Annotated in this window: 56 protein-coding genes, 1 tRNA gene and 3 pseudogenes (2 of these 60 running past the window's edge); 42 read left to right on the plus strand and 18 right to left on the minus strand. The window is 56.0% G+C overall.

Translation table 11 applies throughout. From position 1 onward, the window contains the following. From ACZ1GM_RS09015 to ACZ1GM_RS09025, 3 genes are all read left to right on the plus strand, one after another. Positions 1 to 198, plus strand: partial view of an SDR family oxidoreductase gene (locus ACZ1GM_RS09015; RefSeq protein WP_472676161.1) — the end only. Its footprint begins 795 nt before the window's first position; the window shows 198 of its 993 coding nt (coding positions 796–993); its start codon lies beyond the left edge, outside the window; it ends in the stop codon at positions 196 to 198. A 78-nt stretch (positions 199 to 276) separates the two neighbouring features. After that, positions 277 to 1377, plus strand: a complete 1101-nt coding sequence (gene ychF, locus ACZ1GM_RS09020; protein ID WP_472676163.1) for a redox-regulated ATPase YchF — start codon at positions 277 to 279, stop codon at positions 1375 to 1377. 25 nt (positions 1378 to 1402) lie between these two features. Beyond that, positions 1403 to 1867: a MaoC family dehydratase gene (locus tag ACZ1GM_RS09025; protein WP_472678533.1), complete on the plus strand. Its 465-nt coding sequence runs from the start codon at positions 1403 to 1405 to the stop codon at positions 1865 to 1867. Between the two features lie 9 nt (positions 1868 to 1876). On the opposite strand, the gene ACZ1GM_RS09030 is transcribed toward ACZ1GM_RS09025, so the two are convergent. Continuing rightward, complete coding sequence (locus tag ACZ1GM_RS09030; protein WP_472676164.1) at positions 1877 to 2371, minus strand: hypothetical protein; 495 nt, start codon at positions 2369 to 2371, stop codon at positions 1877 to 1879. Continuing rightward, positions 2371 to 4233 carry a DNA mismatch repair endonuclease MutL gene (gene mutL / locus ACZ1GM_RS09035; RefSeq protein ID WP_472676165.1) on the minus strand — a complete coding sequence of 621 codons (1863 nt, stop codon included), beginning with the start codon at positions 4231 to 4233 and terminating at the stop codon, positions 2371 to 2373. The genes ACZ1GM_RS09030 and mutL overlap by 1 nt, the downstream gene beginning before the upstream one ends. A gap of 198 nt (positions 4234 to 4431) precedes the next feature. Here mutL and ACZ1GM_RS09040 point away from each other — a divergent pair, with 198 nt between their 5' ends. From ACZ1GM_RS09040 to ACZ1GM_RS09065, 6 genes and pseudogenes are all read left to right on the plus strand, one after another. Then, positions 4432 to 5475, plus strand: a complete 1044-nt coding sequence (locus tag ACZ1GM_RS09040) for a rod shape-determining protein (protein WP_472676166.1) — start codon at positions 4432 to 4434, stop codon at positions 5473 to 5475. Positions 5476 to 5511: 36 nt separating this feature from the next. Continuing rightward, positions 5512 to 6429: a rod shape-determining protein MreC gene (gene mreC, locus ACZ1GM_RS09045; RefSeq protein WP_472676167.1), complete on the plus strand. Its 918-nt coding sequence runs from the start codon at positions 5512 to 5514 to the stop codon at positions 6427 to 6429. Beyond that, positions 6429 to 6983 carry a rod shape-determining protein MreD gene (gene mreD / locus ACZ1GM_RS09050; protein ID WP_472676168.1) on the plus strand — a complete coding sequence of 185 codons (555 nt, stop codon included), beginning with the start codon at positions 6429 to 6431 and terminating at the stop codon, positions 6981 to 6983. The genes mreC and mreD overlap by 1 nt, the downstream gene beginning before the upstream one ends. Beyond that, positions 6980 to 9072, plus strand: a pseudogene (gene mrdA, locus ACZ1GM_RS09055) (penicillin-binding protein 2). Before mreD ends, mrdA begins: the two are co-directional and overlap by 4 nt. After that, positions 9069 to 10183, plus strand: a pseudogene (gene rodA, locus ACZ1GM_RS09060) (rod shape-determining protein RodA). Before mrdA ends, rodA begins: the two co-directional pseudogenes overlap by 4 nt. Positions 10184 to 10318: 135 nt before the next feature. Then, positions 10319 to 10394, plus strand: a tRNA-Lys gene (locus ACZ1GM_RS09065). 417 nt (positions 10395 to 10811) lie between these two features. Here the strand turns inward: ACZ1GM_RS09065 and ACZ1GM_RS09070 are convergent. The 4 genes from ACZ1GM_RS09070 to ACZ1GM_RS09085 all read right to left on the minus strand — a co-directional run bounded on the left by ACZ1GM_RS09070 (position 10812) and on the right by ACZ1GM_RS09085 (position 15207). Beyond that, positions 10812 to 11003 (minus strand): hypothetical protein, encoded by a 192-nt coding sequence (locus tag ACZ1GM_RS09070; protein WP_472676169.1) that lies wholly within the window; start codon positions 11001 to 11003, stop codon positions 10812 to 10814. A 1093-nt stretch (positions 11004 to 12096) separates the two neighbouring features. Next, positions 12097 to 12891 (minus strand): SDR family NAD(P)-dependent oxidoreductase, encoded by a 795-nt coding sequence (locus tag ACZ1GM_RS09075; RefSeq protein WP_472676170.1) that lies wholly within the window; start codon positions 12889 to 12891, stop codon positions 12097 to 12099. Positions 12892 to 12925: 34 nt separating this feature from the next. Beyond that, entirely contained in the window at positions 12926 to 14074 is a 1149-nt protein-coding gene (locus ACZ1GM_RS09080) for a CaiB/BaiF CoA transferase family protein (protein ID WP_472676171.1), read from the minus strand. Then, positions 14071 to 15207, minus strand: coding sequence for an acyl-CoA dehydrogenase family protein (locus tag ACZ1GM_RS09085; protein WP_472676172.1), 1137 nt, complete (start codon positions 15205 to 15207; stop codon positions 14071 to 14073). Before ACZ1GM_RS09085 ends, ACZ1GM_RS09080 begins: the two co-directional genes overlap by 4 nt. A 159-nt stretch (positions 15208 to 15366) precedes the next feature. Here ACZ1GM_RS09085 and ACZ1GM_RS09090 point away from each other — a divergent pair, with 159 nt between their 5' ends. The 14 genes from ACZ1GM_RS09090 to ACZ1GM_RS09155 all read left to right on the plus strand — a co-directional run bounded on the left by ACZ1GM_RS09090 (position 15367) and on the right by ACZ1GM_RS09155 (position 27790). Next, a complete protein-coding gene (locus tag ACZ1GM_RS09090; RefSeq protein WP_472676173.1) occupies positions 15367 to 16749 on the plus strand; it encodes a class I adenylate-forming enzyme family protein in 1383 nt (460 codons plus the stop codon). Then, positions 16746 to 16928, plus strand: coding sequence for an AMP-binding enzyme (locus ACZ1GM_RS09095; RefSeq protein WP_472676174.1), 183 nt, complete (start codon positions 16746 to 16748; stop codon positions 16926 to 16928). The genes ACZ1GM_RS09090 and ACZ1GM_RS09095 overlap by 4 nt, the downstream gene beginning before the upstream one ends. A 20-nt stretch (positions 16929 to 16948) precedes the next feature. After that, positions 16949 to 18739: a carboxylesterase/lipase family protein gene (locus ACZ1GM_RS09100; RefSeq protein ID WP_472676175.1), complete on the plus strand. Its 1791-nt coding sequence runs from the start codon at positions 16949 to 16951 to the stop codon at positions 18737 to 18739. Between the two features lie 198 nt (positions 18740 to 18937). After that, on the plus strand, positions 18938 to 19312 hold the full coding sequence (locus tag ACZ1GM_RS09105) for a TonB-dependent receptor plug domain-containing protein (RefSeq protein ID WP_472676176.1): 375 nt from the start codon (positions 18938 to 18940) through the stop codon (positions 19310 to 19312). Continuing rightward, entirely contained in the window at positions 19309 to 20607 is a 1299-nt protein-coding gene (locus ACZ1GM_RS09110; protein WP_472676177.1) for a TonB-dependent receptor, read from the plus strand. Before ACZ1GM_RS09105 ends, ACZ1GM_RS09110 begins: the two co-directional genes overlap by 4 nt. Further along, positions 20495 to 21109 carry a TonB-dependent receptor domain-containing protein gene (locus ACZ1GM_RS09115; protein WP_472676178.1) on the plus strand — a complete coding sequence of 205 codons (615 nt, stop codon included), beginning with the start codon at positions 20495 to 20497 and terminating at the stop codon, positions 21107 to 21109. Before ACZ1GM_RS09110 ends, ACZ1GM_RS09115 begins: the two co-directional genes overlap by 113 nt. After that, on the plus strand, positions 21102 to 21326 hold the full coding sequence (locus ACZ1GM_RS09120) for a hypothetical protein (RefSeq protein ID WP_472676179.1): 225 nt from the start codon (positions 21102 to 21104) through the stop codon (positions 21324 to 21326). Before ACZ1GM_RS09115 ends, ACZ1GM_RS09120 begins: the two co-directional genes overlap by 8 nt. A 179-nt stretch (positions 21327 to 21505) precedes the next feature. Next, the gene (locus ACZ1GM_RS09125; protein ID WP_472676180.1) at positions 21506 to 22258 is read left to right on the plus strand and encodes an AMP-binding protein; all 753 of its coding nucleotides are present in this window, start codon (positions 21506 to 21508) and stop codon (positions 22256 to 22258) included. Next, positions 22173 to 23090 (plus strand): class I adenylate-forming enzyme family protein, encoded by a 918-nt coding sequence (locus ACZ1GM_RS09130; protein WP_472678534.1) that lies wholly within the window; start codon positions 22173 to 22175, stop codon positions 23088 to 23090. The genes ACZ1GM_RS09125 and ACZ1GM_RS09130 overlap by 86 nt, the downstream gene beginning before the upstream one ends. Before the next feature lie 30 nt (positions 23091 to 23120). Next, entirely contained in the window at positions 23121 to 23888 is a 768-nt protein-coding gene (locus tag ACZ1GM_RS09135) for a crotonase/enoyl-CoA hydratase family protein (protein ID WP_472676181.1), read from the plus strand. Then, positions 23885 to 25174 (plus strand): spinster family MFS transporter, encoded by a 1290-nt coding sequence (locus ACZ1GM_RS09140; protein WP_472676182.1) that lies wholly within the window; start codon positions 23885 to 23887, stop codon positions 25172 to 25174. Before ACZ1GM_RS09135 ends, ACZ1GM_RS09140 begins: the two co-directional genes overlap by 4 nt. A gap of 101 nt (positions 25175 to 25275) precedes the next feature. Continuing rightward, complete coding sequence (locus ACZ1GM_RS09145; protein ID WP_472676183.1) at positions 25276 to 25689, plus strand: Zn-ribbon domain-containing OB-fold protein; 414 nt, start codon at positions 25276 to 25278, stop codon at positions 25687 to 25689. Positions 25690 to 25691: 2 nt separating this feature from the next. After that, positions 25692 to 26834: a thiolase family protein gene (locus ACZ1GM_RS09150; protein WP_472676184.1), complete on the plus strand. Its 1143-nt coding sequence runs from the start codon at positions 25692 to 25694 to the stop codon at positions 26832 to 26834. A 32-nt stretch (positions 26835 to 26866) separates the two neighbouring features. Next, complete coding sequence (locus tag ACZ1GM_RS09155) at positions 26867 to 27790, plus strand: SDR family NAD(P)-dependent oxidoreductase (protein ID WP_472676185.1); 924 nt, start codon at positions 26867 to 26869, stop codon at positions 27788 to 27790. Between the two features lie 30 nt (positions 27791 to 27820). On the opposite strand, the gene ACZ1GM_RS09160 is transcribed toward ACZ1GM_RS09155, so the two are convergent. Beyond that, positions 27821 to 28420, minus strand: a complete 600-nt coding sequence (locus tag ACZ1GM_RS09160) for a TetR/AcrR family transcriptional regulator (protein ID WP_472676186.1) — start codon at positions 28418 to 28420, stop codon at positions 27821 to 27823. A gap of 337 nt (positions 28421 to 28757) precedes the next feature. Between ACZ1GM_RS09160 and ACZ1GM_RS09165 the strand changes: the two genes are divergently transcribed. From ACZ1GM_RS09165 to ACZ1GM_RS09195, 7 genes are all read left to right on the plus strand, one after another. Next, complete coding sequence (locus tag ACZ1GM_RS09165) at positions 28758 to 29912, plus strand: alpha/beta hydrolase (RefSeq protein ID WP_472676187.1); 1155 nt, start codon at positions 28758 to 28760, stop codon at positions 29910 to 29912. Between the two features lie 61 nt (positions 29913 to 29973). Beyond that, a complete protein-coding gene (locus ACZ1GM_RS09170; RefSeq protein ID WP_472676188.1) occupies positions 29974 to 30912 on the plus strand; it encodes a hydroxymethylglutaryl-CoA lyase in 939 nt (312 codons plus the stop codon). Positions 30913 to 31002: 90 nt separating this feature from the next. Continuing rightward, a complete protein-coding gene (locus ACZ1GM_RS09175) occupies positions 31003 to 31740 on the plus strand; it encodes a VOC family protein (protein WP_472676189.1) in 738 nt (245 codons plus the stop codon). 25 nt (positions 31741 to 31765) lie between these two features. Then, a complete protein-coding gene (locus ACZ1GM_RS09180) occupies positions 31766 to 32107 on the plus strand; it encodes a cytochrome b (protein WP_472676190.1) in 342 nt (113 codons plus the stop codon). Positions 32108 to 32138: 31 nt separating this feature from the next. Continuing rightward, complete coding sequence (locus ACZ1GM_RS09185; protein WP_472676191.1) at positions 32139 to 32336, plus strand: cytochrome b; 198 nt, start codon at positions 32139 to 32141, stop codon at positions 32334 to 32336. Continuing rightward, positions 32336 to 34171 (plus strand): arylsulfatase, encoded by a 1836-nt coding sequence (locus tag ACZ1GM_RS09190; RefSeq protein WP_472676192.1) that lies wholly within the window; start codon positions 32336 to 32338, stop codon positions 34169 to 34171. Before ACZ1GM_RS09185 ends, ACZ1GM_RS09190 begins: the two co-directional genes overlap by 1 nt. A gap of 2 nt (positions 34172 to 34173) precedes the next feature. Then, positions 34174 to 35709 (plus strand): FAD-dependent monooxygenase, encoded by a 1536-nt coding sequence (locus ACZ1GM_RS09195; protein ID WP_472676193.1) that lies wholly within the window; start codon positions 34174 to 34176, stop codon positions 35707 to 35709. Between the two features lie 5 nt (positions 35710 to 35714). On the opposite strand, the gene ACZ1GM_RS09200 is transcribed toward ACZ1GM_RS09195, so the two are convergent. Beyond that, positions 35715 to 36365: an FMN-dependent NADH-azoreductase gene (locus tag ACZ1GM_RS09200; RefSeq protein ID WP_472676194.1), complete on the minus strand. Its 651-nt coding sequence runs from the start codon at positions 36363 to 36365 to the stop codon at positions 35715 to 35717. Between the two features lie 49 nt (positions 36366 to 36414). Then, positions 36415 to 37179 (minus strand): SDR family NAD(P)-dependent oxidoreductase, encoded by a 765-nt coding sequence (locus ACZ1GM_RS09205; protein ID WP_472676195.1) that lies wholly within the window; start codon positions 37177 to 37179, stop codon positions 36415 to 36417. Between the two features lie 410 nt (positions 37180 to 37589). Here ACZ1GM_RS09205 and ACZ1GM_RS09210 point away from each other — a divergent pair, with 410 nt between their 5' ends. Beyond that, on the plus strand, positions 37590 to 38057 hold the full coding sequence (locus ACZ1GM_RS09210; protein WP_472676196.1) for an enoyl-CoA hydratase-related protein: 468 nt from the start codon (positions 37590 to 37592) through the stop codon (positions 38055 to 38057). Positions 38058 to 38100: 43 nt separating this feature from the next. On the opposite strand, the gene ACZ1GM_RS09215 is transcribed toward ACZ1GM_RS09210, so the two are convergent. The 4 genes from ACZ1GM_RS09215 to ACZ1GM_RS09230 form a co-directional block, all read right to left on the minus strand. Beyond that, a protein-coding gene (locus ACZ1GM_RS09215) for an IS3 family transposase (protein ID WP_472676197.1) occupies positions 38101 to 39452 on the minus strand; the annotation gives its coding sequence in 2 pieces (ribosomal slippage) (positions 38101 to 39116 and positions 39116 to 39452; 1353 coding nt in all). Positions 39453 to 39491: 39 nt separating this feature from the next. Continuing rightward, complete coding sequence (locus ACZ1GM_RS09220) at positions 39492 to 39803, minus strand: integrase arm-type DNA-binding domain-containing protein (RefSeq protein WP_472676198.1); 312 nt, start codon at positions 39801 to 39803, stop codon at positions 39492 to 39494. 231 nt (positions 39804 to 40034) lie between these two features. Next, positions 40035 to 41354 carry a hypothetical protein gene (locus tag ACZ1GM_RS09225; protein ID WP_472676199.1) on the minus strand — a complete coding sequence of 440 codons (1320 nt, stop codon included), beginning with the start codon at positions 41352 to 41354 and terminating at the stop codon, positions 40035 to 40037. Positions 41355 to 41483: 129 nt separating this feature from the next. After that, positions 41484 to 43439: a putative bifunctional diguanylate cyclase/phosphodiesterase gene (locus ACZ1GM_RS09230; RefSeq protein ID WP_472676200.1), complete on the minus strand. Its 1956-nt coding sequence runs from the start codon at positions 43437 to 43439 to the stop codon at positions 41484 to 41486. Between the two features lie 117 nt (positions 43440 to 43556). On the opposite strand from ACZ1GM_RS09230, the gene ribB reads away from it, so the two are divergent. Genes ribB through ACZ1GM_RS09245 form a run of 3 tightly spaced genes read left to right on the plus strand, consistent with a single transcriptional unit; the run spans position 43557 to position 45805 of the window. After that, positions 43557 to 44801, plus strand: coding sequence for a 3,4-dihydroxy-2-butanone-4-phosphate synthase (gene ribB / locus ACZ1GM_RS09235; RefSeq protein ID WP_472676201.1), 1245 nt, complete (start codon positions 43557 to 43559; stop codon positions 44799 to 44801). A gap of 20 nt (positions 44802 to 44821) precedes the next feature. After that, positions 44822 to 45244: a 6,7-dimethyl-8-ribityllumazine synthase gene (gene ribH, locus ACZ1GM_RS09240; protein WP_472676202.1), complete on the plus strand. Its 423-nt coding sequence runs from the start codon at positions 44822 to 44824 to the stop codon at positions 45242 to 45244. A 3-nt stretch (positions 45245 to 45247) separates the two neighbouring features. Beyond that, positions 45248 to 45805 (plus strand): class I SAM-dependent methyltransferase, encoded by a 558-nt coding sequence (locus ACZ1GM_RS09245; RefSeq protein ID WP_472676203.1) that lies wholly within the window; start codon positions 45248 to 45250, stop codon positions 45803 to 45805. Between the two features lie 218 nt (positions 45806 to 46023). Here ACZ1GM_RS09245 and eno read toward each other — a convergent pair whose 3' ends face one another. Next, entirely contained in the window at positions 46024 to 47298 is a 1275-nt protein-coding gene (gene eno, locus ACZ1GM_RS09250; protein WP_472676204.1) for a phosphopyruvate hydratase, read from the minus strand. A 72-nt stretch (positions 47299 to 47370) separates the two neighbouring features. Between eno and ACZ1GM_RS09255 the strand changes: the two genes are divergently transcribed. The 7 genes from ACZ1GM_RS09255 (at position 47371) to ACZ1GM_RS09285 (ending at position 50423) form a co-directional block, all read left to right on the plus strand. Next, positions 47371 to 47655, plus strand: a complete 285-nt coding sequence (locus ACZ1GM_RS09255) for a hypothetical protein (RefSeq protein ID WP_472676205.1) — start codon at positions 47371 to 47373, stop codon at positions 47653 to 47655. Then, positions 47603 to 48094: a hypothetical protein gene (locus ACZ1GM_RS09260; RefSeq protein ID WP_472676206.1), complete on the plus strand. Its 492-nt coding sequence runs from the start codon at positions 47603 to 47605 to the stop codon at positions 48092 to 48094. Before ACZ1GM_RS09255 ends, ACZ1GM_RS09260 begins: the two co-directional genes overlap by 53 nt. 24 nt (positions 48095 to 48118) lie before the next feature. Next, complete coding sequence (locus tag ACZ1GM_RS09265; RefSeq protein WP_472676207.1) at positions 48119 to 48577, plus strand: phage holin family protein; 459 nt, start codon at positions 48119 to 48121, stop codon at positions 48575 to 48577. After that, positions 48574 to 48966, plus strand: a complete 393-nt coding sequence (locus ACZ1GM_RS09270) for a hypothetical protein (RefSeq protein ID WP_472676208.1) — start codon at positions 48574 to 48576, stop codon at positions 48964 to 48966. Before ACZ1GM_RS09265 ends, ACZ1GM_RS09270 begins: the two co-directional genes overlap by 4 nt. Then, positions 48959 to 49558, plus strand: coding sequence for a hypothetical protein (locus ACZ1GM_RS09275; protein WP_472676209.1), 600 nt, complete (start codon positions 48959 to 48961; stop codon positions 49556 to 49558). Before ACZ1GM_RS09270 ends, ACZ1GM_RS09275 begins: the two co-directional genes overlap by 8 nt. A 117-nt stretch (positions 49559 to 49675) precedes the next feature. After that, positions 49676 to 49906: a DUF4170 domain-containing protein gene (locus ACZ1GM_RS09280; RefSeq protein WP_472676210.1), complete on the plus strand. Its 231-nt coding sequence runs from the start codon at positions 49676 to 49678 to the stop codon at positions 49904 to 49906. Between the two features lie 19 nt (positions 49907 to 49925). Next, positions 49926 to 50423 carry a GNAT family N-acetyltransferase gene (locus ACZ1GM_RS09285; protein ID WP_472676211.1) on the plus strand — a complete coding sequence of 166 codons (498 nt, stop codon included), beginning with the start codon at positions 49926 to 49928 and terminating at the stop codon, positions 50421 to 50423. A 12-nt stretch (positions 50424 to 50435) separates the two neighbouring features. Here the strand turns inward: ACZ1GM_RS09285 and greA are convergent, their stop codons facing one another. From greA to carA, 4 genes and pseudogenes are all read right to left on the minus strand, one after another. Next, a complete protein-coding gene (gene greA, locus ACZ1GM_RS09290; RefSeq protein ID WP_472676212.1) occupies positions 50436 to 50903 on the minus strand; it encodes a transcription elongation factor GreA in 468 nt (155 codons plus the stop codon). 99 nt (positions 50904 to 51002) lie between these two features. Next, a pseudogene (gene carB / locus ACZ1GM_RS09295) lies at positions 51003 to 54339 on the minus strand (carbamoyl-phosphate synthase large subunit). Then, positions 54339 to 54941, minus strand: coding sequence for a carbamoyl-phosphate synthase large subunit (locus tag ACZ1GM_RS09300; RefSeq protein ID WP_472676213.1), 603 nt, complete (start codon positions 54939 to 54941; stop codon positions 54339 to 54341). The pseudogene carB and the gene ACZ1GM_RS09300 overlap by 1 nt, the downstream one beginning before the upstream one ends. A gap of 387 nt (positions 54942 to 55328) precedes the next feature. After that, on the minus strand, positions 55329 to 56510 hold the full coding sequence (carA, locus tag ACZ1GM_RS09305) for a glutamine-hydrolyzing carbamoyl-phosphate synthase small subunit (RefSeq protein WP_472676214.1): 1182 nt from the start codon (positions 56508 to 56510) through the stop codon (positions 55329 to 55331). Between the two features lie 152 nt (positions 56511 to 56662). Between carA and ACZ1GM_RS09310 the strand changes: the two genes are divergently transcribed. Next, positions 56663 to 56786, plus strand: partial view of a GatB/YqeY domain-containing protein gene (locus ACZ1GM_RS09310; protein WP_472676215.1) — the beginning only. 332 nt of this gene lie beyond the right edge of the window; the window shows 124 of its 456 coding nt (coding positions 1–124); the start codon lies at positions 56663 to 56665; its stop codon lies off the right edge, out of view.

The following is a 56786-nucleotide window of genomic DNA, read 5'->3' on the forward strand; positions in this document are numbered from 1 at the left end:
ACCACTGACCCGATGGACGTGCCCAACGCCATCGCAGAAATCATCGCTATGCCAGCGGGAACACGTCCATTGCGCCGCGCAGTCCACCCGGGCAGCAAGCCACAATTGCCCGTGAATGAGGTATCGGCAAAGGCCCAGATCGACTGGCTTGGCGGATCGCCATATGGACCGTGGATCAAGTCAGTTCACAACGCCTAAGCAGATGCGGGGTTAGGGTGGCATTTGCCGCCCCTCCCCGCTAATGCGCGGCCCGAACACTATTATCCGGAGTAATTGATGGGCTTCCGTTGTGGAATCGTGGGCCTGCCCAATGTTGGCAAATCCACGCTGTTTAATGCACTGACTGAGACGCAGGCCGCGCAGGCCGCGAACTATCCGTTCTGCACGATTGAACCGAATGTCGGCCAGGTCGCTGTGCCGGACGCACGGCTCGATAAGATTGCCGCGATTGCGGAAAGCGCCAACGTCATCCCGACGCAGCTTGCCTTCGTGGACATCGCTGGACTGGTAAAAGGCGCTAGTCAGGGCGAAGGCTTGGGTAACCAGTTTCTCGGCAATATTCGCGAAGTTGATGCCATTGTCCACGTGCTGCGCTGTTTCGAAGATGACGATATTCAGCATGTCTCCAACAAGGTTGATCCGATTGCGGATGCTGACGTGGTCGAGACCGAGCTGTTGCTGTCTGACATGGAAAGCCTCGAGAAGCGGGTCGAAAATGCCAAGCGGCGTGCAACCGGCGGGGACAAGGAAGCGAAGGCACTCGCGAGCGTCTTGGGGCAAGCGCTTGAACTACTGCAAGCAGGTAAACCTGCACGACTAGTCGAACCGAAAGATGACGAGGAAGAGCGGCTGTTTGCACAGGCTCAGCTGCTTACCGCAAAGCCGGTTCTGTATGTCTGCAATGTCGCGGAAGAAGATGCGGCAGAAGGCAATGAGCTGACCGCGAAAGTGTTTGCCAAGGCTGAGGTCGAAGGCGCTCAGGCCGTGGTGGTGTCCGCCGCCATTGAGGCCGAACTGGTCGCGATGCCAGTCGAGGATCGTGGTGAGTTTCTGGAAGAGCTTGGGCTTGAGGAAAGCGGCCTCTCACGCGTTATCCGCGCGGGCTACACGCTGCTCGGCTTGCAAACCTTCTTCACCGCAGGACCGAAAGAATCCCGTGCCTGGACGTTCCCGACCGGCGCCAAAGCACCGCAAGCCGCTGGCGAGATCCACACGGACTTCGAGAAGGGCTTCATTCGCGCTGAGACCATTGCTTACGATGACTACATCGCACTGAATGGCGAAGCGGGCGCACGCGAGGCCGGAAAACTGCGGCAGGAAGGCAAAGAGTATCTCGTCCAGGATGGCGATGTAATGCTATTCAAATTCAATGTCTGATCAGATCACGAACTTCACCCCCGACATGGTTCATTTTGAGGACATCGAAGTGGGGAAGCGAACCGCATTTGGCAGCTACAAAGTCACCCGCGAAGAAGTGATTGAGTTCGCGTCTAAATATGATCCTCAGGCCTTTCACTTGGATGATGAGGCTGCAGCGAAAACCCATTTCGGGCGGCTTTCTGCAAGTGGCTGGCATACCTGCGCGATGACCATGGCGATGATGGTCGAGAACATGAAAAATGTGCGGCAGGCTGGACTAGGATCACCGGGAATTGATCAATTGCACTGGCGCAAGCCAGTCTATCCCGGCGACACCTTGCGCGTAGAGACCGAGATCATCGAAAAACGCCGCAGCAAGTCGCGCCGCGAAATGGGTATCTTCAAATCCAGAGCGAGCGTGTTCAACCAAGATGATGTGGTGGTGATGGACTTCATCACTAACGGCTTGATTGCAGTGCGCGATCCGGACGCGTCAATCGAAGACTGACACACCGGCCTAAGCACCGCATTGCGCAGAGCCATCTGCGCGATACACTATTCGTTCTTTGGTATCGCGAATTTCCAGCTTTGCATCGTATTGCAGGCTCTCGACGCCGGTTTGCTCGCTAGCTTTTTTCGCGAGTATTAACCGCATCGACCGCGCTAGCCCGTCATATTTCTCTTGCGTCCCGTAAGGCGTCTCAGCGCTGCCCATGTCCGGCGCGAGCTTTTCAACCTCGTCATCGACCTTCAGATAACCTCCATCAACCAACGCAACGGCAATTGCGCCCAAGCCCCCACCGCCGGGTGTGAAGCTACAACCCGCACCGTAAATCTCGTATTTCTCGATGTCGGGGTAGAGGATTTCCTGAGGCTCGATAGGTTCAGCATCGTCTAGCCCTGCGTTGATCGCCTTCACCTCTGCAACGTCAGCCGCATCGTCCTGTTCAACTTTGGGTTCGCTGCATGACGCAGCGATAAACAGCGCAGAAAGTGCAATCAGAACGCGCATCAATGCCTTCCAAACAGCTTCTCAACGTCATCCATGGACAATTTCACCCAAGTTGGCCTGCCATGATTGCACTGGCCAGAACGCGGCGTGCGCTCCATCTCGCGCAGCAGAGCGTTCATCTCATCGACTCGCAGTACCCGCCCTGCCCTAACTGATCCGTGGCACGCCATGGTCGCGAGCACCAGATCGAGCTTTTCGCTGAGCAGCAGCCCGCCCTTTTCCGCATCGTGGCCATGTTTGACGATGTCGTCATCAATGTCGCGCAGCAGTTTTTCCGGGTCGGCATTGCCAAGCGCATGCGGCATGGATCGGACAAGCATCGCAGACGGCCCAAACCGTTCCATTTCCAAGCCCAGCTTAGCCAATTCGGGCGCGGCTTGCTCCAGGCGGTCGCACGCGACCTCTTCCAACTCGACCACATCCGGCATCAACAGCGCCTGACTGCGCGTGGTTGCATCCGCTGCCCCGGCTGCTTTGAGACGCTCCAGCACGAGCCGCTCATGCGCTGCATGCTGATCAACCAGAACGAGCCCATCCTGCGCCTCGGCCACGATATACGTGTTGGCGATTTGGCCTCGCGCAACGCCAAGTGGATAGTCTTGGTCAGGCGCATGCTCCTCCGCCTCAACCGCCCGGCCTTGGGGCGCAGCCGCATCGTTCAACGGGATAGCCGGATCTGCACTACGCCACTGCGCATTCGGTTCGCTGACGCGAGCTGCAGGCGTTGACCAATCACGCTTATCGAAGATCGAACGTAAAGCTGGCGCGACCTCCTCACGTTTTTGTTCGCTCAGAGGCTCCGCCTGCCACCTCCCCATGGCGGCGGCATCTGGTGTCTGCACACTACGCCGGTCACCTGTCGCGAGCGCCTCTCGCAGACCGGAAACCAGGAAGCCGCGAACACGCGCCGCGTCACGAAAACGCACCTCAGTCTTCGCCGGGTGCACGTTCACATCGACCTCTTCCGGCGGGATGTCCAGAAACAACGCCAAGACCGCATGACGATCGCGAGCGAGCATATCGGAGTAGGCACCGCGCACTGCACCGGTCAGCAGACGATCTTTCACAGGGCGACCATTTACGAACAGATACTGATGATCGGCAATGCCGCGATTGTAGGTCGGCAAACCGGCCACACCAGTGAGGCGCATCGTTCCGCTCTCAAGCGGTCTCTCCAGATCGACCTCAACCCCATTATCTTTCAACTCGCGTGCGACGATTTGCGCAACGCGATCCGCCAGGGACTGATTGGCCTGCAGATTGAGTACCCTGCGATCTTTTCCCTTGGCACCATGATCCAGTGTAATCGCCACATCGGGCCGCGCCATTGCAAGGCGACGAACGACGTCGAGCGAGGCCGCATATTCGCTGCGCGGTGTCCGCAGAAACTTGCGTCGTGCTGGTATGCGGGCGAAGACCTGCTCAACGCGAACGCGCGTTCCTGATGGAACAGCCGTTGGTCCCTCGTCTACCAGCGCGCCATGATCGACAACGCGCCGCCATCCTTGCTCCGCATCTGTCGGGCGGCTTTCAAGGGTAAAGCGCGACACGCTGGCAATGGATGGCAATGCCTCACCACGAAAACCCAGCGTCGCCACTTGCTCTATCGCTTCATCGGGCAGCTTGGATGTTGCATGCCGTTCCAGCGCCAGAGCCATTTCATCCGGTGCCATCCCGCACCCGTCATCGGTCACTTCCAACGACGTAAGACCGCCATCGACCAGCTTCACTGCAATGCGTGTCGCGCCGGCATCAATGGCATTTTCCACCAGTTCCTTCAGCGCCGCCGCCGGGCGTTCAACCACTTCCCCCGCAGCGATGCGGTTGACCAGGTTTTCGGGAAGGCGACGGATAGTTGGCATGAATATGGCAAATCTAGCGACAGCGCGCTGCTAAGACGAGACCATCGCCGAATATTTCCCCACAGGATTGCCGATTATTTTTGGCATTTGCCTGCGCGCTTCGCTAAGGCACTGGCACTTCAAACGAGTTGAGCGAAGACTCGTCGCGGGCGCATGCGGCCATCGCTCACAATCAGACGGACGGAAAACGGAACAGCAATGGGTTTCTGGAGCAATCTCTTCAAATTTGGTTCACCCAACATGGCAATCGATCTGGGTACGGCCAATACGCTGGTCTATGTTCAGGATCAGGGCATTGTCCTTGATGAACCTTCCGTGGTTGCAATCGAGACGATTAACGGGGTGAAACGCGTCAAAGCGGTTGGCGATGATGCGAAGATGATGATGGGCAAGACGCCCGACAGCATCGAAGCGATCCGCCCGCTACGCGACGGTGTTATCGCCGACATCGAAATTGCTGAGGAAATGATCAAGCACTTCATCCGTAAGGTGCATGGTCGCAAGAGCTTGATGCGGTATCCCGAGATTACAATTTGCGTACCTTCCGGTTCCACCTCGGTAGAAAAGCGCGCAATTCGCGATGCCGCCAGCAATGCCGGCGCGTCGGAAGTTTACCTCATTCTTGAACCGATGGCCGCTGCAATCGGTGCTGATATGCCAGTGACCGAACCGGTTGGGTCTATGGTTGTCGACATCGGCGGCGGAACTACAGAGGTTGCGGTTCTGTCGCTGCGTGGCCTCGCCTATACCACGTCAGTACGCACTGGCGGCGACAAGATGGACGAAGCCATCGTGTCCTATGTCCGACGACATCATAACCTGCTCATCGGTGATTCTACCGCCGAGCGGATCAAGAAGGATTACGGCATTGCTGTCGTCCCGGAAGATGGCGTGGGCGAAACGATCACGATCAAAGGTCGCGACCTGGTGAACGGTGTCCCAAAAGAGATTACGATCAATCAAGGTCACATCGCTGAAGCGCTGTCAGAACCGATTGGCGCCATTATCGAAGGCGTCCGCATCGCACTTGAGAATACCGCGCCAGAACTTGCCGCTGACATTGTAGATCAGGGCATCGTGCTGACTGGCGGTGGCGCACTGATCAAAGGTTTGGATGATTATCTGCGTGAGGAAACAGGTCTCCCAGTGACTATCGCAGAAGATCCGCTGTCCTGTGTCGCGCTGGGCACCGGCCGCGCCATGGAAGATGAGATTTATCGCGGCGTCTTGATGACCGCATAATGGTCCAGCCACGGACCAGATTTGAGGACTAGGGGCGTGGCTCCATCAACAAAACGTGCAGCGCCCTATTCGCGTAAGGTCCAGTATAACCTTTTCACTGGCTATGTGATCGCGGGCCTCGGCGCCTTGATCGGCGCGGTATTGATTATTCTTTCCCTTTGGCAACCCAGCCTGTTTTCAGGAGCACGCGGTGGAGCGCGAGAGGCGGTTGCTCCCGCCACCGAAACCGTCGCTGCGGCCCGTACCGAAAGCACGGGGTTGTTCGATAGCATCCGGGGCTACCTCAATGCTGGCTCCAAAAATGCAGAGCTTTCACGCGAAGTTGAATTGGCGCGTATCCGCCTTGCTGAAGCCGAAGCGACCGCTCAGGAAAATGAGCGGCTCAAGGCGCTGCTCGATCTGCAGGACAGCGAAAACAAGCCTGTTGCAACCGCAAGGCTGGTCGGCTCCAGCGCATCAAGTACGCGGAGGTTCGGTTATCTCGCTGCCGGAAGCAGCGACGGTGTATCGGTGGGTATGCCCGTACGCTCTGAAAGAGGTATTGTTGGCCGAGTGCTGGAAGTCTCGCGCAATACGTCGCGCATATTGCTGCTCACCGATAGCGAGAGCGTTTTGCCGGTCCGTCGTGCAGGTGACGAAGTCGCCGCCTTCGCACAAGGACGAGGCGATGGGCTGATCCGCATTCGATTGATCAATTTGGGCATCAACCCCCTCGAAAAAGGCGATTTGCTCGTCACCAGCGGCTCCGGCGGATACTATCAACCGGGTGTGGCCGTCGCGATCGTTGACGAGAAAACTGATGATGGTGCGCTTGCACGAGTAGTCAGCGATCCAGCGGCTACTGACTTTGTTTCGGTTATGCCGATCTTCGAACCTCTGGCTGTCGAAGCAGCACAAACGCCAATTGAACAAAGTTTAGATAATCAATCAGCAACTTCCGAACAGGCTCCGTAATGGAGCAACTCAACCCCAGATCGCGCAAGGACGCGTATGGCAATCGCATCAACCGGCGGCATTCAACAACCTTGGCGGTTGCGATCCCATGGCTCTCGATCATGCTGGGATCGATTCTACCGTATGTGTTCTTGGCGACGGCCCTGCCGTTGGTTCCGCCACTCGGGCTCGTCGCTTTGATCGCGTGGCGGCTAGTACGTCCCGGCCTTATGCCGATTTGGGCGGGCTTCCCGCTTGGTGCGTTTGACGACCTGTTCAGCGGTCAACCATTCGGCAGCGCTATTTTGCTTTGGTCGCTTGCCTTGATCGCCATCGAGTTGATTGAACAACGCCTGCCCTGGCGCACATTTGTGCAGGATTGGTTCACCGCCAGTATCATTTTTCTGGTGTATAGTATTGCCGCATTTGTTATTTCTGGCGCGTCCATTACGTTGCCTGCATTTGTCGGTCTGGGGCCTCAGTTAGTGCTTGCTATTCTCATCTTCCCGTTCGCTGCGCGGATCGTTGCCAGGCTGGATCGCTTCCGCTTGACCCGCTGGCGGGCCATCGCATGAAGATTGGTCGCCCGAACAAAAAACCTGCAAAGCGTGAGCTGACGAGCGCCGCGAAACTGGAAACGGCTTTTTCACGCCGCAGTTTCGCAATTGGCGCTGGCATGGGGGGCTTGGCATGATCCTCGCCGCACGCATGGGGTATATCGCCATTGCCGAGAACGAGCGATACACGCTTGAGTCGGAGAGCAACCGGGTCAACCTGTCGCTTATACCGCCCCGGCGCGGCTGGATCCTCGACCGCAATGGGTCCCCGCTCGCATCAAACAGGGCCGACTTTCGCGTCGACGTAATTCCTGAACAGATGGAAGATCCCGAGGGTACGATCCAGCAACTCGGCTCGATACTGGGCCTTGGTGAGGCCGAAATTGCCGACATCACAAAACGGATAGAGGTGTCGCCAAGCTTTCAGCCGGTCGAGGTCGCATCAGGCATGGAGTTTGAGCAATTCGCCGCGATCAGCGTGCGGTTGCCAGACATGCAGGGCGTTGTGCCTCAGCGCGGTTTCTCGCGGTACTACCCAACCGGGATCTCGGTTGGGCACCTGATCGGCTATGTCGGCCCCGCGAATGCCGAGGAGTATGCCGAAGAACGCGAACCACTGCTTGTCACGCCGGGATACAAGATCGGCAAAGATGGCTTAGAGAAGCAGTTCGAACAGGAATTGCGCGGTGAACCCGGTGCCCGCCGGGTTGAGGTCACCGCCTCAGGGCGGATCATACAAGAACTCGAAACGCGCGACGACGTCCAAGGCGATCCCGTCCGGCTGACAATTGACGGCCCTCTGCAAGACTATGCTGCGCGTCGGATTGGTCTGGAAAGTGGCTCGGTCGTCGTCATGGATTGTGAAACCGGCGATCTGCTTTGCATGGCATCAATGCCTAGCTTTGATCCGAACAGCTTCTCTTCTGGCATTGGCCGGATTGAATATGCCATGCTGCGCGAAGATGAACGGGTTCCACTGCGCAATAAAGTGTTGAAGGGGCTGTATCCGCCTGGCTCAACTGTCAAACCGATGCATTGCCTCGCCTTTCTTGAAGCTGGCATTAAACCAGAAGAAACAATCGTTTGTGGCGGCGGGCGCAGGATCGGCAATCGCTTCTTCAATTGCCACAGCAATCACGGCGTGGTCGATATGAAAAAAGCCATCGCACAAAGTTGCGACAGCTACTTCTACCACTTCGCGCAGCAGATCGGCTTCGACAGAGTTGCTGAAATGGTTCGCAAATTGGGATTGGGACAAGAGTTCCCGTTACCAGTCATCAGCCAATTCTACGGGACAGTACCCACGCCAGCCTGGAAGCAAGAGAAGTTTGATCGCGCGTGGCAGGCATTCGACACAGTCAACGCCTCTATCGGTCAGGGTTACTACCTTGCCAGCCCGCTGCAACTGGCGGTTAGCACCGCCCGCCTGGCGACTGGCAAAGCGGTGAACCCGCGCCTCATTCTTGATGACACGATCCCAAATCCGCCTAGCTATAATTTCAAGCCAGAAGACATCGCCTATATTCGCGAATCCATGAACGAAGTGGTCAACGGCGCGGGTACAGCACGACGTGCGCAGCTGCCCATTCCCGATATAAAGATCGCAGGAAAAACCGGCACGGCTCAGGTCGTATCTCTTTCCGTATCGAATGGCCGCACTGGCCCATGGAAGTGGCGCGATCACGGTCTTTTCACCTTCTTCGCACCGACGGACAAACCGCGCTATGCCGGGGTGGTCGTGGTCGAGCATGGTGGTGGATCGGGTTCAGCCTATCCCATCGCTCGCGACGTCATGACGTTCATGTTCGACCCTGAGAAGGGCCTGGAACGTCTGGCCGCTCTGGAAAATGACTGGGGCGGCAACGCACGGGAAAGGCTGGCCCGGCGCTACGCCGCCTTTGCTGAGGCAGCCGGCGAAACGGTTGAGCCTGCCCCGACCCGCAGCGAAGACATTTTTGCCAAGGTCGAGGCCGAAGCTCGCCTGGCTGCAAGACAGAGCGAAACCATCGCAAATGACGCTATTCGCCCACGCGCTGACCCCGCTGCATCTGGCAGCACCCCTCCAGAAGCCGCCACGCTGGAGACTGGCGGAGGCACTGCTGGATGAGCGTGATCCCTGCCCCTATCGCGGAACAGCCGTGGCGCATGTTGATCCCGTTATTTGTCCTGGTCGGGTTCGGCGCTCTGGTCCTGTTCTCTGCCGCTGGCGGTAGCTTAACGCCATACGCGTCCTCACACCTCGTCCGCTTCTTAGTGTTTCTGGTGATGGCGCTAATCCTCTCGCGCTTTTCACGCGATTTCGTCTCGCTCATGGCCTATCCGGGATATGTCGCGGTTCTGGCTCTGTTGCTTCTCGTTGAGGTGATGGGCCAGATTCAGGGGGGCAGTCAGCGTTGGCTCAACCTTGGCTTTATGCAACTGCAACCTTCGGAACTGATGAAGCCTGCAGTCGCGCTCGCCATTGCGAAATTCTATAGCGGGCTGCCTGTTGGTCTGATCCCAACCTGGCGGTCGGTGGCGCCTGCGGCAGTCTTGATCGGGATGCCGATGGCGCTGGTTCTGATGCAGCCCGACCTCGGAACATCGCTGGCCATCGCGTTCACTGGCGCTATCGTCATGTTCCTTGCCGGGTTGCCGCTGCGCTGGTTCCTGGCCGCAGGCGCTGGCGTTGCCGTGCTGGTTCCACTGGCGTTCTTTTTCGCGCTGCAGCCCTATCAGCAGCGCCGCGTAACCACTTTTCTCGACCCGGAATCTGATCCGCTTGGTGCGGGCTATCACATCACGCAGTCTAAGATTGCGATCGGATCTGGCGGATTGACCGGCAAAGGCTTTAACGAAGGGTCGCAAAGTCACCTTCAATACCTGCCAGAGCCGCACACCGATTTCGTATTCGCGACCATGGCGGAAGAATGGGGTTTTTTGGGCGGGCTCGTGATCCTCGGCATTTTCGCTGCAATCCTGCATTGGGGTCTCAGCGTAGCGAGGGCGTCTCAAGACCGGTTCGCGAAGCTCCTCGCAGCCGGAATGACCGCTACGATCTTTTTCTACATTGCGATCAACCTGATGATGGTCATGGGCCTCGCGCCAGTTGTGGGCATCCCCTCCCCTTCGTGAGCCATGGTGGCTCATCGATGATGACGAATATGATCTGCATCGGCAGCTTGATGATGGTCAATCGCTGGACGCAAAAGGCACCGCGCCGCGGCCTGCTCAACTGACTAACGCACTTTGACCCACTGGTTCGCAATCGCTCGGAATATTCGCCGCAACCTCTTGTGTTCGAGAATTTCGCCTCTAAATGACGCGCTCTGCATTTCGACGGATACGATAATCCGGAAACGAAGTGACGGATTGGACGCATAGCTCAGTTGGTAGAGCAGCTGACTCTTAATCAGCGGGTCCTAGGTTCGAACCCTAGTGCGTCCACCAAATACTCTTATAATTTCAAACTATTACACACCTTCTTAGCTGCCCAAGTGATTTGTGGAGCCTAGTCTCTCGAATTAGGCTCCCTATAGGCTCCACTTGTCTGCCTGTGCATAAACGTCCATCATCGTTCGATTCTAGCCTGTCTGACAACTCTTGCCGAAACAGGCGCTGAAGAACACGAGTCGCTTCATTGCATTGAGCGTCGAGCTTTAGCTGCTTCCATCGATTGATTAGCCAGCGGACAATCTCCAGACGTTGCACCCAAATTCAAGATCCGGTCCTACCATCAAGGCTCGGTTAGCCGCTAGGCCGCACCTCAGCCAAATAATCGGAGGCCAAACTTGCGCCGAAAGAAACTGCGCTAGAAGGAAGCTGAGAACTCCCGCGCCGTTCTCCATAGTTTCGTCGGATAGTGCATCATAAGAACAGCTTTGTGAAGATCACCGACGCCGCAACAAGAGCAACACCGGATATCAAGCCCCACGCATAGAACTTCCAAGGCTCCTCATTTTCCTTGGTCCATCGATGGTTGATTTCAGCCATATCACGCCGAATACTTGCCATCTGCTCTTCTAGCGTCATTTCTTCTGGATCGATCTGTGCGGGCATATAAGAATCCAAGTTAGTCAAATAGTCCTCACTGACAAGACGAGAAAGGGACCGATTGAAGAAGTCGGGATATGCTGCTGAAGCACACTTGGGGCTTCACAAGGCCTTCAGAGGCCAGTTCAACCTGGTTTGCTTGATGGGCTGGGAAGGCCATCCCTGTGGGTTGCCTAGAAAACTCCAGTTAAAGTTCTAATCAGATGACTGACTCACGCAAGAGCTTGTTGAGCCATACAATTTGATTGCAATGCAATCGATTTCACGCCAAAAGTAAAGTGCATTAGAGGTTGCTTAGGTAATCACCGGGGGACGCACCGCTGTAACGGTTGCGTCCCCTTTTCTAAAGGGCGCGGTCCGCGAACCACTGTCGCATTAGGCCTTTGGAATGAAGTAAGATGTGTCTTGGCTCTCTAGGTTTTAGTACTCGTATTTATCGCTCCAGTTCCCCACGCCAGAGCATCTCTATGAGATGGCCTTGAGTAATCCCCCTCCTCGCCGCTTCCTCAACGATAGCTTCGCCTACTTCAGGAAGCAGCTTCGGGTGAATCTGGTACGTGCGCGGGCTCGGCTTTCGACCCGGCTTTTTCCTCGAAGACCGATCTAGACGCGCGTTTTCTTATTTCGTTGCGTGAACCTGGCGAAGAGCTTCGGCAAATGGCCGTTCAGGCGCATAAGTGATGCGTGTAAAAACCGGCGTCTCGTTCATTAACAACCTCCATAATGGATTGGAGGCGGCCCGAAGCCGGGTGTTGGAAACCCTGCGCGAACACAAGGCGCCGCCAACTTTGGGCTCACACCTTGGACATGCTCGACGGCCACCCGGCCGAGATAACTCGACCGGTGTTCGCGTTGAGAGGTTTCCACGCCTCACCCGCCGGGACAGACCAGCAGGCAGTGCTTCCTTGTCCGATTAGAATTGGATGGGCAAGTGACAATCAGACTGCGTACAAGAGTATGCCGCTCTTCACTGGCTAGAGACCAAGGCTCGCCTAGCCGCCTAAAAAGTGCAGGTTTCTTGGATCTGGGCATCACCCCGCCCTGCCCTCAACGCCCTATCCGCTAATTGGGTGCATTTGCTCTGACAGTGCTGGTCAGCTCAAAGAGCGAGCGTAAATCCGCCGTTCACTGGATACGTCTGCCCGCTGATCCAAGAGCTCGCATCAGAGGCGAGGAAAAGCGCCATATTCGCAATATCATCGGGTTCGCCGGGGCGGCGTACGATGTAGCGTGAGAACATCTTTTTCACCCGCTCGGTATCAGCCAGTTGCGCTTCAATCGCCGGTGTGCGGGTCGCGGAGATTGCTATGCAGTTTGCGTTGACCTGAAACCGTGCGGCGGTGCGTGCGACGCTGCGCATAAATCCTGCCGCACCGGCTTTGGCACCAGCATACATTTCAAGTCCCGCATCGCCATTGCGCGCAGCATCGGAGATGATGGTGATGATCCGACCCGGAGCGTTTCGTTCGATCAAGTCAGGCATGACAGCAGCGGTACAATTCATAACGCCATAGAGGTTGACGCTGATCGACTGGTTCCAGACCTCCGGCCCGGTTTCCCAAAAGGGTTTCATCACGTCAGCTGTCGGGTTGGCGCCCATATTGCCTGCATTGTTGATCAAAGTCCCCACCGGCCCGAAGTCGGCTTTAATTTGTGCAACCATGTCCTTGACCGCATCGAAATCGGTAACGTCAGATTGGATAGCAATTGCCTTTCCACCCTCGGCGCGAATTTCTTCGACAACGGCCTCAGCCCTATCGAGATGATAGTCGTTCACGGCGACGCCGCCGCTATTGTGCGCAGAGAGATGAAGAGCGATTTGCCTGCCCACACCTTGCCCCGCGCCAGTTACCAGCGAAACGCGGCCTGATTGATCGAGAATATCTTTGTCCATTTGGTGGGGTCCTTCGGTAGCCGTCCGTTTCGATTTATGACGTCGACACTGTGCCGTTCGCGATAAGTTGTTCGATCTGCGCGGAGCCGTAACCGGCGTCAGAAAGAACCTTCTTCCAGTCATGTCCCTTGGGCGGAACCGCTTGCGGAGCGACGCTGGCATCGCTTGAAAATTCAGGTGCGGGCTTGGTCTGCAACACGTCGTCCACTCGGTGATAGACTGCCCTGTGCGCCATATGAGGATGCTCGGCTGCTGCATCGGGGGCGAGGATCGGCGCAAAGCAGCTATCCGTGCCTTCGAGAAGCGATTGCCAATGCGCGCGCGGCTGGCTTGCAAAATGCTGCGCAAGTTCATCGCGCAGTTCCGGCCAAAGTGCCGGATTGAACTGCCCTTTGGTAAAGCGCTCATCAACGCCCAGTCCAAGCCGCTCTATAAGTTCAGCATAAAATTGCGGCTCCAGCGGCGCAATGTTGATCCAGCCGCCATCAGCGCAGCGATAGCTTTGGCCAGCCCAGTGCGAGTTGTCGAAGCCTTGCGCATCTCTGGCAAAATCGCCGGCGCCGGACGCCACCATTGATAGAAGCAGATTGAGCAGATTTGCCGATCCATCGACAATCGCGGCATCGACGACTTGGCCCTGCCCGCCTGACCTGACACGCAGCACGCCGGACAGGATTCCGAGCGCCAAATAGAGCGCCCCGCCCGCGATATCGCCTAGCACAGTAGAAGGCGCCTGCGGAGCGCTGCCGGATGCTCCAGCATACCAAAGCGCCCCAGATAGCGCTGTGTAGTTGCTATCATGTCCAGCAGCTTGGGCGAGCGGCCCCGTCTGTCCCCATCCGGTCATTCTCCCATAAACCAGCGACGGGTTGCGCTCCAAACAGACGTCCGGGCCAATACCCAGACGCTCCATCACGCCAGGTCGCATTCCTTCGATCAACGCGTCTGCACCAGAGACCAGTTCGAGCACGACCTCGGTCGCTTCAGTCGCTTTGAGGTCGAGTACAATCGAGCTCTTGCCGCGGTGATAGATCTGGTGAGGCCGCGCTTTGCCGATGTCTGCCGATGGGCGCTCAATCGCGATGACGTCCGCCCCTAAGTCGGCAAGCAACATGCCGCAAAATGGCCCCGGACCAATGCCGGAGATTTCAATGATTTTTATGCCGGCAAGGACACCTGTCATTTGAGCAATTGCCGCGCCATCACCCGGTACTTGTGCACTTCGGTTGGGCCTTCATAGATCCGGGCCAGCCTTTGGCCATCGAACCAATGAGCGAGTGGGCTCTCATAAGTTCCGCCCGCGCCGCCGTGGACTTGAATCGCGCGGTCGATGACCTTGTTCACCATTTCGGTGCAGACCATTTTGATCATGCTTGCTTCGACCCGAGTATCCAGACCTTGGTCGGCCTTCTCGGCGCAAGCATACATCAACAAACGGTTTTGCTGGATCTCGACCCAGCTATCGACAATCATCGACTGGATTGCCTGTTTTTCGCTCAGCGCGCTTCCGAAAGCGTGGCGCGTTTTGGCATAGTCCACCATCATGTCGTAGCAGCGCTGAGCGATACCCAAAGCCCGCGCACCGACTTCGAAACGAGCAGCGGACAGCGCTTTTTGGGCCCCCTTGAAGCCCGCTCCTTCACCGCCGATCAGGGAAAGCTCGTCAACCTTACAATCGTCAAAAATCAGTTGGTGTGTTTTGAACTGACCCAACATCGAAATTTCACGTGCGGTGATACCCGGATTGTCTGTCTCGACGGCAAACATGGAAATCCCGGCGGCACCCTTGCCCTTTTCGGTTCGCGCGACGACGAATACATAATCAGCGTGGGCAAAGTTACTGATCCAGATCTTGTCGCCATTGATAACCCAGCCGCCGCCATCGGCGTCGCGTGTTGCCTTGGTGTTGACCGACATAGCCGGATCGGCGCCGCCGCTCGGCTCGGTCTGAGCGAAGCAATGCCGTTTTTCGCCAGCAAGAAGCGGGTCAAGGTACCGCTTCTTCTGCTCGCCTTCCAACCCGTAGAGATTGGTTAGCGTACTGCTTCCACCAAATTGGAGCTCCGCAAGGCACTTACATTTCTCTTCGAAGATGGCGAGATAGGTCACAATTGGCAATGCAATTCCGCCAAGCGATTCCGGAGCTGTCAGACCCCAAAGTCCGGCAGCTTTTGCGGCCTCGCGTCCGGGTTGAAAGTCATCAGGGACAAGCGTTTCGCCCGCCAATATGCGCCTTTCAAGCGGCAATTGGTGATCATTGACCAATCGCCGGACCAGTTCGACAATCGCAGTCGTTTCTTCCGAGAATTGGTACATGCGCGAATTTCCTCACCCAAACGGACATTGTTCTTGACTCATCATCAAGCATGATACTTGTTGACCGTCAAATATATTGCGAGCTGGGGAAACGCGGCTGATCATAGGGGATGCGAAGCGGGATTGGACAGGGGCCGCCAGCGCATTTGGGAGAGAACAATGCACCTTGGGACGCACTTTGACCGCGCCATTGCGGCCTTTGGAAACAAGGAAGCAATCATCGATGGCACCGATCGGATCAGCTATGATCAGCTTGGCGAGAGTGCGACCCGATTGGCCAATGCAATGATTGCAGATGGCTTAAAGTTGGGAGACCGCGCAGCAATCCTTATGCCCAATTGTCACCAGGCGATTGCTGTCGATGGTGCGATAATGAAAAGTGGGATTGTGAAAGTGCCGCTCAATGCACGTGTTTCGGCGGTTGAGCTTAAGGGCATGCTTGAGGACAGCGGCGCCTCGATCCTCTTCACCCACGCTGGTTTAGTAGACCTTGCTAAAGCAAGCTTTGAAGGCGTCGCCGGAGTTCGAAAGGTTATCGTTGTCGGCGAGGTTGATCCCAAGCTCGGCTGGACCGACTTTGAGGTTTTCAAAGCCACCGGGAGCACAGGCCCCATCACCGCAGAGCTAGACGAAGACAGTCTATACAAGCTTGCTTATACATCTGGGACTTCCGGCGTTCTCAAAGCGGCGATGCTGACGCATGGCAACTGGATTTGCCTCACCCGAGCCTATCTCATGGCGCAGGGCCTGGATGCACCCGAGCCAAGGCTTTCCGCCTATGTCGCGCCGATCACACATGCCGCTGGCGGGCAGATATTGGCGAACATGTTGTCTGGTCGAAGCAATCTCCTCCTGACAAAGTTCGAGCCGTCTGACTTTTTGCGGGTCGTCGAGGAGTGCAAGGTCACCGATGTGCTGTTGGTCCCGACGATGATCAACATGCTTCTCGAATGCCCTGATATTAAGACCCGAGATCTCTCCTCGCTCACAAAGATAACTTACGGAACAGCACCAATGGCGCCTGAGCGCATCAAGCAAGCGCTTGCTTCATTCGGGCCGGTCTTGTCGCAAGGGTATGGGCAAACAGAATCTACCGCTGTTATTTCGACCCTCGGACTGGAAGATCACCTCGCAGTCGACGATCCTGCGCATGTTCATCGGCTGGCCTCAGCTGGCAGACCGTCTTTTGACGTCGACATTCGCATTGTCGATGAAGGCGGCAGTGATGTTCCCTCTGGCGAAATCGGCGAGATCATCGTGCGCGGCGATATGGTGATGAAGGGTTATTGGAACGCGCCTGAACTGACCGCTGATACCATCAAGGACGGGTGGCTCTACACACGCGACATGGGCCGGATTGACGAGGACGGGTATTTGTATCTGGTCGATCGCAAATCCGACATGATCATTTCCGGCGGTTTCAACGTCTATCCAGCCGAGGTCGAGAACGCCCTGATGGAACACCCAGCCGTTTTCGAGGCGGTACCGTCGTCGGTGTTCCAGATGATAAATGGGGTGAAGCGGTCAAGGCGGTTGTCGTGACCAAAGCCGACGCAAGCGAAGAAGAATTGGTCGCACATTGTTCTGATCGGCTCGCGCGTTACAAAGCACCACGAAGCGTCGATTTTGTCGATGCCCTACCCAAAAGCGCGGTTGGCAAAACCCTGAGGCGGGTTGTGAAAGAGCGGTATTGGGAAGGCCAAGAGCGCCGCGTGCATTGAGCAATTAGGGGATCAACATAATGGCATTTAAGCGCCCACTTTTCCGTCTAGCCAGCTTGGCCCTCATATCCGCAGCCTCTTTCTGGCTTTTGGGTGCCGCAGCTTTGGCGCAAAGCCAGCCTAGTGTGGACACCAATTCCGGGGCGGTGATTGGGCAAATCAATGACGGGATTGAATCCTTTTTAGGTATCCCCTTCGCGCCCTCAACCGGAGGGGAAGGACGTTTCATGCCGCCCGGTGCGCCGCCCGTCTGGAACACGCCATTGCAAGCCACAAGTTTCGGGCCAGCGTGTCCTAGCATTGACCCCACGCGCGGCAATGTAAGGATCGAGAACTCGAGCGAAGATTGCCTCTCTTTGAACATCTGGAAGCCAGCAGGCGATACGAGTGATCTTCCGGTAATGGTCTGGATCCACGGCGGCGGATATCAATTCGGTTCTGCGCGAACCGAGGTCATCAATGGAGCCCGGCTGGCGAAGCGCGGCAATATGATCGTAGTGACAATCCAGTATCGGCTTGGGATCTTAGGGTGGATGGATCTCACGCATCTGGGTGAGGATGAGTATCGCACCAGCGGCAACAATGGCGTGCTCGATCAAGTCGCTGCGCTGCGCTGGATCAACGAGAATATTTCAGCCTTTGGCGGCAATCCGCAAAACGTCACAGTCTTTGGCGAGTCCGCGGGGGCCGTGTCGGTCGGCACCTTGCTCAACACGAAGCTCGCCCGCGGTCTTTTCGCAAGGGGGATAATCCAATCGGGTCATCCGTTCATCCTGACAACTACAGAAGAGGCTGCCTTCGTAACGCGCAGCATCATGGAAGAAGGTGGGCTCAAAACGGTTGCGGATTTGAAGGCTTTGAGCGCTGAGGAGATTTTAGACCTTCAGACATCGTATCTTTCGGGGGTTGGACAAAGGTACACTTTGGGCTCGTTTTTGCCGAGCCTAGACGGAGAGGTTTTGACCGAATTCTATGGGGAGAATTTGGCCGACCCAGATTTTACGCCCGTGCCTGTGATTATCGGAAGCAACCGCGACGAATTTCGCAATTGGGCGCATTTGAACGGGATCGCTAGGCTGCCCTTCGACTTCTATCAGCCTTGGCTCGACGCGCTGACCGATGGGCGAAGCGCCGCCGTTTACGATGCCTACAAGTCCGAGCGTCCTAACCTAAGCGATGGCGAGTTTGGCATGGCGGTGATGGGAGATGCTCTCTTCAGAATGCCAAGCATTCGTCTTGCCGAAAAGATGAGCGCGAATGGGCATCCGGTGTGGATGTACCTGTTCGAGTTTGAAACAAATGTGCCTGACAGCAAGGTGGGCAGCCCGCATGCGATGGATATACCGATAGTCTTCGGAAATCTGGACGCGCCGCAAACCAGACAGCATCACATCTTGGTGACTGACGAGAACAGGCAAGCCTTGCAAAACTTCTCCGACCGGGTTCAGGATGCGTGGATAGCGTTTGCACGTAGCGGCGATCCGAGCACGGCGGCTCTGGGTAAATGGCCAGCTTATGACGAGCAGACGCGCGCAACCATGGTGCTGAACTTGGAAAGCCGGGTCGAGAATGACCCGGTAAGCGCAGAGCGCAAGATTTGGGACGGTGTCGCCTTTGATGGCGTAAGCCCGTCCGCGCATGATTCTCAGCCCACCTCGCACCCTGACACGAAGGTAACATTGGGTACGATCATAGCGGTGATGGGGCCATTGCAAGTGGCCCTGTGGAGCGCTGGAGTCTTGGCTGTGCTTTTGCTTGGTGCTTGGGGATTAAGGAGGCTGATGCGCAAGCGGGAGGTGCCGGGAAACTGAGGCTACAGGGACACAGCCTGTCCGAAACCATCTGCGAAAGGCTCCTTCGCCTTGGCGTCTAAACACCCGGTTTCACGAACAAATTATCCAGCCACCAAATATATATTGCCCAACCAACAAATATCTATAGGCTCTCTCCTGCTGGATGCTCAATGAACATCAAAAGATGTCTTACGCCAGCTTTTGGGAGAAGAGTTTATGCGTGGAATTATCCTTTCATCCGTGGCGCTTGCTGCCTTGGCGCTACCAATGGCGGCACATGCACAAAGCAATGCTGACGAAGCACAGGGCAATGCTGCAGAATCGGCGGAAGGTGCCGATGATCGCGTAATTGTGGTCACCGCCCAGCGCCGTGACCAGAATTTGCAAGAGGTGCCACTCTCGGTAACCGCGTTTAGCGGGGAAGCGATTGAGCAGGCGCGTATAACCGACGTCATTGATCTGCAGACATCAACACCCGGTTTTCAAGCATCGACTGCGAACCGCCCTGCGACATCAAGCTCCTTCTTTCTACGCGGGTTCGGCACGGTACCGGCAGCGATCCTGGCATCGAGGCTGCAGTTGGCTTGGTGATTGATGATGTCTATCGCGCCCGATCCGGCAATGGTCTGGGCGACTTGATCGATATCTCCAGTCTTGAAGTGCTGCGCGGTCCGCAAGGCACATTGTTCGGCAAAAACACAACCGCCGGTGTTATCAAGGTAGCAACTCGGCGTCCTAACCTGAGTGATTTCGAAGGTTTTGGTGAGCTTACGGGCGGCAATCATGACCTCGTCCGCTTCCGCGGCGCTGCCAATGTACCCATTGCTCAAGACAAAGCCGCATTGCGCTTTAGCTTCGGTTATCAGAGCCGCGACGGCTTCATCGATGATCCGCTGCGCGATACGTCATACAATGATCGCAATCGGTTCACCTTTTCTGGCAAGCTCCTTTGGGAAATTGCCCCAGGATTTGAAGCCTATATCATAGGTGATTATTCAGAAATCGATGAATCGTGCTGCCAGTCTGTACGCTTTAGCAATCCTGATAATCCATTGCCTGGTATCCTTGCTGGGCTCGCCGCGGCAAGAGGCGCGAGTTATCCAAACCCGCCAACACCGACCGAGTTTACGACTTCGGTCAATCGTCCGGTCGTTAACACGAACCGGGATCGCGGGATTCAGCTCCAGCTCAATATCGACTTGGGCGGCGCTGAACTTTCATCGGTAACCGCGTATCGCGATTTTGATGACTTTACCGTCAACGACGTAGACTTCTCCGGTGCTGATCTGCTCGGGCAAGAAATCGACTTTGGAATCCGAACATTCACTCAGGAAATTCGCTTGCAAGGCGATGCGTTTGATGGCCGTCTCGATTGGTTGGTCGGCGGGTTTTATTCTGATGAAAGAATTGAAACTGCCGGAAATATTTCGATTGGAGGTGACCTAAACACTTGGGGCACTGTCCTCGGACTTCCGGCAATTTTTCCAGCTCAAGAGGCTGCGTATGGAAATAATGCAAGCCAGGATGCCACCAGCTTCTCGATCTTTACGCACAACATCTTTGAAATCGCAGATGGGTTGAACCTTACCGCAGGGCTGCGTTGGACGAATGAAGAGAAAGATGCGGTTCAAACTCCCTTCTTTGACAACTTTGCGTCCAACCTGCCGTTCACTGGTTTTGCGCCAATCGGATTCTCGTCATTCGCTTACACCGCATCGCGTAGTGAGAGTGACTTTTCCGGCACTGCATCGCTTAGCTATCAGTTCACGCCAGATGTTATGGCTTACGCAAGCTATTCGCGTGGCTTTAAAGCTGGTGGTATCGCGCTCGTACCGAGACTCCGCAGGGCGGCAGTTTTCTGTCAATCCAGCGTGTTCGGCGACTAATGCGGTCGCACTAGCGGTTCCAGGACTAACCGTGTTCCAGTGTGATCCACTTGACCCAGGGTTCGAGGATGAGACTGTTGATTCATACGAAATTGGGCTTCGTTCGGAATTCTGGGATCGCCGTATCAGGTTAAACCTAACCGCGTTTCGCGCCGATATCGCGGATCTCCAGCAAAACACCTTTACCGGTACGGGTTTCTTCGTCTCGAATGCAGGTAACGCCCGAAGCCAGGGACTTGAGTTAGAGACGGCGGTAAGGGTTTCTCCAAACTTTAGCTTCGGAGGTAACATCAGCTATCTCGACACTGAGTTTGGTCCCAATGTACCAAGCGTTGCCAATGGGGAACCCCCACTGGCTGGGCAGGATCTGGGTGCAGCTCCAGAATGGAGTGGCGCCGTGTTCGCAAGGCTTGAAGTGCCACTGTCTGATACCGTGGAGTTTTATGCTCGTACCGGAGTATTACTTCCAGTCCTCGACCTTTACCAGCACACGCGTGGCTAGCGATGGCAGTGAGCTCAAGGCCGACGGCTATGGCTTGCTGAATGTATCCGCCGGCGTGAGCCTTAACGAACAGTTCGAAGTCTCAGCGTTCTGCCGCAACTGCACAGACGAGGTTTATAACAGCTTGATCTTCTCGTCGGTGTTCCAGCCGGGAAGCAAGGACGGGTTCCTTGGCAACCCAGCCGAATATGGTGTTTCGCTTAGGTTCGAATGGTGAGAAATGCCCACCTCGCTGTTCGAAAATCGCATCACTTCTGACTAGCTCTCCACTGTGGCCCGGTTCCCGCTTTCCGGAACCGGGCCATTTCCTTGAGAAGAGCTGCAGACAAAATTTGGCGAGCGCGCACCCAAATTACTCAGACCGCAAGCCACAGCATTTGACTTAGGAGAGTCGCCATGAGCGATGTAAAAACAGCCAATTCTAGTGAGGGAACAGTGGGAGCGCCCACGCCACGCACGGTCGAATATTGGGCTTGCGAAAAACCGGACGCGTTGGCCCTAGTTGAGGGCGAGAAAGCGCTGACTTACGGCGATTGGAATGCGCAGGCTGACAAGGTCGCCGAAGGTTTTGCGCGACTGGGTGTTGAAGCGGGCGACGTTGTCGTCACACGCCTGCAAATCCGCTTGGAGTGGGCCATCATCGCTTCAGCGGCAGCAAAGCTTGGCTGTTCGATCCTTGGTCTGAACTGGCGCCTTACCCCTAGCGAAGTGAATTACGTTCTTGCCAACAGTGATGCCAGAGTACTCATCTGCGACGATCCCGATCCGGTCGCATTGCTGCCAGCATTTGACGGAGTTCCGCTCAAACTCAAGGTCTCGCTCGACGTTCAAGCCGACGAGTTTGTCTCGTACGAAAACCTGTTCGCTAAAGATGCCCCGGCGCGTTTCTCTAAGGGTGAGGCACCGCTCATCATTTACACGTCAGGCACAACGGGTCTGCCCAAAGGCGTGAATATGAGCCCGGGTGAAGGCGCGGACATGCAAAAGATCATGGAATATTTCCAGTCGCTTGCCGCCGCCCGTACCGCAGCTGCCCGGCGATGTGGTTCTCATCTCCATGCCGATGCATCATGGCGCTGGCCCAGGACTTGTGCGGGCAACCCTGGCCAACGGCAACACAGGGATTTTGCAGCGGCGCTTCGATCCTGAGGGCACTTTGCAATTGATGCAGAATCATAAGGTCACGTTCTGGACCGGCGTGCCCACAATGTACAAACGGATTAACGGCCTGCCGGACGAAACATTAAAAAAATACGATGTGTCTTCGCTCCGCTCGCTTGGCGTTGGCGCGGCCCCTGTTCCGATGTCACTAAAGGAGTGGATCCGTTCTTTCTTCGGTGAGGTCCTTCACGAAAGTTATGGTGCGACCGAAGTTGGCATGATCAGCAATCTGGCTCCCGAGGAGCAAAAGCTGAAGCCAGGATCATCGGGCAAACCGCACAAACACGTGCTGATCGAAATCCGCGATGAGGATGGCAATGTCCTACCCGCTGGAGAAGCTGGCGAAATCTGGATCAACACGCCTGTCACCATTCGCAACTATGTGAATGCTGACTTGCTCGACAGTGATACCCTGGATGAGCGCGGCTATTTCCGTGTCGGAGATGCAGCCCTGCTCGATGAGGATGGCTACATCTTCATCACGGACCGGGTCAAAGACATGATCATCTCGGGCGGCGTGAATATCTATCCAGCCGAGATCGAGGCAGCTCTGATCCAACTCCCCGAGATTCAAGACGTTGCAGTGATTGGTGTGCCGGACGAAGAATTTGGCGAGAAGGTGATGGCTTTTGTCGAACTCAAACCGGGCAAGAGCTTAAGCGAAGAAAAAGTGCGCAACTTCGCGGCAGAGCATCTCGCGTCTTACAAAAGACCACGCGTCATCGAATTTCGTGATGAATTGCCGCGCAACACCATGGGCAAGCTGCTGAAGAAAGATTTGCGGGCCCCCTTCTGGGAGGGCCGCGAGCGCGCCGTATGACGCTTGGCAAAGCAACCGGAGGGGCTTGAGATGACTTATATCGCAACTGAAACGCGCGGCCATGTGTTGATCATCACGCTCGACCGTCAGGAATCGCGCAACGCCTTCAATCGGGCGATGGCTGACGAGATGGAGCAAATTGTCGACGATTACGAAGCAGACACAGAGCTTCGCTGCGCCATCATTTGCGCGAAGGGGCCGACTTTTTCTGCGGGGCAAGACCTGAAAGCCGCCTTGAAGGGCGAGATGGCAGCAACGCCAAATCGCGGCGGCTTTGGCATCATGAGCAGGCCACCTGAGAAACCGCTTATCGCGGCGGTTGACGGACAGGCATTGGCTGGCGGGATGGAGTTGACCTTATGCTGCGACATCATAGTCGCGTCTGACAAATCCGTTTTCGGACTTGCCGAGGCGAAGCGCGGCCTCGTTGCAGTGGGCGGCGGGTGCTTCCGCCTGCCCCACCGGATCCCGCACAATATCGCGATGGAAATGGTGATTACCGCCGAGCCTAAGTCCGCGCAGGAAATGCATCACTTTGGCTACGTCAACAGCGTGGTCAAATCGGGAGAAGTGATGGGCGAAGCGATGCGTTTTGCCGAACTGGTTGCGCGGAACGGCCCGATCGCAGTTAAGGCCTCCAAAGCACTGGCTTACCGTTCAGCAACTGAGCAATGGACCGACAAACAGGCTTGGAAAGAACAAGGGCCTGTCGTCGAACCGATGATGAATTCAGCTGATCGTATCGAGGGCATGAAGGCATTTGCCGAAAAACGGGACCCGGTCTGGATGGGGAAATGAGCTCCGCTTCGCACGCCAGTTCGGATTCTCCCGTCACAACACGACCATGGCTTACCGTGGCGATGCTGTGCGCAGTCTATGCCTGCAGCCAACTCGATCGCCAGATCATGGGCATCTTGCTCGAACCGATCAAACAGGATTTGGGCGCGACGGATACGCAGATGGGCTTTCTCGTTGGCCTGGCATTTGCGGTATTCTATACGTTCTTGGCTATTCCCATCGCAGTGGTTGCCGATAAGGGTTACCGCCGCAACATCATTGCCGCCTCAGTCATCGTCTGGAGTGCGATGACGGCTGTGTGCGGGATCGTGAACACCTATGCCCAGATGGCGTTCGCGCGAATGGGGGTGGCAGTCGGAGAAGCCGGATCCACACCGGCCTCGATCTCTATTATCTCTTCGCTATTCGACGAAGAGCGCCGTGCAACCGCAATGAGCGTCTTTGCTATGGGCGCAAGCCTCGGCGTGTTGCTCGCCTTCCTTGGGGGCGGATATCTGCTTGATACCGTTGGCTGGCGGCAGACATTTATCATTGTAGCCATTCCCGGCATTCTTCTTGGCATATTGGTGCTGCTTTTGGTTCCAGAACTGCCAGTGCCGGCGCAATCCTCACCTGATGACAAAGCATCGGTTGGGCCAACTGTCCGGCACATGTTCAAGAACAAAGCGATACGCCACATCTTAATCGGCAAGTCTCTGGGTGGTTTCGTTGGCTACGGAATGATTGTTTGGACACCTGCATTTCTGGTTCGCACCCATGGTTTGAGCGGTACTGAAATCGGACTGACTCTCGCGCTTTTTGCAGGCATTGGCGGCGCAATAGGCACGCTTATGTCCGGGCGAGTTACCGACTATCTCGGGCAGTTCGATGAGCGCTGGCGTGCTTGGGCGATGGCGGTTGCGATGGTCGTCGTGGTTCCGTTTTCGATTCTGTGGTTCACGATTGATAGCTACTGGTTGGCGCTCTGCTTTTACGCGGTGCCTGCCTTGCTCGGCGGCTTCTATCTAGCGCCTTCCACCGCTCTCATTCAAAATCTGGTTCAACCCCGCATGCGCGCAGTGGCATCGGCGATCTCGATGTTTTTGCTCAACATCGTTGGCATGGGGCTTGGCCCGCAAGGCGTCGGAATATTGAGTGATCTGCTCAAACCCGCATATGGCTCGGACTCGCTGCGCTACACTTTATGCATATTTTTGGCTGTGAACGTCTGGTCCGCTGTTCATTTCTGGATTGCTGGAAATCATCTCAACGCGCCGGGTGACAAAGCAGAGCCGGCGGCAGCGTAATGAAACGCAAGCCACACCAACATATTTGCCAATGAACAAATAAATAACTTGAAGGCAGGTTGAGCCAATGCGAAGAGCTGCCGCGTAACAAGGAGACAATCATGGATGGCGCTAACGATGCGTTGTTTTCAGCGGAAGGCACCGATGCTGCAGCAAATGTTCCATCGCTCTTGGGCGGCAAATGCAATTCTTGCGGCGCTGTGTTTTTCCCTGTGCAGACCTATGGCTGCCAAGTGTGTGGATCACAGGATCTCGCTCCTCAAAAACTAGCCGGTCGAGGCACGCTGATTTGCAGCGCGCCTGTTTTCATGTCGATGAACCCCGCCCTCCCGGCGCCTTTTGCCGTCGGCTCAATTGAGCTTGAGGACGGACCCAAGGTGCGCACCATGCTTGCTGTGGAGCAAGGGGCGAAACTCACTCCGGGCGATGCGATGGAGGCCACACTCGTGCCGCAACCGCGCGAAGGCAAAGGCGAACATGATCTGCGATTTGCTCCAGCTGGAAAAGGGAACTGATCATGGCTAAACTGATCTCTGATCTCGCGCCGGTTTATGTCGTTGGCGTTGGCTTTCACCGCTACCAGCACGCCTCTGCGACTCCCTATGTCGAGCTTGGACTAGAAGCCGTCCGCGGTGCGCTTTCTGATGCAGGAATTGAGTGGGAAGGCATTGAGAGCTCTTATGTCGCCCATGCACTTTTAGGAATGGCGGTGGGACGCCCCATGCTTAGCCACCTCGGCGCATTGGGCAAACCGATCGTGCACGTTGAAAATGCCTCGGCCTCTGGTTCGACCGCGTTTCGTCACGCCTGTATCGAGGTGGCCAGCGGGATCAGCGATGTCGCACTTGCGGTTGGCGTAGACAAACCACCAAAGAAGGGTGTGTTCCGCTCAAAAACAGGCATCGAGAATCTGGCGGATGACGCGATCGCTCCGTTCACGCATTTTGCTCTGCTGAGCGACGAGTACAGCCATCGCCATGGCATTGCTTCAGAAGACATCGCCCGGATCGCGGTCAAGAACCACGCAAACGGAGCGAAAAACCCCAATGCACAGCGGCAGAAGGTTCGCAGTCTGGATGATGTGGTAGGCGCGCCGCCAATTTCCGGCACGCTAACCGCCTTGCAATGCTGTCCCATTGGCGAAGGCGCTGCTGCTGTGATCGTAGCCTCGGAAGAGGGGATCAAGCGACTGGGAATTGATCCATCTCGCGCAATTCGCGTGGCATCATCGGCAGCGGGCAGTGAGAAGGCTAATCAAGGGCTCAACCCTGACACCGCGCTCAGCAATGAAATCATGATGCGCGCGATCGCCGAGGCACAGATAACACCGGGTGATCTCGACGTGATCGAACTGCACGATGCCTTCGCCACAGAGGAACTGCTTTATGCCGAGGCAACGGGCATCTGCAATCCGGGCGAATTCATCCCGATGTTGAAAGACGGCCATTGGGACATTGGCGGACAATGCGCGATCAGCCCCTCTGGTGGGCTTATCGCGATGGGCCACCCTGTCGGACCAACAGGAGTTGGGCAAATCGGTGAACTGACAATGCAGCTGCGCGGGGAAGCGGGTGAGCGCCAACAACCCGATGCCAAGCATGGCCTTGCGCATATGGTTGGTGTCGGCGCGGTTTGTTACGTCCACGTCCTGTCGAACTAAACAAATAGCGACCAGATCAAGGGAAATTTCTCGTGCTTATTGAACCACGCCTTCAAAGCGATATTCTGAAAGATAAAGTGGCGATTGTCACAGGCGGCAGCCGCGGCATAGGCGGCGCGACATCCGAGATGCTCGCTGCGAACGGTGCCCGTGTGGTTATCGCAGACGTTGATGCTGACGCGGCCCAGAAAGCCGTCGAGGATATCAACGACGCTTTTGGATCAGACAGCGCCAGCGCATTTGTGGGCGACTTACTTGCGGAAGGTGCCTGCGACGAGCTTGTCCAAGGAACTGCCAAATCACGAGGCCGTCTTGACATTGTCGTCAACAATGCGGGCTATGCCTGGGATGGCGGTATCCACTCCATGAGTGATGAGCAGTTCCAAGCGATGCTCGATATCCATCTCATCGTCCCGTTCCGGATTTCGCGCGCATGTGCTCCCATATTCAAGGCCGCAGCTGAGAAGGAGGATGCGGGCGGCGCAGCCGATTACCGCAAGATGATCATGGTTTCCTCCATGGCCGGGCAATGGGGCCTGATGGGCGCGGGCAACTACGCCTCTGCAAAGGCCGGGATGCTTGGCCTGATGCGCACGCTTGCTCAGGAGTGGGGCCGTTACCGGGTTAACTCGAACGCCGTTGCATTCGGAGTTATCCAAACCCGGTTTGGCCAGCCACAATCCGAAGACGAGGTCATCGAAGTGGACGGGCGGAAAATTCATGTCGGCATGACGGCAAAGCAAGCTGCGCGCATGGGGGTAAAGGTCGATCCAGACCACAAGCCCACACAAGAAGAAATGTACGCGACCAAGCCAAATCCGATGATTGCTCTCGGACGTTCGGGCTCAATCCGAGAAGCTGCGGAATCGATTTTTTGGCTCGCTTCACCGCTTTCGGACTATGTTACCGGGCAAGTCTTGACGGTCAGTGGCGGCGCGCGGGGCGGCATGAGCTGATCGCTCGTCAGTCATTCTTGGATGGTTGGCTTACGGGGTCAACCGGGCGCACATGGTGGCAATAAACTCTTCGCCCGCAGCATTCTGATCGAATGATTTGTCCAGCGCCGCAAAGGCCATCTGCCCGCGCAAGAACGAATAGATCACAGGGGCGTGCGCGGCTGGATCGATGTCGGCGCGGATATTGCCCAGTTCGATCCCCATCCTGATTTCCGCTTCGATACCCTTCTTGCCCTCGGCGTTGAGCTTAGCGATGGTCTTACTCAATCTAGGGCTGACAAGAGCTTGCGCGATTAAAATCTGAAGGGTTCTAATTTCCACCCCATGGCCCGCAACATAGCTGCGCACCAGCGCGACCAATGTCGGTAACCCGCGCTCGGTCGAAGAAATATCTACGGCGCTTTGTCTATAGGCTCCAACCACATGCTCTGCGACCCTAGCGAGAAGTTCTTCTTTGCTGCCGAAGTAGTGGGCCGGAAGACCTCTGCTATAGCCAGCACTTTCGGCGACGTCAGCGAGTGTAAAGCCGTCATAGCCTAGTTTACCAACAAGCTTCACGGCCTGATCGAGCATTTGGGTTTCTGCTTTTTCGCGTCGCTCAGCTTGTGTCCGGCGCTTTACCTCAGCCATGAATCGGTCTCATATTGTTTGTGATCTCGCCAACTAATTATGCCAGAAGTCTGGCGTTCGAATAGGGACTTCTGAAGGCAGGAGTCAACGCAGTCCATATCGAGAGATTGGAGCGCGAGCACCTAGCTCTGAACATGCTGCGGCTCGAGGGAGTAAGTCACGTTTCTCATGTGACGCACGAGCGGGGATGCCTTCGATTCTAGCATACCAGTCGCATTATCAATTTATTGATCGGCTGACAAACAAGTGTTACTCTTCGACCGTTCTGTAGTCGAACTGGCAAAGACCTGCTCTCGGCACGCGGTTCCACAATCGAATGCAGCAAGGGAGTGCCGCAATGTCAGCTCATAAGATCACCCGAACCCCATTCCCGCTTATCTCGATGGAACAGGAAAAATTCAAGGCCACCTATGGCGGGTCTGAGGGGGTTGTCGTGGTGTTCTGTACGCTGATCCGTTCAGAAGTGCCGTCTGACACTTGCTTGGTAACGATGCACCCCATTGGCGGCACCGGATGGCTGCCGATCATGAACGAATTCGTCCAGCAGGGCGTGCATGTACTGGCATGTGACGGGCGTTATCGCGGCGCGGATTACGCGCTCAATATGGAAAAATGCGCGGTCGATCTTGGTTCTGCTGTCAAGCATGCCAAAGAGGTTCTGGGTTATAAGAAGGTGATCCTACTGGGCTGGAGCGGCGGTGGATCACTCTCGGCTTATTATCAATCTCAGGCAGAGAACCCGACGGTTAAATCGAGTCCGTGTGGCGGCGGAGTTGACCTGACCGAAGCGGGCCTCATTCCGGCTGATGGGGTGATCCAGATGGCCGCGCACGTCTCGCGCCATCACACGCTCACTCAATGGATAGACGCCTCCATCATCGATGAGGCGGATCCCGACAAGCGCGATCCGTCGCTTGATCTCTATGGCGAGGAAGTGAAGCCGCCCTACTCGGCTGAGTTCCTCGAACGCTACCGCGCGGCGCAGATCGCTCGCAATCGCAAGATCACCGCTTGGGTGAAGCACAAGCTTCAGGAATTGGCCGACAAGGGCCGTGAAAATGAAGAATTTGCCTTCACAACGCATGGCACGATGGCTGATCCGCGATGGCTGGACCCGGCGGTCGATCCCAATGATCGCAAACCCGGCTGGTGCTATCTCGGCGATCCAAAAGTCGTCAACAACGGGCCCGTTGGATTGGCACGCTTCAGCACCCTTCGCAGTTGGCTATCCCAATGGAGCTATGACGACGCGAATGCTCATGGCCCGGCGAGCCTTGGCCATGTGACTAAACCCGTTCTGGTAGTCGGCAACACGGCCGACGATGCCTGCACTCCAAGCCACACCCAAGCGATCTTTGACGGAGTGGGTCACGACAATAAGGAGCTGCACCAGATAGAGGGTGCAACCCATTACTACGCCATGCAACCCGACAAGGCGAAAGAGGCCGCCAGCCTCGTGATGAGCTGGTTGGAACGCCAGGACCTACGCTGAACGCATCGCGCCTGGGGAGAGGCTCCATGACCGGAAAAGAAAAAGTGTCGAAGGCATGCCGATGACGCGGACGGTCGAGATGGTTGAGGTCGGGCCGCGCGACGGCCTGCAGAACGAGGAGACGCTTGTCTCCACTGCAAACAAGGTTGCCCTTATCGAACGCACAATCGAAGCCGGTAGTCGCAGGATCGAGGTGGCAAGTTTCGTGCATCCAAAGCGCGTTCCTCAGATGGCAGATGCAGAAGATGTCATTGCACGTCTGCCTGATCGCAAGGATGTGGCCTACATCGGTCTGTGCCTTAACAAGCGCAGTGTTCTGCGCGCCCTTGCAACGCGTGAGGGCGGCAGGCGCGGTATCGATGAGGCTGGCTGCGTGGCGGTTGCAAGCGATGCGTTTGGGCTGAAAAACCAAGGCCAGACTATTGATGAATGCCTCCGTGAAAATCGCGAAATGATCCGCTTTTCCAAAGCCGAAGGTTTGCAAGCACAAGTCACCATTGCGACCGCTTTCGGTTGTCCTTTCGAAGGTCCAGTCCAGACCGATACCGTGCTGCGTATCGCCAGCGAACTTGCCGAGGAAGAACCCTTGGAAATAGCGCTAGCTGACACGATTGGAGTCGGCGTGCCGGGACAAGTCGAAGAGCTGTTCGTCCGCTTGCGTGAATTGCTGCCGGAGAAAATCGCAATGCGCGCACATTTCCATGACACCCGCAACACTGGCATTGCCAATATTTGGGCAGCGCTTGGCGCAGGCGTCGACGCAATCGATGCTTCGCTTGGGGGTCTGGGCGGATGCCCGTTCGCTCCGGGAGCCTCAGGCAACGTCGCAACCGAGGATGCCGCCTATATGCTGTCGCGGTCCGGCATAAAAATCGAACTTGATCTCGATAAGCTAATTACTGCGTCGCAATGGCTGGAGGGCGTGATGGGCAAACCCCTGCCTTCCAAACTCGCCAAGGTTGGAGATTTCGTGGCGCTAGGAGCTACGAGTGACCCATGAAAACCAAGTCGACGTGAGAATTCATCGCCGACCTACGGGTGCAATCGACACGTTGGCGCTCAATCAAATATGATCAAAGGAAACTGACCAATGACAAAGAACATCAAGGCCAACGGCCTCAACCATCTGGCAATTTCAACGAACAACATGAAAGAGCAGATCGAGTTTTATACCGATGTGTTGGGCTTCCGGCTTGTGGCGCTTTACTGGATGCACGGGGTCGAGGGATGCTGGCACGGCTTCCTCGAAATGAATGATAGCAGCCAGGTTGCCTTCGTTTTCAATCCTGCAAACAAAGACGCCAAGGTCGAATATGGCGTGACCAATCCCGGTCACACAGGCGGACCTTCTGCGCCCGGCACGATGCAGCACCTCGCGTTCAACGTCGATACGCTCGATGACCTGCTAAACATGCGCGACCGGATTCGTTCGCGTGGGTACAATGTAATGGGGCCAATGGACCACGGCATGTGTCACAGCATCTACTTCCAAGGACCTGAGGACACTTGCCTTGAGGTCGCGACATTCGGCAATGCGGATTATCCGATTGGGCCGAAGGATTGGATCGATCCTGAAGTGCAGAAACTCGCTGGGATCAGCGACGAAGAATTGGCCAAGTTTACCAAACCCATTGAATTTGAAGGGCAAGGCGGAAAGATCCCGAACCCTGGCTATAATCCGGACAGTTACAACCCTGACCGGCCCGTGCAGCTTCTCCAGGGAATGTTTGCCATGCCTGATGAGCAGTTCGCGATGATCCCCATGGAAAAACGGCCTCCGTCCATGATGACCGCGGAAGAACGTGAAGCGAAACACGCGAGCGAGTGACTTTTCGTAAATAGGGATCAACATCGTGAACACAAAAAATCCAGTCCACTATACCGGCGTCGCCAAATTCCTACACTGGGCGATCGCGCTGCTGATCATCATGATGCTGGTTTTTGGTCAGGGCTTTGAGGACATCACAAACCCGGATGATATGGCTTTCTCTCTGAGGGGGCACTCGACGCTGGGCTTTACGGTCATAACCCTGCTTGTCTTGCGCATATTGTGGCGGCTTGGGAATCCGCCGCCTGCCCTGCCAGAGACGGTCGCTCCCACGCAGGCCGCCCTCTCAAAGGTCTCGCACCTACTGCTTTACGCTCTGATGATCTACGTGCCAGCGACAGGCATCTATACGTACCGCCGCGCATGAATACGCTGTCCTGCCTTATGGCGCGTTCGACGTGCGGGAGGCGTTCGGCTTTCTGGGAGCAAGCGATTTTGACGGGCGGCGCTTCCTTCACGAAGTCGGCACCTGGTTGTTGATCGCTCTTCTGGCCGTCCACATCACCGCCGCCTTTCTTCATCAGTTTGTCCAGAAAGATGGCGTGCTGCGCCGCATGTGGTTTGGCGGCGGCAAAAAGACGGAGAACCCCGGCTGATGATCAGGCATTTCTTCCGCTTTTGCGCCGCGCTGATGGCATTGACCTCGCTCCCAGTCTCGGCGGAGGAGGCGCAGCGCCCCAATTTCCTGATCGTAGTAGCCGACGATCTGGGCTGGTCTGATCCCGGATTTCTGGGCAGCCGGATCCGAACGCCGACCCTCGATTCTTTGGCGCAGCGCGGGATTTTCATGTCGCATTTCTATGTGGCCCCGACCTGCTCGCCCACTCGCGCCATGTTGATGACAGGAGTGAGCAACCACGCGGCAGGGGTTGGCACAATGCACAATCTCCAAGCCGAAAATCAGATGGGCCATCTCGCCTATGGTGCTCAGCTTCATGATGGTGTCGTAACCGTCGCAGAGATGCTGAGTTCCCATGGCTACAGCACTATGATGAGCGGCAAGTGGCATCTTGCCATTGATGAAGAACAAAGACCGCATCGTCGTGGATTTGCACGCAGTTTTGGCCTTGTTGAAGGCGGTGCAAGCCATTTCGCCGATGCGAAAATGATAACGCCATCGGAGAACGTCACCTACCTTGAGAATGGGCAGTCAACGCAGCTGGCGAACGATTTCTATTCCACCATCGGCTACACCGACAAGATCATCGAATACATCAATGACGCCGGTGATCAGCCCTTTTTTGCCTATTTGACCTACACCGCGCCGCATGATCCGTTGCAAGTGCCAGACGAGTGGCTTGATCGCTATGCTGGCGTATTTGACGATGGTCCCGAGGTGTTGCGTGAAGAACGACGCCAGCGCCTGATCGAACTCGGTCACATCAGTGCTGACGCTGATATGGCGGAGGCGCTCAACTTCCCGTCATGGCTCGATTCTTACCAAGCACCTTGGGCAGAGAGAAGCGATGAAGAGCGTCGCACGCATGCCAAACGCATGGAAATCTACGCTGCTATGGTCGAACTGCTTGACCAAGAACTTGGCCGAGTGATCGCCCAGCTTGAAGCGAATGATCAGCTATCCAACACGTACATCATGTTCATGTCGGACAATGGCGCGGCGGTGACCACCCCCCTCGCCTATCGCGGCAATACGCGTGAATGGCTGCATGAGAATTTTGATCTCAGCCCTGAAGAGATGGGACAGATGGGGTCTTTTACGTCCATGGGGCGCGACTGGGCGCATGCAAGCAACACACCGTTTAACCGGTTTAAGGGCACAGTAGCCGAAGGCGGAGTGCGCTCTCCGCTGATAGTCGCAGGGCCGGGACTAGAGAACGGCGTGACGCGCACCATTCCCGCCCATGTCACAGATCTGGTGCCCACAGTCTATGACTTGGCCGGCATAACCCCTTCTGATGAACCTCTCTATGAGGGCAAACTTCAACCGCAAGGAACCTCGATCCTGCCGATCTTCGAAGAGGCGAGCTTTGATAAAACGCGCATCTTTTTCAACGAACTGTTCGGTAACCGCATGGTGCGAAATGGCCGCTGGAAAGCGGTCTGGCAGAGTCCACCCCTCGGAAGCGGTGAATGGGAATTGTTCGATATCGTGGCCGATCCCAGCGCAATGAAGAACCTTGCCGAGGCGCATCCAGAAGTAATCTCTGAATTGGTTGCCGCCTATGATGAGTTTGCTGAGGAGAACGGCGTGATTCCGCCGCATCCACGCCGCAGCCTGCGATCGAATATCTGGTACGAAGGTGAGTGTAATTGGTGGTGCGAAGCGAAATTCAGTTTCGTTAACACGCTGGCCAATCCCACCAGTCGTATCATCATGCTCGTAGGTATTCTTGGTGTCGTTGGCCTCATCCTATTTCTCGCGATCCGGCGGCTGCGGCGTCGCCGCAAGGCAGCGGCTCACGGAGCTTAGGAATGCCTGCCAAGCAATATGATGTCTTGATCGTCGGCTGCGGTCCCGTCGGTGCGACGCTCGCAAACTTGCTGCGCGAAAGCGGACACTCGGTTGCTATTTTCGACCGGGACAAGGATGTGTTCCATTGTCCGCGCGCGATGATGTTCGATCCAGAAAGCTGCCGCATCTACCAACGGATGGGCATTATGGAGCGGATGTTTCCGGATGACGCCAAGCCATTCCAGACCTTTCGCATGGTCAATCACAAGCGCAGAACTTTGGTAGAAATGGACTATAGCAAAGTCCCGCCTAGCTTTGGCCACTCGGGTGTCGGAACCATGTTCCATCAGCCTACCTTGGAGCGCCTGCTTCGCGAAGATTTTGAGCTGGGCGTTAAGGTCGACAGCTTCCTTGGGTATGAAGTTCTCAGCGTGTCAACGGGCGATACCTGTGCGACTTTGACCGCGAGGAACACAGACACGGGCGAAGAGGTCGAGTTCACTGGCAAATACATTGTCGGGTCCGATGGCGGGGCGAGCCTATGCCGCCGGTCCATCGGCGCAAAGCGAATAGACTTCAACTATCGCCGCAAATGGATCGTGATCGACGTTGTTGTTCACGATAGCGCCTATTGGGAGGGGCTGGAAGACTTTTCAGAATTCATGTGCCGTCCGAACGGGGCCACGGTGTTCGTCAAAGGTTGCCGTGGTCATTTGCGCTTCGATTTTGAGATCGATGAGGATCTGGCCGATCAATTCACCCATGACGATGCCCGTGAGCACATCTCAAACTACATCGACACCTCATCCATCGAGATACAGCGATGCGCGCCTTATAACTTCTATGCGGGAATGCCAGATATCTGGCGCAAGGACCGGATCTTACTGGCTGGCGATGCCGCTCACCAAACCTCGCCCTTTGCGGGACAGGGCCTAAACATGGGCATTCGAGATGCCGCTCATCTGAGTTTTCTGTTCGATCTGATATTTGACGGCAAAGCCGATGACCGCATTCTCGATACTTATCACGCAGAACGCTGGCCGCATTGCGAGAAGGTCATCAACAGAGCCTCGCGCACGGGGTTGCAGCTAAGCACGACCAGCAAATGGGAGCAGGTGAAGCGCGACTTTGGTTTCTGGCTAGTGAGGATGTTTCCAAAGCTCGGCGGAGTCGCCAATTCAGATGACCGCTTCCCAGCCTATAAAGGTGGGCTCATCGGAACAGGTAACCGCCTATGCGGTAGGCGATTGTGCCAGCCCGAAGTTGTTGATGCTTCGGGTAAGCGCATACTGCTCGATGAGGTCATCGGGGACGGGTTTGTGCTCTTGGTGTCTGAACCAGCTGAGGGCGAGAGCATCTCCTGGTTCAAAGACGAGTTTGACGGCTCAGTCTTCGTGATCGGCAAAGACTTTCAGGATACCGATGGGAACCTAGCCGAATTCACCGGCGGTAACGCGGTGCTGGTCCGCCCTGATCGCTACATTTTTGGCGCAAGTGAAAATGCGGACGAGCTATGTGCGGCATTTCGCACCCATCTCGCCCGCTTTCAAAGCTAGGCTATTCAGAATTCCTTCGCCGCCGCGCTAGCTGCTTCCTTTGCTTTGGCCAGCGCTTCATCAAGAGCTGGCCCCGGCATACCCGTCGGCTGAACCCGGATCAGATTGATGTCGGTAAAGCCAAGGAAGCGGAAAATGTGATCGATATATGTGCTGGTAAAGTCAGTCTTGGGCGCGTCCGATGCCAGTGGAAAGCGGTCCTCATACGGGCTGCCGCTGGCCATGATGACTTGCAGAGGCCGGTCTGTGATTTGGCCGACATACTCAAACTTATTGTTGACCATCACCGTCACACCAACTTGGGTGACAAGGTCGATCCAATGTTTAAGGCGGTAGGGGATTGAGAAATTCCACATTGCCGTCGACAGCACCACTTTGTCCGCTGACTTCAGCCGCTCAATCTCTTGCATAACGCCTGCCCATTCGCCCTGCGCCTCAATCCCTGATCCGGTTGTCATCAGCTTCATGAGGTTTTCCATCTTCTGGTTCGCACCTTGCATTCCAAGCGGGGCCAGTTCGGTCTCAAACAAAGGCAAATGCTCGATCTCATCATCAGGATTAGCAGCCTTGTAGCTTTCCAAAAATTCATTGGCGACGTGGCTGGAGTACGAGCTCTCTTTGCGCGGGCTGGCTTCGATGAATAGTACTTTGGCCATGGGCTATGTCCTGTGTTTCTTAGAAGTGAGTTGGGATGGTCAGGGGCTGTTAAAGCGATTGTCCGTCATCCACGGTGAACGTGCCGCCTGTGACATGGCGCGAAGCGTCCGAGCACAGGTATAGAGTTAAATCATCAAGCGCGGTGATATCCATCAGGCGTTTGCGGTGCCAACTCGCAATCTGTCGCTCTCCGCCCTCCGTATCGAACCAGTCACCCACAATCTCAGTTCGAATATAACCGGGCTGGATGGTGTTGACGTTGATACCTTTGCGCACCCATTCACGTGCAAATAGCCGGCCAAGATGCGCCACGCCTGCCTTGCTCGCAGCATATGCGGCATCGCCTTGCGCTGTCATCTGAGCGGTGATCGATCCGATCAGTACAATGCGGCCCTCGATCGCATCAGCCCCTTCGTCTGCAATCATGCGTTTTGCTCCCTCACGGGCAAGCAGATACACGCCAAGAAAATTGGTATCGAGAACCGTTCGAACTCCATCAATGGGGACATCGGTTGACCGACCATTCGCCGCCGTCCCTGCATTTGCGATAACCGTGTCCACGGTGCCGAACTTGGCCTCAGCCGTGTCGTAGGCCGCAATAACAGAGGCTTCATCGGTTACATCGAGAGACACCGCCAAGGACCTGCCCCCAGCGTCCGCGATTTCACTTGCGAGCGCTTCGGTTCTGTCAGCCCTACGCGCACCGAGAATGACGTTTGCCCCCGCTTTGGCAAGGACGCGTGCAAGATGCGCACCAATGCCGGAAGAAGCTCCACTCAACATCACCGTACGATTTTCTAGGTCTAAGATCATGGCTTGCTTCTTCGATTGTCCTGTTTGGATTGCGGAGGAAAAGGTGTCTTTTGTAGGGATTTTTACTTCCAAACTGCTCATTGGAGGTTTAGATTTTAATTGCTAATCGATCAACAAACATTATTGGTCTGTGAGGGTGTCTTTTGATGTATCAATGCCCGGGTAAGTTCTGGATTTACAAGCTGGCACTGCGTCTTGGCCCGGGTGTAAGCGGCAAGTCCGCTTGGCGGCTAGCTCAACTTATTTGAGGCAGTCCACTGCCGGCCCAACTGCGGTCATTGACGAATTCTGTACCCCCGATTCAACTTCAAAGATCCCTGGCGAGGGAAGAAACGGGTTTTGAAATTTAGAAGCTGAGGTCAGTCAGAGTCACAGGCAGTTACACACGACGTTCAATATTGAGGGAAATCATGAATAGCGAATTGGTAAATCTGGACGTGAGCGACGGTATAGCCACCGTCACGCTCAACCGACCTGAGGCAATGAACGCACTTTCTATAGCGTTGCGGGCGCAGCTCTATGATGTGATCCGCGCTGTTGATGAAGATAGCGCTGTCCGCGCGGTAATCCTAACCGGAGCGGGTAATCGCGCTTTTACTGCTGGTATTGATTTGAAGGAATTGGGCTCCATCGCGGGTGCCTTGGGGAGCGCGGGAAGCGATACTGTTAAGAAGAACGACCCTGCTCGGGCGATAGAGCAATGCCGCAAACCGGTCATCGGCGCGATCAACGGGGTGGCCATTACTGGTGGCTTTGAACTTGCACTGGCTTGCGATGTTTTGATCGCTAGCAACAATGCCCGCTTTGCCGACACCCATGCTCGCGTAGGTGTAATTCCAGGATGGGTGTCCGTCGTCATGACATTTGGCACAGACTGAGAGTTGATCGTTTGGAGGACTGGCCTCGTCTGTTGGTTTCAGTTTAGGCGGCTAGCTTGCGGTGAAGCAAGCGGCGATGTTTTAGCGTCTTTTGTTTGATCCTTTCTCTTCGCTTGATGATGGCTGCGGCTCTACCGAAGTAGACGTCGGCAGGTGTGACGTTGTCGAGGCTCTCGTGATAGCGCTGATGGTTGTAATGCTCGACGAACGCTTTGATTTGGTTTTCTAGATCGCCTGGCAGGAAGTAGTTCTCCAGCAGAACACGGTTCTTGAGCGTCTGATGCCAGCGCTCGATCTTGCCTTGGGTCTGCGGATGGAAGGGCGCGCTTCGCACGTGATCCATCTTCTTGGCGCTGATGTAATCAGCCAGCTCTCCAGCGATGTAACAGGGACCGTTGTCCGATAGCAGGCGCGGCTTATGCAGCACATTGGCATGGCTACAGTCTGAAGCAGTAAGAGCCATATCGAGGGTCTCAGTGACGTCTTCGGCTCGCATGGTGGTGCACAGCTTCCAGCTGATGATGTAGCGCGAGTAATCATCGAGCACGGTGGAGAGGTACATCCAGCCCCACCCGATGATCTTGAAGTAGGTGAAGTCCGTCTGCCACATCTCGTTCGGTCGCATGGTTTGCGTGTGGAACTGGTCTGCCGCCTTGATCACCGTGTAAGCAGGACTGGTGATCAGATCATGAGCCCTCAGAAGTCGGTAAACGGTCGCTTCAGAGACGAAGTAGCGCTTCTCATCAGTGAAGCGCACCGCAAGTTCACGCGGACTGAGCTCGCTATGCTCCAGCGCCATATCAACGATCTGGTCCTGCACTTCGGGCGCAATGCGGTTCCATACCCTGCTTGGCGTTGAGGGACGATCCTTGAGCGCCTCAGGCCCGCCTTCTAGGTAGCGGTCATACCAGCGGTAGAAGGTCCGCCGCGCCACGCCGAGCTGATCCAGCGTGCGCTTGGCAGGCAGATGTGACTGCTCGACCAGCTTGATGATCTCCAGCTTCTCAGATGCAGGGTATCTCATGCGTCGTCTCCCCCAAGCCCGGTCATGCTTTTTTTGAGCAACCGGTTCTCCAGGGTCAGATCAGCAACACACTCCTTCAGATCACGCGCCTCATTACGCAGATCCTTCACCTCATCCGTGGTCGCAGCACGGGCTGTATCGCCAGCAAGACGGCGTTTACCCGCTTCCATGAATTCCTTCGACCAGGTGTAATACAGGCTTTGCGCGATCCCTTCACGGCGGCACAGCTCAGCAATGCTATCATCGCCGCGCAGACCTTCCAATACGATCCTGATCTTGTCTTCGGCTGAGAAGTGCCGCCGCGTCCGACGGCGGATGTCCTTCACAACCTGCTCCGCAGGTTGCTTCGACTTCGACTTTTTGGTTCTCATCTTCGTTCCTTCGTCACTACGACGAGAACCAAAACTCTCCTAAACTTCAACCGCTAATCTGTGCCATAGGTGCTGACGGGGAACACGTGCCTCAGTAACATCCATAGAGGGCCACGAGCCCAATTTTATTCGAGTTCTCTTTCCATTGCTCAATCGGCAATTCAGCACCCAGTTTGCAGAACGCTTCCCTGCGCGTATCCTGAGGCCTGGTTCTTGACTGTCACTGAGTTCGATTTGCTTTTCCGAGCGACGCGCTTGAACGAGCAGTGCCTCTATTCCTCGTTTTGAAATCGGTTTTTGCAGGCGCACAGCAACAAACTCCGGCTGAATTAGGCTCCATATAGGCTCCACCAGAACGAGAATTTCGCTGATCTCAATAGATCAGCCATGCCTCAGTTCGGACAGGACCTTCTGATCTTTATCATTGTATATCAGAGTGTTGATGGATGCAAATTAGGCGATATCGAACTTCTTTGGACAAGTTTGAACACGTTCCAAATGTGACTCTTAATCAGCGGGTCCTAGGTTCGAACCCTAGTGCGTCCACCAAACATATCCAAAGATCGATGCAGAACCCTCGGGTTACTCGTCAAAATCACGCAGGTTCAGTGCCTTGCGCAGCTGATCTATCGCCACTTTGGAAGCGTCATTCTCTTGCGCGTCCCAATAGTCACAGTGTTGAAACCGAAGCCCGCGATTGGGTAGTCTGGTGTCGCGCACTCCGGCCCCCAAATGGCGCGCGACCGCGCCTGAAATGGGATCGCCAAGGATCAATCGACGTGCCGGAAAGTAGAGGTTGGACCAGACCGTGGGCGCGAAGGGAGCACCGTGATGCGGGACGCGTGCTTTGCCCCCGCGCGGGTAGCTGAATTGCTTCACGTCCTTTGCCCAATACTCATATACGGGCGGGCAAGTCGGATACTCACGGCGATCTTTCCGCCTCTCAAAATCCTCTTGATCCATGGCCAGCAACAAATCCGCTTTACCCAGAGGTGACCCGAGCGTGACCAGATCACTTACCAACCAAAGCGGCTCGTCCTGTCTTGCCAATTCACGCCGATAGTCGCGCTGCGCATTTCGGAACGCGACACGCTCTGTCTCGCCATCTCCGACAGCGTCAATCACATCCGCACCCGCAGCTTCGAGCATATCGAGCTTGTCCATCAGAGCTGAACCTTCTGCGTGCTGAAGACGCTTTTCCTCACCAGTAGTCGCCGACCATGCGTGCGTAAGAATGTCGTACGCAATGACTGAGCCGAGGCTGTGCCCAACCAGAACGATACGGTCATATTGCCCTGACGCATGCAACCTTTTGAGTAGTGCGACACCGTTCTCTCGGATCTGCTGACGAGCGGCGATATTGTCTGGGTCAGCTCTTAGATAGCGGGCAGCGTCACCGACCTTTGGCACCAGCAGATTGGTGATTACGCCGCCAAGCAAGGTGATGACAGAACCGGCCAAAGCCATGGCTCCCGCGCCCACATCATTACTTAACGCCCACCAAACATATCCCGCCAATGCAACCAAAGCGAGCGCCCAACCGAATGCCCAATAGCCAAAATAACCCGGTGGTATGCTCCAGGGCGTCCTGAAGAACAGGCCGAACAGCCAGCGCTTGATCCCGCCAAGCGTGTTGCCCGTCATCATGTGAGCCCAATAATATTCGTAGAAGTCGAACCTTCTATCGCTATCGCCCCGGATTGACCGCGTGGTCACCCGGCGAAGCTCGTAATTTTCACCGGTACGCTCTGGCTTTGAATAAACGACCTTTTGATACGGATCGACGAGATCAGGATCGTTCAGCCAGGCTGCGTCCAAGAAGCTCCATAAAGTCGCCATAGGTTGTTGTTCGCCAATCCCATGGATCACGATAACCGCGGTCTTTTTTGAGTTGGAACTCATCAAGCGCTCTCCAATACTTTCAGACCATGCCTGAAAAGTGCGTTAGCGAGCCCGGTTGTCGTTTGAATTCGAAGTTATGGCAATGACGCATCGGCGGTCAAGGCCAGCCCCAGCCATAAGCAGCCACATTCAATGCTGAACCGCCAGGGGCGTTTCTTCCGCAGTGTTATCAAACAGCTGATCAGCGGTCACTGGCCGCCCTGTCAGAAAGCCCTGAACAATATCGGCGCCAGCCCGCTTGGCCATTAGCATGCCGACCTCGTTCTCAACCCCTTCGAGCACGCATTCAACGCCTAAAGTGTGAGCCATGCCGACCAGCGATTGCAGTATCTTTCCTGTCATCGGATCGGCGAGGTTCTCCATAAAAGAACGATCGACCTTCAGTTTCTGAATCGGAAGCGCACGCAGATAGCTAAAATTGGAATAGCCCGTGCCGAAATCATCAATCGCCACCGAACATCCCAAAGCGCTGAGCTTCTTGATGTGCTCCCTCGCCCGCTGCTCGTCAGTGAGCATCGCAGATTCGGTCACCTCGAACTCAATCATCGCCGGGTCAATACCGCTCTGTTTCAACTCATCTATGATGTTCCGCATGGTCTGCGTAGACGCCAAATCATTCGCCGAAAGATTGATCGAAAGCGGTACGGGATTTTCCCACAATTTGATTGTCTCAATTGCTTTGCGAACCACCGTGACCGAGATGTCGGCGATCAGGCCAGCCTCCTCTGCCACCTTGACGAAACGCGTAGGGCTGACAGAGCCAAGCGACGGGCTTTCCCACCGCGCGAGCGCCTCAGCGCGCACCATCTTGCCGGACCCCAAATCAACTTGGGGCTGAAAGACCAGAGATATCTCCCGTTCCAGATCGGCTTCTCGAAGAGCGACTTCCACGCGGTGGCGCTCAGCCTCTGCGATTGCGTGGTCCGCGTCAAAAAAGATAACCCGATTCTTGCCGCTCTTCTTCGCGCTTAACAGGGCAAAATCCGCCTTCCTCATGAAGTCGGATTCCTTCTCATCAGTACCCAACTGATAACATCCGATGGAGCCGGAAACTTGCACCAAGCGGCCATCGATCATGTATGTTTTCGCGATCTTCTTGAGTAAATCCTCGCACCATTCGCGCGGGTCGTGATCTATCATTTCGCGTTCAAAGATGATGCTGAACTCATCCCCGCCCATACGACTGACATGGGCGCGACCTCCACAATAGTTGCGCAGCCGAAATGCAACTGCTTTCAAGAGCTCATCGCCTGTAAGATGCCCAAAGGTATCGTTAATCGTCTTGAAGCCATCCAGGTCCAGCAGGGCGAGCCAAAGCTCACTCTCCTCTTTCTGTTCAGACAGCGATTTTTCCAAAGCCACATAGAATGCGCGGCGGTTCGCCAATCCAGTGAGTGTGTCCGAAAGCGAACGCTTGCGCAGCGTTTCACCCAGCGACTTCTCGCCTTCGAGATTCGCTTCTGCCCTACCACGCTCTTCGTCGGCAAGCTCTCGCGCAGCGATTGCTTTTTCAATAATGCGGCGAAGTACTGTCGCAATCGTGAGGGCTGACATAGCTGCAGCGAAACCCAGGGACCCAAATGTTGTTTGAGTGCCCATTTCGACATCCCACAGAAACGCGATCATCGCTGTGTAACCACAAGCAATCGATATCAAAGCTTGTCGCAGCGTTAGACTGGTCAAGGCATAAATGATGATCGTCATCAGGAAGTATGTCAGCCGAACCTCGCTGAAAATGAGGGTGAGGCCCAAAATGACGTTCCCCAGCAAGATCATGTTTGCCGTGAACGTAGCAATCTCCAGATGGATCACGGCACGCGGTGATCTGACCCAAAGAAACAGCGAGAAAAGCGCTACTGCACTAAAAATGTGCGCGAAGACCCAAGTGTAGACTAACGGGCCATCGACCGTGATTAAGTCCACAAAGGACATTATGAGATAATAGCTCGCGGTCGCGCCAAAGTACCCTCGCAGTATCGGCAGATACTCCAAAGCCAAACTGGTTTCTGACTTCGTTGTCAGTGACAGAACCGTCGCCCCCAAACCCGCCGATCGCGCGGAATTGTGCGAGCGACCATCAATCATTGAAAAGCGTTAGTGTACATTCACTTAGGCTTTATTAACGCATCAATCGGCGAACCATGCGCATCAAAATGTGAACAATATCCTAGACATCACATTTCAATGTGATATTGTGCACGCATGAGTACATTGGACAAAGTTCGCGGCATTATCGCTGGTGGCAAGATGACCAAGGCGGGATTGGCGCGCGCTGCCGGATTACACGCCAACACACTTCGCGATTGTGACGATGACAGCTGGAACCCCACTGCCGATACTCTCAGCAAGCTGGAGCAGTTTCTCGACGCGAATGATGATCGCCCCGCCCTTGTACCGATAGAAGAGATCATCAACGAGGCGCGCAATGGCCGCATGTACATTCTTGTCGACGATGAGGATCGCGAGAATGAAGGCGACCTGATTATCCCGGCACAAATGGCGACGCCTGACGCCATCAACTTCATGGCGACGCATGGTCGCGGCCTCATCTGCCTATCGCTGGATCGCAAGCGGGTCGAACATCTCGGCCTGCAACCGATGACACGCGATAACAAGGAAAGCATGCAAACCGCTTTCACGATCTCGATTGAGGCGAAGGAAGGCGTAACGACTGGCATCAGTGCCGCTGACCGCGCGCGCACTGTTTCCGTGGCCATTGACGCGACGAAAGGCCCTGCGGACATCGTGATGCCCGGGCACGTATTCCCCCTCACTGCGCGCGACGGTGGCGTACTCGTGCGGGCGGGTCATACAGAGGCGGCGGTCGACATTTCGCGCCTCGCTGGCCTCAATCCTTCCGGTGTGATCTGCGAGATCATGAATGAGGATGGCACCATGGCCCGCCTCGACGATCTTATCGGGTTTGCTCGCAAGCATGACCTGAAAATTGGCACAATCCGCGATCTGATCGAATATCGCATGCGCCACGATCACTTGGTCCAGCGCGCTGATGAACGATCTTTCGAATCTGACTATGGTGGGCAGTGGCGCCTGATCACTTACAAGAACTCGGTCGACGGCAGCGAGAGCTATGTGCTGCAAAAGGGGCATGTGGTGCCCGGCGACGCCACCCTCACCCGTGTCCATCCCATTTCGATCTTTGACGATCTGTTGGGTCAGCCGGGGCCACGCAAGCGTACATTACAACGCGCAATGGAAGTTGTTGGCGAACATGGTTCGGGTGTCATTGTGCTGATCACCGGGCGTCCCGCCGCGCCGGAAAGCTACAGCGATGACGACGAAGTTCGCAATGTCGGCATCGGATCACAGATCCTGGCTGATCTGGGTGTAGAGGACATGATCCTGCTCAGCAATTCACAACCACAGTTGGTGGCGATTGGCGGCTATGGCCTCAATATCGTCGACCACAAGCCCATCCCGCAATAGCCCAGTCCCGGAGTACAATAATGGCCAAATTTCTGATCGTTGAAGCGCGCTTTTACGACCACCTCAACGATATGCTGATCGCCGGTGCTCACGCGGCTCTGGAGGCTGCCGGGCACGAGGCCGAGGTTCTCACTGTGCCCGGTGCGCTGGAGATTCCGGGCGCGATTTCGATGGCGGTCGAAGGCGGCGAGTATGATGGTTTTGTCGCGATTGGCGTTGTCATCCGCGGCGAAACCTATCACTTTGAGATTGTTGCTGGCGAAAGTGCACGTGGGATCATGGCGCTGACCATGGATGGCATCGCGATTGGCAATGGTATCATCACCGTCGAAAACGAGGCTCAGGCCCTCGCCCGCGCCGACGCCGCACAAAAGGATAAAGGCGGCGAAGCGGCCAAAGCTGCGCTGGCGCTGTTTGAATTGGGTCGGCGGTTTGGGGGTTAACTTGTGTCGGCAAAGTACGACCGAATTGGCCTAAACTATGGGGAATTGCGCAAGCCCGACCCGCGGATCGAGAGTGCCATTCTGGCTGCGCTCGGCGATGCAAAAACAGTTGTCAATATCGGTGCTGGAACCGGATCGTACGAACCGAGTGAATTGGCGGTAACTGCGGTCGAGCCATCAGCAGAAATGATCGCCAAGCGCTCGGAGAAAGCTGCGCCTGTGATCCGGGCCCACACAGAGAATCTACCCTTCGACGACAATACATTCGATGCAGCCATGGCCGTTCTTACAATCCATCACTGGTCCGATAAGGTGCGAGGTCTTCAGGAAATGCGGCGCGTATCACGAGAGCGCGTCGTACTTTTGACTTTCGATCCCGTAAGTCGCCCATGGCTTACGGACTACTTGCCTGAGCTTGCGAGCTTGATGAGGAGCAAATGCCGGCCATGTCGGAGTATGAGGAGATTTTGGGTCAAGTCTCGATTATGCCGATGCCTGTCTCTCACGATTGTACCGACGGGTTTCTTTACGCCTATTGGCGACGCCCAGAAGCTTATCTAGACGACCGCATACGCTCTGGCATTTCGTCTTTTTGGGAACTACCTTCAGTCACAACTGGGTTGGCGCGTCTCAAAGCAGATCTAGACAGCGGTTATTGGGCAAAGCGATATGCGCACTTACTTGAACAGGAACATTATGACGCAGGTTACCGGCTCATAACTGCTCAATGACGGGGTCTGGAGAACAACTACTTCGAAAAGCGTCGAAGGTCCTCGCCCTTACCCAAAGCACGCAGCCCCCGCATATTTCGCGCTGGCGCCCAGCTCTTCCTCAATACGGATGAGCTGGTTGTATTTCGCCAAGCGGTCTGAACGCGCGAGCGAACCCGTCTTGATCTGCCCGCAATTTGTCGCCACCGCGAGGTCTGCGATCGTCGCGTCTTCCGTCTCGCCGGAACGGTGGCTCATAACACTGGTATAGCCCGCGCGGTGCGCAATATCGACCGCCTCCAGCGTCTCGCTGAGCGTGCCGATCTGATTGACCTTCACCAGCAACGAATTGGCCAGCCCATCGGCGATACCTTGCGACAGCCGCACAGGGTTGGTCACGAACAGGTCATCACCGACCAACTGCACGCGGTCGCCGATCAAGTCTGTCAGCGCCTTCCAACCGGCAAAATCGTCTTCATCCATCCCGTCCTCAATCGAACGGATGGGGTAGTCATCGCACAGCTTGGCGAGATAGGCGGCCATTTCTTCACCGGAGAGCGACAGGTTCTCGCCCGAAATCTCGTATTTGCCATCCTTGTGGAATTCGGTCGCCGCGCAGTCGAGCGCCAACGCGACCTGCTCGCCCGGTGTAAACCCCGCTTCCTCGATCGACGCCATAATGAAATCCAGTGCATCGCGTGTGCTGGCAAGGTCTGGTGCAAAACCGCCTTCGTCACCAACAGCCGTTGCCAGCCCCTTTGCATGCAGTTTCTTCTTCAGCGTATGGAATATCTCCGAGCCCCAACGCACCGCCTCTGCCAGGCTATCCGCGCCTACCGGCATCACCATAAATTCCTGAATATCAATCGGGTTATCAGCATGTTCGCCGCCATTGATGATATTCATCATCGGTACGGGCAGGACATGACCCGAGACACCGCCAACATAGGAATAGAGCGGCAGACCACGCGCATTCGCCGCGGCTTTTGCGACAGCAAGACTGACACCCAATATCGAGTTTGCGCCCAGGCGCGCCTTGTTCGGCGTGCCATCAAGCTCAATCATCGCATGATCAATGTCCCGCTGATCCTCGGCATCGAGGCCCAGCAACGCATCGCTCAGCTCTCCATTGACCGCATCAACTGCTTTCAAAACACCTTTGCCGAGATACCGCGTTGTGTCGCCATCGCGCAGTTCAACCGCTTCATACGCCCCGGTCGAGGCACCCGATGGCACGGCGGCACGGCCAAAACTGCCGTCCTCCAGCAAAACATCAACTTCCACCGTGGGGTTGCCCCGGCTATCAAGAATCTCGCGGCCATGCAGGTCAATAATAGCGGTCATTTGGAACCAAAACTCCGATGAAGTGTTGTAATACTGTAAGACACCCCTAAATCTAAGGGGCAAATGCGCTCTATGCGCGGGACCTTATTGGCGCAAGGTGCGTTTCATACAGGTACGACACATCTTTTTCAGTCGCTCAAAGCAGCGATTTTGACAGTTCAGGAGGATCATCATGGCCGAGATGAAAGGCACAGCCAAAAAGACGGCAACGACAAAACCGCGCAAGACGTCCACGAAAAAGCCCGCTGCAAAGAAGATAGCAGCAAAAAAATCTACCGCCGCCAAGACAAAGGAGACCGTAACCGTGAGCAACAAATCCCCATCAGAAGCCCGTACCGAAGCAAAATCACGGTTTAACGCCGCGCTAGAAGAGGCGAAGGCCGGTGCCGCTGCCCTGAAAGAAGAGGGCAAAGGCCGCGCAGTGGCCTATCGCGAGCAGGCCAAGGGCCGCAGCGAAGATTGGGTCGAAGACGCCAAAGCCTATGGTGAAGATGCGAAAGTCAAGGGCAAGGAACTCGCCACTGAAGGTAAGGACCAGGCAAGCAAGGGCCTGCGCAGTCTGAGCGAAGCAGTGGCTGACAACGCGCACTATGTCGACGAACAGCTCGGCGCGAAATATGGCGATTATGCCCGTAGCGCGTCGAAATCGCTGGCAACGACAGCGGATAAGCTGGATCAGAAATCAGTTGATGATCTCGGCGATGATGCACGCGAGTTTGTCCGCAAGAGCCCTGGCCTCGCCGTAGGGATCGCAGCGGTTGCAGGTTTCATGCTTTCGCGCCTATTCCGTCGTTAAACGGCTTTACATAAAGGGGTAGGCATGCGCGAAGACGATGAAAGACCAGAGCAGGAACCGCCTGTTCTGGATGATTTGTCTGAGGAAGCAGGAGCAGCGGATGATGCCGTTCCTATTGAGCCGCGCCAACGCCCCTCGCTCAGTGACGATGTAAAGGCACTGTTTGAGGACGGTAAGACTTACGCTGAAGCTGAGCTTACCTTTCAGAAGAGCCGGGCAGCATTTGCGGGCAATCGCGCAAAACATGTAGCTATTTACGCGATATTCGCGCTTGGCTTTCTCCATCTGGCTATCATTGTTTTGGTTGTCGGCACCGTGTTTGCGTTGGGCCAAGTGATCAATCCGTGGCTGGCGACACTTGTGGTGTTTCTGGTTCTCGTTCTGTGTATCGGAATCCTGGGGCTAATGATCCGCAGCAAAGCTAAAGATATCGTTTGGGCGTTCGGGAAAGATTCAGACAAGTCGGGCGATGAGAGCGCATGACTGACCTTCGCGCACAGTTGATAGAAGATCGCCATTTGCGAGACTCTGCGCGTGTTCTGATCGAAGCAAGCGTGGACAATGTGAAGTCGGACTTCTCCGGCGCTGGTTTGGCTGAACGCGCTAAAGACCGCCTGACTGACGGCGCAGCAGAGGTTTATGACGAAGCAGTCAATGTCGCGGCGGACAATAAGGGCGCCTTGGCGGCGATCGTGGCCGCTCTGGTGATATGGTTTGCGCGAAATCCGCTGAGCGAGTTGCTGGGCGGCTTGCTCAATGACCAAGACAGCAATCGCGAAAACCAGGCGACGCCGTCACACGATGGCAAAGACGAGACGCTAGAGAGCCCCGCAGAAAGCAAAAAGGATGAAAGTGAGCCAGACGATGAGTGATGACCAAAACCTCGTGACCACGCTTGACGAAGCGCATTTGGACCCAGACTTTGTCGATACTGAATTGGCGGATACGGCTGCGTACACCGATGCTCCCTTGAACCCTCGCGATAAGCTGCGCCAACGAATAGAGGCTGGGAAGCAACGTCTGGCTGAGCGCGATCTGGCAAATGCAGCGAAAGAAGCGGCAGATAGCGCTGTCGCCTTTACTAAGAAGCATCCTTTGGCAGTCGTCGCTGGTGCGATTGGCATTGGTGTGGTGATCGGCGCAATGACCCGTCCGGGGCGGAGCGTGGCAAAAACCGCCGGGAAGCGGACTAGCGCATGGGCCGTCTTAGCGACCGAAGCTGCTTTGTCGTTTGGTCTGGATTTGCTCGAACGCGCAGAAGAGAACGCAGCCAAGGCGAAACAGAAGAGCGCCGATGCACTGGAGAATATCGGCGATAGTGTCAGTTCGAGCGCACGTGACCTCAGGCGTGAGGCGGCCTATCAGGCTGATGCTGCGACCGACGCGGTGAAGACTGCATCGCGCAAAGCGTCTCGTAAAACATCTCGAACCGTGCGGGATCTTCGCTCAAAGCTGCGCGGTTAAAACCCAATACGCCGTTGGATTGCGCACGCGCCGGGCTTGCCTGTCGCGCGCGTTTCTTTATGTGCGCGCAATAGATCGGGCCTTGCCCAATCCTCTCCTGAGCAGAAAGTGACTCATATGGAAGAAACAGAAATCAAACAGGCACTCTACCTCGTCATGGGTGGACGCGTGAAAGACCCACGCAATATCGAATTCCAAGACCCGGAAAGCATTCACGTTGCGGGCGTGTATTCGGACTATGACACGGCAGAGGATGCTTGGCGCGGCAATGCCCAGCGAACCGTCGACGATGCCGAAATGAAGTATGTGATCGTTCACCTGCATAAGCTGCTCGAACCCAGCACCTGATAACGCCTACGGCTGTGCGATGGAATACATTCTGCGGCCATACCGCGACGATGATGCGGACGCTCTAAGCGCGATTTGTCACGCCGCTATCGCAGAGATAGGGCCTCGCGCATATACGGACGAGCAAGTCGCGGCATGGCTCGCGCGTCACCCAGGCCCGGATCGCTACCGCGAAAGGGTGGCAGATGGAGCAACTGTTTATCTTGCCGCTGCCGAGGATGACCGCGCGGTCGCTTATTCCCTGTTGGAGCCCGACGGTCACCTGGACCATCTCTACTGCCACCCGCGCCACACGCGCATGGGGCTCGCCGAGAAAGTCTTGTCCGCTGCGGAGACGGACGCGCGACGACGCGATATCCAGAGCCTCTACACAGAAGCTAGCGAGCTGGCGCGTCCTGCGTTCGAACGAGGCGGCTACAGTGTCATTCGCCGACGAGACTTTACGATTCCCTACCAAGGCCGCAACGTTGCCATTCACAATTATGCGATGGTCAAATCGCTTAGCGTCCAAGCTTAAGAAGCCCTGGCCCTAGATAAATTCGACCTTCTGGATGAGGTAGAATTTGTCGCCCGACGGCACGGTCACCTCAATCTCTTCGTCAACCTGCTTGCCAATCAGCGCACGACCAATCGGCGAGTTGTACGAGATCCGGCCCGCATTGGCGTCTGCTTCCGTCTGACCGACGATCTGATACTTGATCGGCTTGTCGTCTTCATCCAGCAGCGTGACAGTCGCGCCGAATACCACTTTATCTCCAGACAGAGTCGTTGGATCAATAATCTGGGCACGGCTGACCTTGTCCTCGATCTCAGCGATCTGTGCTTCGACCTGGCCCTGACGCTCTTTAGCTGCGTGGTATTCCGCGTTTTCCGACAGATCACCATGCGCACGCGCCTCCTCGATCGCATCGACGATCTTTGGTCGCTCTTCCCGCAGTATTTTCAAATCAGCTGTCAGCGTTTCGTAGCCTTCAGCGAGCATCGGTACCTTTTCCATGAGACTCCTTATCCTTTTGTCTCAAGCCCTTACGGGACAATTCTAGAGCCTGCCGCGTTGACCGCCGCACCGTCTGAACAATTTGTCCGGGAGGGAAATCTAATTAATTCTTGCGCTATAATAGTCCTGCAATGACCGTACTTCAAGTTCGTTCGGCGAAACTTCCGCAATTGCACGGGAAGACGCCAGCGAAGCGGCGGCCGTCGTATAGTAGGGAACCTTCTTTTCCAGCGCCGTCGCACGGATCGATTTTGAGTCGATGAGCGACTGCCAACCTTCGGTGGTGTTGAACACCAGATCCACCTCGCCATCAATGATAGCATCTACGACGTGCGGACGCCCCTCGGCCACTTTGTTAACTCGTTCGACGTTCAGCCCCTGCTCGCTCAGATAACTTTGCGTTCCGCCGGTTGCGATGATCGTAAAACCCTGATCCAGCAGTGTTTTTACGGCGGGAACGATCACTGGCTTATCGCTATTTTTAACTGAGACAAACACCGTTCCTTCACGCGGCAACTGCATGCCCGCCCCCATTTGCGACTTTAGGAACGCGGCAGGAAAATCATCATCGATACCCATGACTTCCCCGGTACTTTTCATCTCAGGTGTCAGTACAGGGTCTGAGCCAGGGAAGCGCGCAAACGGGAAAACCGCCTCTTTCACAGCCATATGGTCGGGACGGATATCAAATGGCTCAAACGTAGTGAGGCTCTCGCCAGCCATCACACGGCTAGCGATCTTAGCAATTGGGCGACCGATCGCCTTGGCGACAAATGGCACTGTCCGACTCGCGCGAGGATTGACCTCGATCAGATACACCTCACCGTCTTTTACGGCGAATTGCACATTCATCAGCCCGCGCACGTCGAGAGCGAGTGCAAGCTCTCGCGCCTGCCGTTCCATCTCAGCAACAATCTCGTCAGGCAGGCTGTAAGGCGGTATTGTGCAGGCGCTGTCGCCTGAATGCACGCCGGCCTCTTCAATATGCTGCATCACACCAGCAATGCGGACCTCCGTGCCATCGCTGACGACATCAACGTCGCATTCGATTGCATCGCGCAGATATTGATCGACCAAAACTGGGCTGTCGCCGGAGACGTTCACAGCGGTGTTAATGTAGTCATCGAGCTGCGCCTCGCTATCCACAATCTCCATCGCCCGTCCGCCCAGCACATAAGATGGCCGCAACAGCACCGGATAGCCAATATGTGCAGCGACCGCAGCGGCTTCATCGCGGCTTTTCGCGATGCCATTGTCTGGCTGTTTGAGTTTGAGTTCGTTGACCAGCTTGGCAAAACGCTCGCGGTCTTCAGCAAGGTCAATCGCGTCAGGGGATGTACCCAGGATCGGAATCCCCTCGCGCTCCAGCGCAGCGGCCAGCTTAAGCGGAGTCTGTCCGCCGAACTGCACAATTACACCGACCAACTCGCCGCCTGATTGCTCTACCCGCAAGATCTCGAGAACATCTTCTTCCGTCAGCGGCTCGAAATAGAGCCGGTCTGACGTGTCATAATCGGTCGAAACTGTTTCAGGGTTGCAGTTGACCATGATGGTCTCAAATCCGGCTTCGCGCAGCGCATAGCAGGCGTGGACGCAGCAATAGTCAAACTCGATCCCCTGCCCAATGCGGTTCGGGCCACCACCCAGAATAACGATCTTTCTGGCATCTGACGGGCCAGCCTCATCCTCCGGCTCACCAAAGCTAGGGGCCTCATAGGTCGAGTACATATACGGCGTGATCGCCTCAAACTCTAGCCGCGCAGCTATCAATACGCTTGAACACCGGTTGCACACCCAGCTTTGCGCGCAATTCGCGCACTTCCTCTTCGCTGGTGGCGCCCGCCATTGCCTGCAGCGCATCGTGGAGCAGGCCAGAGCGCCGTGCCTGAGTCTCGCCCATACCGCCCGCGACGCCGACTGAACGGACCGCAAGCGTGGCCAGACGCTTGTCGGAAAAGCCCATGGCCTTGAGCTTGCGCAAATCGGCCGCGTTGTTGGGCAGCCCGTCCGCACTGACCTGCGTTTCAGCCGCAATAATCGCCTCGATCTGGCGCAGGAACCATGGGTCGAAACCTGTGATCGGTTGCAATTCTTCGACGCTCATCCCCTCGCGGAAGGCCTGGGCGATCTTGAGGATACGGTCCGGCGTCCGCTGCGAAAGTTCCGCTGTTAGCTTATCGCGACTGACACCTTCGAGCGAGACCACGCGGTTGAACCCGTCCAGCCCCGTTTCCAACCCGCGCAGCGCCTTTTGCATCGATTCCGCAAAGCACCTGCCGATCGCCATCACCTCGCCGACAGACTTCATAGCGGTCGATAGCTGCGCCTCTGCACCCTTGAACTTCTCAAAGGCAAAGCGCGGGATTTTGGTCACAACATAATCGATTGTCGGTTCAAAGCTGGCCGGGGTCGCGCCCGTGATTTCGTTCTGAATCTCGTCGAGCGTAAAGCCAACCGCCAGTTTTGCCGCGACCCGCGCGATCGGGAATCCGGTTGCCTTGGATGCCAGCGCCGAGGAGCGCGACACGCGCGGGTTCATCTCGATCACGATCAGGCGGCCATCCTTGGGATTGACCGCGAATTGCACATTCGAACCGCCTGTTTCGACGCCGATTTCGCGCAGCACATTCAGCGATGCCGTACGCATGATCTGATATTCTTTGTCCGTCAGGGTCAGCGCAGGCGCGACCGTGATGCTGTCGCCCGTATGCACGCCCATCGGGTCGACATTCTCAATCGAGCAGATGATGATGCAATTGTCCTTTTTGTCGCGGACAACCTCCATCTCATACTCTTTCCAGCCGAGCAGGGATTCCTCGATCAGCACTTCGGTGGTTGGGCTCGCATCCAAACCCTCACGCACAATCCGCTCAAATTCCGCCTTGTTATAGGCGATGCCGCCGCCTGTGCCCCCAAGCGTAAAGCTGGGACGGATGATGGCGGGCAAGCCGGTGCGCTCCAGCACGGCCACTGCCTCATCAACGCTATGCGCAATGCCGCTACGGGCGCTTTCCAGCCCAATCTTGTCCATCGCATTGCGGAACAGCTGGCGATCCTCTGCCTTATCGATCGCCTTGGCATCGGCGCCAATCATCTGGACGCCGTACTGTTCAAGCACGCCCATTTTCTCAAGGCTCAGCGCGCAATTTAGAGCAGTCTGCCCGCCCATCGTCGGCAGCAACGCATCGGGCCGCTCTTTCTCGATAACCTTTGCGACGATTTCCGGCGTGATCGGCTCGACATAGGTAGCGTCCGCCGTCTCCGGATCGGTCATGATCGTGGCCGGGTTGGAGTTCACGAGGATGACCCGATACCCCTCCTCTTTCAGAGCCTTAATAGCCTGAGTGCCCGAATAATCGAACTCGCACGCCTGACCGATAATGATCGGGCCAGCGCCAATGACGAGGATGGAGGAAATGTCTGTACGTTTAGGCATCAGGCGGATGGCCCCTCATTGGGTTCGAAAGCGAAGCGGATGACGGTGTGGCGGTTTACGTATGCGAGCCAGTCGGGCTTGCCGGGTTTGTCGCGATAGATGAATGTGCAGTTGCGACGGATATCGATCAGGCGATCACCATCGCGCACGGCGATGAAGGTGAGGACGAAATTCTCGCGCTCGCCCTTGCGGCGGCCGATGATATGCAGTTCGCGCTTGGCATCGGAATAGTCGCGCTGGCGGTCTTGCTCGCGCAGGCCATCGCGCTTGCGTTGTTTCTCGACTGATTTGTGGCGCGCATCGAGGTCAAAGGCTTCCTCAGTGAATTCGGTTGCGTCCGCTGCGACCGAGCAGTCCATGCGCCCCGCAACGGGAGCGTCGGTATCCTCGCGGAACAGGACGGGTCGCCAGAATTTGACCACGGGAATGCCGGCTTCTGAGCCTTCGAGCGTAAGGCCACCATCGCCCTGAAACGCAACGCCCTCGACCAGCTCAACACCGGGCCAATTGGCGTATGGGTCGGAATCGGTGGGGGATTGGGCGGACGCCGGAACGGTTGCCAAAAGCAAGAGTGGCCTCACGATTTCAATCGCTGCCATCATTTTGCTCCGACCTAAAGCCGTCAAAAATCCAGCGCGCTAAAATTAGCAGTCCAACAATTGAGAACAACGGCGCCATATATAAAATGGGTGCTATGATGACGTTGAATACCGGAACGCATGTCTTATACCCATCCAATCGCCAGCCACCTGACACCATGGTCGCTGGTTCTTGAGAAACTGTACCGGGAAAACACAGTACCGTCTCCCCTGACCAAATGGTAACAGGATTTAGGAAAGCAACGAACAAGCCGAACAGGCCTGCAATGATCGTGAGCGCCGACCAAAGTCGATACCACCCATTTGATCGAGGCAACCATCTAAACGCTCGATCTACAGCAAGTCTCCAGTATATTAAGCCAATCGGCATGTCTTTCGCCGAGTTTGTACTCACCCCAACATCCCCACAAACTTCTCAAACAGGTAGAAGCTGTCCTGCGGGCCGGGTGATGCCTCAGGGTGGTACTGCACGCCGAAGGCTTTCTTGCCCGTAATCGCGATGCCGCAATTGCTGCCATCGAACAGGCTGACATGTGTCTGCTCTACGCCATCGGGCAGGCTGTCGCCATCCACCGCAAAGCCGTGATTCATACTGGTGATCTCAACCAGCGTCTCGGTATCACCCCAGCCGCCGCCTACACGCTGCACCGGGTGGTTTGCGCCGCGATGCCCCTGATGCATCTTTACCGTCTTTGCGCCCGCAGCGAGCGCCAGCATCTGATGCCCCAGACATATGCCGAACAGCGGAATATCCCGCTCCAGCAGTCCCTTAATCACCGGCACTGCATATGCGCCCGTCGCCGCGGGATCACCCGGCCCGTTTGACAGGAACACTCCGTCGGGCTCCAGCGCCAGCACATCTTCCAACGAGGTTTTGCCCGGCACCACGGTTACCTTAGCCCCGGCCTTGACCAGATTGCGGAAGATATTGTCCTTCGCGCCAAAATCCATCGCCACCACGTGAGGCTTTCCAGACCAATCAGCCCGAGCATATCCCTTGCTCAGCGTCCATTCGCCGCCGCCCCAATCCTCGCGAGCCTCGCGGGTCACACCAGGAACCAAATCAAGCCCCTCCAGCCCGGGCCAGCTTTGCGCCTTTCCCAGCAACGCATCGAGATCGAATTTGCCGACCGCGTTATGCGCGATCACCGCATTGGGCGCGCCAGATTGGCGGATGCGGCGCGTCAACGCCCGCGTATCGACGCCAGCAAGGCCGATCTTGCCATTCGCCTTCATCCAATCGGTATATTCCGCCTCGCTGCGGAAATTGCTCTGCGGCGTCACATCCTCACGCACCACGCAACCAACCGCGCCGTGTCCGGCGCTCTCCACGTCCTCTGCATTCGTGCCGACATTGCCAATATGCGGGAATGTGAAAGTGACGATCTGGCTGTCATAGCTCGGATCAGTCATTACTTCCTGATACCCGGTCATGGAGGTGTTGAAGCATACCTCACCCACCGCATCACCCTCTGCGCCAAAGCCCCGCCCCCAAACAACCGTTCCATCGGCCAGAACGAGGACTCCTGTCGCACCATCAGGTTGCGCAGGACGAAAGGCAGCAGAAGCCATTTGGGGCTCTCCGAGTCAGGGGTTTCCAGCAATGTCGCTAAGCGGTGTTCGCTAAGGTGCGCCTGCCCGTACGTCAACCGCAACACTTGGCTTTCCGGCAAGCAGTTCTATGTGAGAGACAACAATTCCACAGATTAATGCGAAAGAACGCCATGACGATCCGCGAAACAGTCCAGAAAGAAACCGTCGCAGCGATGAAAGGCGGCGATAAAGAGCGCACCGCGACGCTCCGCCTGATCGGCGCGAAGATCAAGGATCGCGATATTGAACTGCGTA

It is taken from the genome of Qipengyuania sp. JB2-7 (genome assembly GCF_055693485.1).

Coding starts and splice junctions, on each gene's coding strand:
- ACZ1GM_RS09115 (WP_472676178.1), top strand. CDS start 20,495: ATGTTATGGCTTACGCAAGCTATTCGCGTGGCTTTAAAGCTGGTGGTA.
- ACZ1GM_RS09135 (WP_472676181.1), top strand. CDS start 23,121: ATGACTTATATCGCAACTGAAACGCGCGGCCATGTGTTGATCATCACG.
- carA (WP_472676214.1), bottom strand. CDS start 56,510: ATGGCTTCTGCTGCCTTTCGTCCTGCGCAACCTGATGGTGCGACAGGA.
- ACZ1GM_RS09145 (WP_472676183.1), top strand. CDS start 25,276: ATGGATGGCGCTAACGATGCGTTGTTTTCAGCGGAAGGCACCGATGCT.
- ACZ1GM_RS09105 (WP_472676176.1), top strand. CDS start 18,938: ATGCGTGGAATTATCCTTTCATCCGTGGCGCTTGCTGCCTTGGCGCTA.
- ACZ1GM_RS09170 (WP_472676188.1), top strand. CDS start 29,974: ATGACGCGGACGGTCGAGATGGTTGAGGTCGGGCCGCGCGACGGCCTG.
- ACZ1GM_RS09150 (WP_472676184.1), top strand. CDS start 25,692: ATGGCTAAACTGATCTCTGATCTCGCGCCGGTTTATGTCGTTGGCGTT.
- ACZ1GM_RS09085 (WP_472676172.1), bottom strand. CDS start 15,207: ATGTACCAATTCTCGGAAGAAACGACTGCGATTGTCGAACTGGTCCGG.
- ACZ1GM_RS09080 (WP_472676171.1), bottom strand. CDS start 14,074: ATGACAGGTGTCCTTGCCGGCATAAAAATCATTGAAATCTCCGGCATT.
- ACZ1GM_RS09265 (WP_472676207.1), top strand. CDS start 48,119: ATGCGCGAAGACGATGAAAGACCAGAGCAGGAACCGCCTGTTCTGGAT.
- ACZ1GM_RS09225 (WP_472676199.1), bottom strand. CDS start 41,354: ATGAGTTCCAACTCAAAAAAGACCGCGGTTATCGTGATCCATGGGATT.
- ACZ1GM_RS09130 (WP_472678534.1), top strand. CDS start 22,173: ATGCATCATGGCGCTGGCCCAGGACTTGTGCGGGCAACCCTGGCCAAC.
- ACZ1GM_RS09300 (WP_472676213.1), bottom strand. CDS start 54,941: ATGATGGCAGCGATTGAAATCGTGAGGCCACTCTTGCTTTTGGCAACC.
- ACZ1GM_RS09075 (WP_472676170.1), bottom strand. CDS start 12,891: ATGGACAAAGATATTCTCGATCAATCAGGCCGCGTTTCGCTGGTAACT.
- ACZ1GM_RS09025 (WP_472678533.1), top strand. CDS start 1,403: ATGGTTCATTTTGAGGACATCGAAGTGGGGAAGCGAACCGCATTTGGC.
- ACZ1GM_RS09100 (WP_472676175.1), top strand. CDS start 16,949: ATGGCATTTAAGCGCCCACTTTTCCGTCTAGCCAGCTTGGCCCTCATA.
- ychF (WP_472676163.1), top strand. CDS start 277: ATGGGCTTCCGTTGTGGAATCGTGGGCCTGCCCAATGTTGGCAAATCC.
- ACZ1GM_RS09210 (WP_472676196.1), top strand. CDS start 37,590: ATGAATAGCGAATTGGTAAATCTGGACGTGAGCGACGGTATAGCCACC.
- ACZ1GM_RS09230 (WP_472676200.1), bottom strand. CDS start 43,439: ATGATTGATGGTCGCTCGCACAATTCCGCGCGATCGGCGGGTTTGGGG.
- ACZ1GM_RS09270 (WP_472676208.1), top strand. CDS start 48,574: ATGACTGACCTTCGCGCACAGTTGATAGAAGATCGCCATTTGCGAGAC.
- ACZ1GM_RS09165 (WP_472676187.1), top strand. CDS start 28,758: ATGTCAGCTCATAAGATCACCCGAACCCCATTCCCGCTTATCTCGATG.
- ACZ1GM_RS09090 (WP_472676173.1), top strand. CDS start 15,367: ATGCACCTTGGGACGCACTTTGACCGCGCCATTGCGGCCTTTGGAAAC.
- mutL (WP_472676165.1), bottom strand. CDS start 4,233: ATGCCAACTATCCGTCGCCTTCCCGAAAACCTGGTCAACCGCATCGCT.
- ACZ1GM_RS09280 (WP_472676210.1), top strand. CDS start 49,676: ATGGAAGAAACAGAAATCAAACAGGCACTCTACCTCGTCATGGGTGGA.
- ribH (WP_472676202.1), top strand. CDS start 44,822: ATGGCCAAATTTCTGATCGTTGAAGCGCGCTTTTACGACCACCTCAAC.
- ACZ1GM_RS09285 (WP_472676211.1), top strand. CDS start 49,926: ATGGAATACATTCTGCGGCCATACCGCGACGATGATGCGGACGCTCTA.
- ACZ1GM_RS09175 (WP_472676189.1), top strand. CDS start 31,003: ATGACAAAGAACATCAAGGCCAACGGCCTCAACCATCTGGCAATTTCA.
- ACZ1GM_RS09190 (WP_472676192.1), top strand. CDS start 32,336: ATGATCAGGCATTTCTTCCGCTTTTGCGCCGCGCTGATGGCATTGACC.
- ACZ1GM_RS09040 (WP_472676166.1), top strand. CDS start 4,432: ATGGGTTTCTGGAGCAATCTCTTCAAATTTGGTTCACCCAACATGGCA.
- greA (WP_472676212.1), bottom strand. CDS start 50,903: ATGGAAAAGGTACCGATGCTCGCTGAAGGCTACGAAACGCTGACAGCT.
- ACZ1GM_RS09140 (WP_472676182.1), top strand. CDS start 23,885: ATGAGCTCCGCTTCGCACGCCAGTTCGGATTCTCCCGTCACAACACGA.
- ACZ1GM_RS09205 (WP_472676195.1), bottom strand. CDS start 37,179: ATGATCTTAGACCTAGAAAATCGTACGGTGATGTTGAGTGGAGCTTCT.
- ACZ1GM_RS09255 (WP_472676205.1), top strand. CDS start 47,371: ATGCGCGGGACCTTATTGGCGCAAGGTGCGTTTCATACAGGTACGACA.
- ACZ1GM_RS09070 (WP_472676169.1), bottom strand. CDS start 11,003: ATGCCCGCACAGATCGATCCAGAAGAAATGACGCTAGAAGAGCAGATG.
- mreD (WP_472676168.1), top strand. CDS start 6,429: ATGGAGCAACTCAACCCCAGATCGCGCAAGGACGCGTATGGCAATCGC.
- ACZ1GM_RS09125 (WP_472676180.1), top strand. CDS start 21,506: ATGAGCGATGTAAAAACAGCCAATTCTAGTGAGGGAACAGTGGGAGCG.
- ribB (WP_472676201.1), top strand. CDS start 43,557: ATGAGTACATTGGACAAAGTTCGCGGCATTATCGCTGGTGGCAAGATG.
- eno (WP_472676204.1), bottom strand. CDS start 47,298: ATGACCGCTATTATTGACCTGCATGGCCGCGAGATTCTTGATAGCCGG.
- ACZ1GM_RS09030 (WP_472676164.1), bottom strand. CDS start 2,371: ATGCGCGTTCTGATTGCACTTTCTGCGCTGTTTATCGCTGCGTCATGC.
- ACZ1GM_RS09200 (WP_472676194.1), bottom strand. CDS start 36,365: ATGGCCAAAGTACTATTCATCGAAGCCAGCCCGCGCAAAGAGAGCTCG.
- ACZ1GM_RS09160 (WP_472676186.1), bottom strand. CDS start 28,420: ATGGCTGAGGTAAAGCGCCGGACACAAGCTGAGCGACGCGAAAAAGCA.
- ACZ1GM_RS09195 (WP_472676193.1), top strand. CDS start 34,174: ATGCCTGCCAAGCAATATGATGTCTTGATCGTCGGCTGCGGTCCCGTC.
- ACZ1GM_RS09275 (WP_472676209.1), top strand. CDS start 48,959: ATGAGTGATGACCAAAACCTCGTGACCACGCTTGACGAAGCGCATTTG.